We start from the raw sequence: 43,170 nt of genomic DNA on the forward strand, positions 1-43,170 counted from the left end.
CCGAATGCGGGAGTATTCACAGGCACGAACGGAGCAGCCTGTAACGATTCGGCCTTTGATTTAACGACTTTATTGGACGGCAGTCAGGATGCAGGCGGAAGCTGGTCAGATGATGACACAAGTGGCGCTACGATCACGGGTAATACTGGAGACTTCGCAGGAGTAGCTTCAGGAACCTATAACTTCACTTATATTGTAAATGGCTCGGGGAGCTGTACAAATGCTACAGAGACAATTACTGTGGATGTTGGGAGTCTTGAAATAGATGATGTTGTCACTCAGCCAGCTTCTTGTGGGGCAGAAGGTACAGTTGAGTTGAATGTTTTAAACGGATCTGCAGACTTAGTAAAGTGGACTGATGAAAATGATAATGATGTCACTGGAACAGATCCGTTATCATTTTCAGCAACAGCAGGAACTTATACCTTGCTCGTAAATGATAATACTACGAATTGCCAGTTTACTAAAACATATAATCTGGTTGACCCAGCACCATTTACAGTGGATGCTGTAGTTAGTAATCAAACTGAATGTAATCTTGATAATGGAAGTATAGATATTACCATTAATTCTGGTTCTGGCAGTGAAACTTTCCAATGGACAGGTCCTGGAATTGATGCTTCAAATGAAAATAATGAAGATCAGCAGGATTTAACACCTGGAGATTATTCTGTTGTAGTTACCGATAATGGATGTACTGTTACTGAAAATTATACTGTGGATCCAGTAGAATCAATTAGTGCTACTTTAAGTAGTGAACTTGCTTCATGCGGTTCTTCTGATGGCACGATTTCAGTAAGAGTGGCTCAAATTGGAAGTAATACATATGATGTAGTATTGAAAGACTCTTCTGGTGAAGTTTTAATTGATTCTTTGGGAATAGACGTTGCGAACGATTCTGTTGTATTTGCAGGACTGTTTCAAGCCTCCTACAGAGTTATAGTAACTGATAATGTTACCGCTTGCTCTGATAGCTTAAATATAGTTGTTAATGAGGATGCCCCATTTATACCAAATGTATCTAGTGTTACCAATATTCAGAATTGTGGAGATTTGGGCAGTATTAGTATTACTTTTGCAGATGCAAATGAGCCAACTTCATATGCGTGGGTAAATGAAGCAGGGGATCCGGTAGGAAACGATTCTCCTGATCTTAATGGGGTAGAGGCAGGTTTGTATACGGTGACCTTATCGGATGCGAATTGCACAGTTGTTATTAGTGACATCGAAATCACCCAACCAGCAGAATGCGATTACGATTGCGAAGACTTCAGAGTTACTCCAATTACGGAAGCTGCAACTTGCTTGGGAGTGGATGATGGAAAAATGTTTTTCTTATTACGAGATGTTAATGAGAGTTCTCCTGAATTGAATTTTGATATTAAGCCGACTGGTACAGATGATTCGCTTTATCATAGATTTACAGTGACCAACATCGGACAAGGGTTGATTGTAGAAATAGACACCACCTTTGCTACCGGAAGCTATACTGTTGTTGCATCTGATCCGAATTTGGATTGCACTGCTGATACTGTAAACATTAATATTGGGACCAAAACTACACTGTCAGCTACTATTGATATAGAACAACCAACTTGCACCATTTCTACTGGTTCAATATCAGCAAGTATAGCAGGAACGACAGATTCTTTTAAATACATACTGTATTTCGATGGTGACTCTTTAACATCAAATATGACTGGTGTTTTTGCTGACTTGGAAGAAGGTGATTATGAGATCGAATTTAATAACCAAAGTGCTAACTCATGCGGGCTATCTAATCGGACTTTTACAATTGAAAATACCGCTGTTGTAGATCAAAGTGCTGTGGACATAAATGTATCGAATCCAGATTGCGGAGAAGTATTTGGATCAATAGCCGTAAGCCTAAATAATTTACCAAGCAATTATGAATTTATTTTGGTAGATGGAAATGATGAGGAAGTAGCTCGAAATTCAACTGGTATATTCAATGATGTAGCTGAAGGAACATATGTTGTACAGTTCGAAAATGTTGTTGACCCAGGAGCTTGTCCAATCGCTGATAGAGGTGGAATTGTAATCGAAAATGACGGTTCCTTTTCTGCAGTTGCAAGTGAAGTTGAGAACATAGTTTGTTTCGGTGATAATACTGGTTCTGCAATAATTACGCTGGAAGGAATATCAACAGGATTCTATTCTTTAGATAACGGACAACTATGGACTGAGTTTACTTCAGGAAATAGAATCAGTGGACTACCAGCTGTGAATAATCTCTTGGTAAGTGATGAGCCTGGAACCTCTGATTGTGAGTTATCGGTAGCTGTGGGTATTGAGTATTTAAGTCAACCAATTACTTTGGATGGAAGCATTGAATTGATTACGCAAGCTAGTTGCACAGTTTCTGAACAAGTAGGTGAGATTAATGTTCCTGCTGTTTCTGGAGGGGTTGCTCCATATGAATTTTCGATTGACGGCAAGGTAGTAGAATTAGATGCTGATCGCAATATTGGAGGTCTTGCTAGAAATGTAAACCAATTGACCATCACTGATGATACAGGGTGTAGCGAAAACTTTGATATTCGATCTATTGTTTCACCAAATGAGGTTAGGGCAGTGGTAACTGAAATCAATCCTAATAATAATTGTACTGATGATCCAGAAGGTATTTTAGTTGTAATTGATGAAGCCACAATTGATAATGTGCCTGGGCCATATAACTTAATTCTTAATAGAGTTAACGAGACGACTACATCCGAATATGTTTTAGATATTAATACGAATGGAAGTAGGGAATTCCTAATATCTCAGTTTAATATTGACGAAAATATTCCTTTTATTAAAGGAGCAAGATATAGATGGACTGTACGAGCAGTTGATAATGATCAAGCCTGTTCTGCAGATAATTTTGTGACTATAAACGGTGGAGCAATTATTCCAACCTTTGATATTGAAGCAAGTGATGTTGCTTGTTTCCAAGAATCAGGATCTATAGAATTATTCAATATTATTGCTGATGAAACTATTCAATTATTTATTGAGGTTTATGAAGGTAATGATGTGGATCCTACTGAAACGTTTACTCTTAATTCAATACCAGAAAGTAGAAGATTTGTGATCGACCAAAGTATTTATGGTATGATGACTCGTGGCGATTATATAGTGAAGTTGTCGCAGCAACCAAGTAATTGTAGCAGCACAATTGAATCTGAAAACGCTAGCGTATTCATTGATGCTCCAGTTGCACAATTAAATGTAGAATTGGTTCCTGAACCTAATTTACCGCCTGGCATTGAGAGAGAAAGAACGGATATGAATCCTATGCCAACTACTAGACCGGATAGGGCAAATGGGTCCATAAGCATCAGGCTGGTTGAACCAATTTCTGGTGCAAATGGATATTCTGCTCAGATATTCTTGTTGACTCCATTAGGAGGTAATAATAGCTCTGATTATGTGATACCGACTGAACCTATTGAATTCGATGCGGACAGGACAATAACCTTTGCGAATTTATTACCAGGTATTTATGAAATTGAATATTATGATTCATTTGGATGTGGTTTGGATGGCAATAGGTTAGTTTTTGATGGGGAAGGTTCTTCGGATATCACGGTTGATTTCGATAGAAGTCCGTTTATTCCGAATGTTTTCACGCCAAATAATGACGGTAAAAATGATGAATTTAGAATTCTCAACCTACCTGATAATGGCGCTGAACTAATTGTAACTAATAGGACGGGAACAATAGTTTATAGAGATAGTAATTACCGATCAAGTAACCTTTGGGATGGTGGTGATAATCCTGACGGGATATATTTCTACCAATTAACAGTAGATGGAAATGTTCAATCTGGATGGGTAGAAATCATCAGAGGAAAAAGATAATTATTTGAAATACTAATGCGAAGGAATGCCAGCTCTTTTAGGGCTGGCATTTTTTATAATAAGGGACTTTAACTTTCGTTCGTAGTTCATGAAAATTAAGTTAGTAATCGTTCTTTGTCTTTTTAGCTTTAGCGTAGTAGCTCAAAAATATGGAACAGCGATCGGTCCTCGGATTGGGGAATCAAGATTTGGAATAAGTGTTAAACAAAGAATTCTCCCAAGCTTTACCGCAGAAGCAATGACAGAGTTGCAATCTGATGCCTATCAATTTACAATACTTCCTAAATACCACTTACCGATTACCGGTGAGGGTTTAAATATCTTTTTCGGTGCAGGGGCTCATATAGGAGGCCTAAAAGAATTTGGAGCAACTTATGGTTATGATCTGATGGGTGGAATCGAGTGGAAAATTCCGGCTTTGCCTTTAGTAATTGGGGCTGACGTTAAACCAGCTTATCATATTAACCATGAAGACTGGTTTGAATTTCCAGCAACTGTATCGGTGCATTATGTTTTTTCTAAGGAAACCAAAGCGAAAAGGAAGAAACAAAGGGCGAAAAGAAAGAAGAGAAAGGAAAGACGCGAAAGGAGAGAAGAAAGAAGAGAGAAAAGACAGGAGTGGTGGAATGATTTTAGGAATATTTAAAAGTTTTTAATGGTTTTGTCTTGCATTTTTAGATTATTTCAATGTACTTTGAAATACAAAGTATAAATATGGATCAACAGAAGTATATTCAAGACATTAAAGAAATTAGAGAAATGATGGATCGCTCTGGTCGATTTATTTCTCTTAGCGGTATTTCAGGAGTGGTAGCAGGAATCATTGCTTTAGTTTCTGCTTTTATAGCTTATCATTACATCTATTTAGACACCGATTACTACAGCTTTAAAGTGATTTACTTATCTCCTCAAACAATTCAGGACATATTTTTATTGGCCCTGACCACACTTATCTTATCCATTGGTTCTGTTATAGTACTGACTCACAGGACGAGCAAAAAGAAAGGTCAGCACCTTTTGAATAAGCATGCTAAATTAGTTTTGATAAACTTAGGAATCCCATTATTTACAGGAGGCATGGTTTGTATTATTTTAATTATTAATGGCTACATAGGTGTAATAGCACCACTTACTTTAATTTTCTATGGATTGGCATTGATTAATGCGAGTAAGTACACTTTGGATGATATTAGAAGCTTAGGGATTGCGCAAATCATTTTAGGGTTGATAGGTCTATACTTTATTGGTTATGGCCTAGTTCTTTGGGCGCTAGGTTTTGGGATCTTACATATTATTTACGGTATTATAATGCGTTTGAAGTACGGATCGTGAAGGAGATACTAAATAAATTGGATAAGGCATTTGAAAATAAAGTGCGCTTAGGGATTATGTCTGCTTTGATGGTAAATGACAAAATGGACTTTGTATCATTAAAAGATTTACTAGGTGTGACTGATGGCAATTTAGCTAGTCATTTGAAAAATCTTGAAAAAAAAGAATTTGTGGGTTTCGAGAAAGAATTTGTGGATAGAAAACCAAATACGACCTACAAAGCCACTGAACTTGGTATTAGGGCATTTAAGGCTCACATAAATGCAATTGAAAAATTATTAAGTAATAAATAAATTTTTTTTACACTTAGACTTTGAATTACAAAGTACTCTTAATATGAAAAAATTTGGAAAAAGAAAATAGTCTATTCGAAAAAGTGAGCACTTGGCTCAGAAATTCAGTGATGTTGAAACTCTTAACGATTACTATTCTGATGCTACTTTTGCTGATTCCTTCAGCTATGATTCAAGATGTGATTAGCGAAAGACAAAACTTGCAGCAAGAAGCCATTAGCGAGGTCAGCAGTAAATGGGCCAACAGCCAAGAGTTAAATGGCCCAATATTAACCATTCCACTTTTGTATGAATTTGAGAAAGACGATAAAATGGTGGAGACTATTGTTTATCAATATGTTTTACCTCAAGCATTAAATATTAATGGTATTTTAAAACCTCAAAAATTAAGAAGAGGGATTTATGAAGTGGTGGTTTATGATTCAGATTTAAAAGTGAACGGAACATTTAATATGGATATTAGCTTTGATGAAAATCATTTAAAGGAAATTCAATACGAGAAGGCATTTTTAACCATTGGATTTTCTGATTTACGAGGGATCAGTAATAATATCAATTTCAAATGGGGAAATGAAAACTTAAAAGTAGAGTCTGGTAGTAAAATCACCGATTTGGTCAGTTCTGGCATTACCATTTATCCAAAAGCCATCAAATCGCAATTAGGAAATTCGATTGATTTTGATTTCTCAGTGGATTTGCAAGGAAGTCAAGACTTAACTTTTGTTCCGGTAGGAGGGACGACTCAAGTTAATTTGCAGTCGGAGTGGTCATCTCCAAGTTTCAAAGGAAATTTCTTACCCAAAAATAGAGAGGTAGATGAAGCGGGCTTTACAGCTCACTGGAATGTGTTGGAATTAAATAGAAATTACCCGCAATCATGGTCGGGAAGAATTATGAAAGATAAAATGGACGCATCTGCCTTTGGGGTAAACTTGTTGAATGAAGTAGATGATTACAAGAAATCGCAACGCTCAGCTAAGTATTCAGTGATGACCATTGCACTCACATTCTTGGTTTTCTTTTTAGTGGAAGTGATTAATAAAAAAAGGATTCATCCCTTCCAGTATATTTTGGTAGGCTTGGCTCTATGCTTATTCTATGTTTTGTTGGTATCCATATCGGAACATTCCAATTTTGATTTGGCTTATGCTATATCAACTTTTGGCATTGTAGGTATGATTTCATTTTATGCTTTATACATTATTAAAGCTCGTAATTTGGTGATTATTCTGGTGTTGACTTTGATAGGGATTTATGGTTTTGTATATGTCACCCTGCAATTAGCGGATTATTCTTTACTTATAGGCAGTATTGGATTGCTCATTATTTTAGGACTAACGATGTTTTTCACTAGAAAAATTGATTGGTATAATTTTCAATCTTCTAGTCAAGAAAAATTTGTTGAGCAATGAGTAAGTTATCAAAATTTGAGCAATACTATCTGAACGCTAAAAGCAATAGATGGTATTGGTTGTTTTCAGTATTCTGCAGAGTTTCATTGGCTTATGCATTCATTGTGGCAGGAGGAATTAAGATCATTGGGGAACGCTTTGCAAGTGGGTTGTCAGTTTTACACCCGATGGGTGCATATCTTGAGGCATTACATCAAACAGGATATTATTATACCTTTATAGGATACGCTCAAATCATTGCAGCTGTTTTATTATTAATACCTAGAACAGTGGTTTTAGGTGCGATGCTTTATTTTCCAATCATCTTAAATATATGTATGCTGTCGCTAGCAGTGAGATTTGAAGGTTCTTTTGTGACATCCCCACTAATGGTGCTCGCAAATCTTTTTCTGTTAGTATGGCACTACGATAAGCTAAAATTTCTTTTACCCTTCAAGAATTATCTTGATGTTACTACAGCTAGAAAGCCTAAGAAGTATAGTAATAAATTCCCAATTGTTTTCTTTTTAAGCGTTCTTGTTACCGTAGCACTTATCGTTTCAATTTCTCTTTTTGGTTTTGATGCAATGCCTAGAAATTCTAGTTCAGATTGTCAAAAGCAATTTGTCAATACTGAAAATGAGCGTTGGGGATTTAGTTTTTGTGATTGTATCCATAATGAGGGGAGGTCTTTAGACGATTGTCTAGAGCAGTATGATATCTCAAAATTGTGAATACTTATATGCAGTCTCTCTCACTACTAGCTTTTGGCTAGTGGATACTACTAACCCCTCTAACTGTGTTTAACTATGCTGTGAAAATGGATTTAAAAGGATCAAGTGGTTATTCCCTTCCGGAGGCATAGGTAATAATCAGTAGCGGGACGTTAGCGATCGTGGATGAATGGAAATAAAAATGGTCTTAGCAGCTTCGTTAAGACCTTTTATCTTAAATCTTGTATCTAGAATCTAGATTCTAGGTTCTTATTCAATTACTCACCCTCTTAAACTGCTCAAAATCAGGCTTCCTTTTTTCCAAAAATGCATTTCTGCCTTCTTTGGCTTCTTCTGTCATATACGCTAATCTGGTCGCTTCTCCTGCAAATACTTGCTGTCCCACCATGCCGTCATCGGTGGCATTGAAGGCAAACTTCAACATTCTGATAGACAAAGGGGATTTGCTCAATACTTCTTGTGCCCAATCAAATGCAGTATCTTCTAATTCTGCATGAGGCACTACGGCATTGACCATTCCCATATCAAAAGCTTCTTGAGCGGAATAATTTCTTCCTAAAAAGAAGATTTCACGGGCTCTTTTTTGTCCGACCATTTTAGCCAAGTAGGCTGAACCGTAACCACCATCAAAGCTAGTTACGTCTGCATCAGTTTGTTTGAAAATGGCATGTTCTTTACTAGCCAAAGTCATATCGCAAACCACATGCAAGCTATGACCGCCACCTACTGCCCAACCTGGAACTACGGCAATGACCACTTTCGGCATAAAGCGAATCAATCTTTGTACTTCCAAAATATTTAGACGTGCAACTCCATCGTCTCCAACATAACCCTGTTCTCCTCTGGCTTTTTGGTCTCCGCCACTACAAAAGGCATATTTTCCATCCTTTGGAGAAGGTCCTTCGGCAGATAACAAAACAACGCCTATATCATCATCTTCACGGGCATGCAATAAGGCATCGAAAAGTTCAGCTGTTGTTTTTGGTCTAAATGCATTACGTACTTCCGGGCGATTGAAAGCAATTCTAGCTACATGATTAGCTTTTTTATAAGTGATGTCGGTATATTCTTTTACCGTTGTCCAGTTAATTTTACTCATGATATCAATTGATTTTTAAAGTCTTCGAATATTTTTTGGTTGGTTTTACTATCAGTTTTTATTTCTATGATGGCGGAATGGGGATAATGCACAAACTTATCCCGTATTGTATTAAAGCTTTCTAAATTATGAGCCGAAAAATGAGCGATGCCAAATTCGCTGCACAGGCTTTTGGCTTCAAGTCTTTGCTCTGTTTCAAAAAACTCTTCCAGTTCAGCTTGCTCTTTTGGTCCTTTAATCATTCTGAAAATGGAACCTCCGTGATTGTTGAGTAAGATGATTTTCAAATTTGGATAAGGATATTTATGCCAAAATGCATTGCGGTCATAAAAAAATGCTACATCACCCGTGATGAGAAAATGACTTTGATCTGGGTGTGCTATGGCATGACCAATCGCAGTGCTTGTAGAGCCATCGATTCCACTCGTCCCTCTATTGGCCCAAACCTTAATATCTCTCTGTGATTTCAAACCAATATAATTAGCATAGCGCACACTTAAGCTATTCGCTAAATGTAAATGACTTCCTGCTGGTAGATTTTTCATCAGTTCCTGCAATGCAGAGAATTCACTAAAAGCCTGATTTGCTAAAAACGATTGCGTTTTACTTTCTGCTTGCAGATTTTTATCCTGCCACAGTTTTAAAAATTCAGCTGATGAACTTTTATTTATATGCTCTAAGAACGCAGTCGGTTCCGTTTCAACTTGTCCAGTTAACGACTGAAATGGATCAGCAATAAAAGCATGATGCGCTCTTACCTGCCATTGTTCTTTTACATTTTTTCGAAGGAATAATTTCAAGTTCTTGGAAATAATACTTTTTCCGAAGCTGATAATTAAATCGGGGATTTCTTCCTCTTTTGAGTCCTTAAGCATTTTCATACAAATGCTATCAGGTAAATTGATTGCATTATTCAATTGGTAGCCATTGGAAATGATATCTGCGAAAACAGGGATATTTAGCTTTTTTGATACTTGATTAAGCGCGTCCAAAAAGTCTTTATGATAATCATCTTGCCCTAATAAAAAAGCAATCTTTTCCTTTGACTTTAATTCTTGTTGGAGTTTCTCGATTTGGCTTTTTGTCAAGCACTTTTCTCCAATGACACTTTTTATGATTTTAACATTGCTGTCGTAGTTCCAATTCTTAGTTTGCTCGGGATAAAATGGTTCGCGAAAAGGGATATTAATATGGACAGGACCATTGATTCCACTTTTGCTTTCCAAAATGGCTTCATTAATAATTCTATAAGTTTGCCATTTCGCATCAGCGTGCGATAAATCAATAGCAATATTATAACTGTTCTTGATATGCTTCCCGTAAATATTTTCTTGTCGGATGGTTTGTCCATCCCACTGATCAATCCATTCAGGTGGTCGGTCTGCAGTGATCACTACTAATGGAATTTCTTGAAAATAAGCTTCCGCTACCGCAGGTGCATAGTTCAATGAAGCAGAACCTGAAGTACAAATTAAAGCAACTGGATTTCCCTCAGCTTGTGCCATTCCCACTCCAATAAATGCTGCTGAGCGCTCATCACTAATGGAAAAGCATTGGATTTTAGGATGACGGGCAAAAGCTAAAGTTAAGGGAGCATTTCGGCTTCCAGGGGAAATAATGGCTTTTTCAATTCCTTGCTGGTGACAAATTTCCGCTATATAATTGATAATGTCTTGTTGCATAATTTGGATGCAATTTAAGGATTGAGCGGAGTAATCTCACCATATTTTAATCCTTTTGTGCTTTTCAAAAATGCTTTTACCCAGCCCACCTGAATTTTAGCCTGCACTTTCAACGGGATTTTGTTTTTATCGTCAGAAACCCAGACGGTCATATCTTCTCCACCATCGAAAATGGTACCTTCTACCAGTAAAGCGCTGAATTTTATGGTGCTATAGACCTTTTCATCAGGCATTTCCAGTTTTTCTTTGCCTAAATACCTGACAAAAAGGTTATATACTTTTCCATTAACAATGAGGTTGAAGGGTATTTTTTGGTCTTTTTTAAAACCGCTAAAATCTAGATTTCTTGCATAGTAGATAGCAGATAAGACGTCCCATATACAATCATCATAAGAGACGTTTTTCTTCATGGTTTCAGTTTCATCAGAATTATAAACTTCTGCGCTAATGTTTTTTTGCTCAGTATCAAACCAATATTTATTACTGACTTTATAACTGCCTTCTTTGGTATTTCTATGGAAATAAAGTGGTTTTAATTGTTCTTGAGTGCCTATCGCATCAAAAGTATCTCGAACCTTATAAACCCAATCCCATTTCGGCATAGAGCGACCATACCCTTTAAACCAATGGGCATCATAGCCTTCCCATTTTGCCTCTTCCACTGCAAACATAACTTCACCCGCATCTACCCAAATCACGCCCCAATTGTATTTGACATCATACCACAATTCTTCTCCTGCTTTATAAGCGGTGGTTTGATCTAGGCATTGCGCAAAAGCTAATTTAGATGTACTTAGGCATGCTAGGAAGTAAAGTAGGAAAAGGTATTTATTCATATAAGCAATAAACGATTTAAAAGTATATTGTTAGATTATTTTCACGATAATTCATCCTTATTTTCATCTTGCGGAATTTGATAGCCAATTTTTCGGCTTATCATTAGTTGTATGGGTTTTTCATGTCTCCTTAATTTTAAGGAATTACCTAATAATTCAATTTTAGATTGCCACATAAAGCTGTCGTAGGGAGTAAGTCTGTAGAATTTAATTTTATTTTGCTTACAGTATAAATCCAGACAAAAGTTAGCGATAGCATGAAGTTTCCAGCCTGAACTTCCATTTCCTCCGAAATAACCAGGCTCATCTGCCTTATTCAATAACTTTTCTGCAAGTGGATTAGTCCAGATTTCATGAGTTAGACCACCTTTAAAGGCTTCTTTTTCTTTCGACCGACAAAAGGTCTTCCATTTTTGCAGATCAAAAAACGGGATATCTTGATAAAAGCTGTTTCGTAGAGTTTTGAGTCTGTAGCGATTGAAATGATATTCTGGCTCGAAAAATAAATGATAATCAGTCGGCTGAAGGTTTAGCAAATCAAAGGAAAAGATTAGATTCTTTTCCAAGAAAGAAGTCCATTTAAGCTCCAATTCTTCTGCTAATTCCTCAAAATAGTGGGGATACTGTTGATGTAGTTTTTTAAACTCAATGTCCACTCTCAAAAAGTCAGTTCTGAGGTCTATCTTTTCAAGATATTGTTGCAGTGGGTTGATTAGCTTATTTTGGATAACTGATATCGTTGCCATTTGGCAAAAATATAAAAAGCAATGAAGGGGGGAAGGCATAAAGGATTATTTTTATGCCCGGCCACCTTAAGGACTAGTAAAAAAGTTCTACCTAATTTTCTTATCAGGCTTGAGCTAGTTCTCTGTTCTTAATTCTTTTTTTCTTTTTCTTCTTCTTTTTAAATTTTCTCCCATACCACAGTAAAAAACCTGTTACCGGTAAAGAAGCAACCGTTAAACTTGCTAAAAATGTAATTATTTTTCCTGGTAAACCGGCAATTGCTCCTATATGGGTATCGTAATTCATTCGTATTAATTTATCTGGAATATTGGCTTGCTTGTACTTGTTGTAATAAGTGCCAGATGGAACCTCTTCAAAAGTGTATTGATCGAAAAACACGAAGTCAGAATTATAGAATACTCCATCCTCATTTGAAATTTCCACATAAATGGTGGATGAGTTTGAATGAGGAAGATGAATTTCATAGTCCATAGCATTAGGATATTCTTTCTGTAATTTTTCCAATAGTTGGTCTATGGATTTAGGTGCATTAGTAGATTGACGTTTGGAACCATCGGGAATGAGGAATGTAGCTTCTTTCTGGCCGCCCATTGCCCGGTAAACGGCTTTATTTACGATGGGGAAAGCCATTATTAACCCAGTTAGAATAAAAATTAAGGCGAATATGCTCACATAGAAACCAAAAATGCTGTGGAGATCAAAGTTTTTTCTTTTCCATTTAGTGGTGGATTTCCAATCAAATTTGAATCGTTGCTTTTTATTCTTTTTATTTCTTGGCCACCAAAGGTAAATTCCGCTAATGACTAATAGTAAGAATATAACAGTGGACCATTTTACAATTTGAGTTCCGATGGCTTCTGGCAACCATAGATGTATGTGGCCATCCAAGACAAAAGCAAAGAAGCCAGTTAAATGGTTTTCAGTTTTAAGAATAGTGCCCTGAATAGGGTGAATAAATACAGAGCTATAAAAAAGAGGTTCAGCTTGGTAAAATATGGCTTCAATCGGTTCTGATGTGTCATCGTAGAGAATGCCATGTATTAATTTGTTGGGATATACAGTATGTGCAATTTTTTCTGCTTCAGTAATGCTGAGGAAATCATCATTCGATTTTTCAATAGTAATTTCTTCTTGGGTGATGGCTTTTATTTCTTCTCTAAAAACCCACAGGCATCCTGTAATGGCAACTATAAATACAACCATGCCTGATCCTAAGCCTAAAATGAGATGAATTTTATTTGTTATCTTCTTCATTTATTTTCTTTCAATGATTAAGAAACCAGAATAGCCCAGGGTTATTCCCGGGCTATTGGTTTCGCGTTACTGAATATTTTTAAGAGTTTGCAAGAAATCAGAACTTGAAATTTAAACTCAAGGAATAATTCCTTAAGTTTTGGGGCGTTACCGTTGACCATCCTGAGAAATATTGCTCATCCATAATGTTATTGACTTTTAAAATAACATCATATTGGAAGGTAGAATAGGATAGAGAAGCATTGAAAATCTGATAAGCAGGAAGCGTGAAAGTTCCAGTACCAGCTCTATTTAGGGTTTTATATTCGCTGGCTATATTCCCTCCAAAACCAAGGCCCAATCCTTTGAAATCTCCATTAGGGATGCTATAACTAGCCCAAAAATTGATCAACTCTGCCGGCCCAGCTTCTTCAGGCCTTAGTCCCAAATAGCCTGAAGCTTCATAATCTTTGGTTACTTCACTTTCATTATTGCTGTAACCAGCAATTAGATTTAGACCATTTACTGGATTTGCGGTCAGACTCAGTTCATAGCCTTTGCTCACTACTTCACCTCCCTGTATAGAATTATTAATATTTTCTGGATCAGTCATTAATCTGTTGGCTACCGTAATATGATAATAGCTAGCTGTCGCACTTACTCTGTTGTTAAAGAAATTAGATTTTATTCCTCCTTCATACTGATTGGCATTTTCGGGATCAAAAGTCTTTAGTCTCGGGTTGGAGCCATCAGCATTAGCTACCTGCTGTGGAGCCACATTGCTAAATCCGTTCATATAGTTGCCGAAAACCGACAGCTTATCTTGAAGCACCTGATAGACTATACCGAACTTTGGTGATACTGCGTATTGCTGTTCGATTTCTTCTCCTGAATAAATCGAAGGCTTACCACCAAAGCGATCCAAACGAACGCTAGCCATAGCGGATAGGGCAGGAGTAATGTTGATTACGTTAGAAATGTAAGCGCTCATCACCTCATTGGAAGCACTGTTAATACCACTATAGCTTTCTTCCAAAAGCGCATCTGTTCCTGCTTGAGTTAATATGCCAGTATCTTCCTGTGTCTGAATGTTTATGGTTCCGTTTTGAACATAAGCAGAGCTATTATCTGTTAATTCTGAATTGAAATAATCTAGACCAATCACTATTCTATTCCTCAAACCTCCAATTTTGAAATCGCCTAAAAAGTTTTGTTGAATATCAGTTGTATTAGTTTCACTGTTTCTTTTAGAAATGTATCTGGCAAAACTCTCACCATCTGTTAAATCCCATAAGTAGTGATAGAATCCCTTAGCTTTGGTATTGCTTCTTGAGACTACAGTTTGTGAAGTCCAGTTATCAGAAATTTCATATAATGCCTGAGCTTGCAATCCGAATGAGGGATTTCGGATAGTTAAATCATTAGAATTGAAAGAACGTGAATAGGCATCTTGAAATACATTAATGTTATCATAAGATAACTCAGCTCCTCTATTCAAGAAAAGCATTGGATTATTGGCACTTTCGCTTTGTAAGAATTCTGTATTAAGTAAGAAAGTCAATTTTTCACTCGGCTGAAATTTAAAAGAAGGCGCAATAAAAAATGATTCGCTAAAGCCTGCATCCTGAAATGAATTTTGCTTGTTGTATGCCATGTTTACTCTAGCAAAAGCTTGCTCAGAGATTTTAGTATTCACATCAGTTGCAATTCTATTCAAACCATTGCTTCCGGTTATGTAGTTGATTGAACCCCCAAATGATTCATATGGCTGTTTGGTCGTAATATTGATTAAACCACCATAAGAAATCACAGGACTACCAAAAAGTGTTCCCGATGGTCCTTTAATGATATCGATAGATTCTACATTGGCAGGGTCAAGTCCAGCATTATTGATTGCAGGCATACCGTTAACTAAAGTAGGTTGCACCGAAAACCCTCTCATAGAATAGAATTCTGCTCCATCTCCACCTCTTCCAGTAGATTCCCATAGACGGGTGACACCAGTCGCATTTTTCAAGGCATCATTCATATTGGTAACTACCTGTTCTTTTAAAATAGTTTTAGGGATAGAATTATATACCTGTGGATTTTCGATGTCTTTTAAAGGAAGTTTCGAAACAATAAAACTACTATCACGGTGAAATTTATTTTTCTGTGTATAAGTCACAGTGATTTCATCCATTTGAAGTGCATCATCTTTGAGCGTGAAATTGATCTTCAAATGCTCATTTTCCTGAATATTAATTTTTCTTTCTGCCGACTGGTATCCGACAAAGGAGCTAATAAGTGTATATCTCCCTGGTGTGAAAGTAGTTATAGAATAATTTCCATTCTGATCTGTAACAGCTCCGGAATTTATTTCTTTCAATACCACATTGACAAATTCAATAGGAGACCCATCAGGATTTGTAACAGTGCCTGAAATTGTGCTTTGCTGGGCGAAAGCTGACTGCAGACCGATTAATAAAAATATCGGGAGTAAAAATCTATTCATTTTATATCTATATTTAGATTGATTAAAAATAATAATGCAAACATATACACTATTTATAATCAATCCAAATAAAAATAATTGATTATATTTAGAGTTTTGATTGATAAAAATGATTGGTACTAATCATTTTGTGTAATTTGCTATGCAATTCGATGCATAATTTTTAATTACCAACTCTAGTCCAAATCCTCATTTCTTTACTACTTTAGCAATTCATAGATTTAAAATACATGTCATTAAAAGAAATACTAGTAGGCTTTGGGAATGCAATGTGGGGAACGCCCCTTCTCTTGTTATTGATGGGCGGAGGATTATTTTTCCTTATTTATTCTCGTTTTCTTCCATTTCGATATTTTAAACATGCTGTTCAAATCCTAAGAGGAAAGTATGACGGTGAAAAAAGCGAGGGAGATATTAATCACTATCAGGCGCTTTCAACTGCATTAGCCGCTACAGTAGGGATGGGAAATATTAGTGGAGTTGCTGTTGCTATTACAATGGGAGGTCCAGGTGCAATTTTCTGGATGTGGGTAAGTGCCTTTGTGGGTATGGCTACAAAATTTTTCACTTGTACTTTGGCGGTTATGTTTAGAGGTAAAGATTCTTTAGGGAATTTACAAGGAGGCCCTATGTATGTAATCCGTGAAGGTTTGGGTAAAAAATGGCAACCCTTGGCAGTTTTATTTTGTGTGGCAGGTATGTTTGGGACAATTCCAAGCTTCCAATCCAATCAACTAACAGCAGCTATAGGAGAGGGACTATTGTTGCCATTAGGTATTGAACTGACTTTTGGAATCAAATTAACAATTGGAATTATTTTGGCCATTATTGTGGCGCTGGTGATTTTGGGAGGCATTAAAAGAATTGGAAATGTAGCTGGAAGAATGGTTCCTATGATGGTAGGGATTTATGTAGTAGCCGTAATAGCTATTTTAGCATTGAATTATGAATTAGTACCCCAATATTTGAAACTTATTTTTGTAGATGCTTTCACAGCTAATTCAGTTTTAGGAGGAGCAGTTGGTGCTATTGTGGTTGCAGGTGCCAGAAGAGCCGCTTTTTCAAATGAAGCAGGAATAGGAACAGCTCCGATGGCACATGGTGCAGCCAAAACGAACGAACCGGTTCGTGAAGGTTTGGTGGCGATGATGGGACCAGCCATTGATACTATCATAGTTTGTACTATGACTGCTTTGGCTATTTTGATAACAGGCATATGGCAAGACCATACTGAAGGTATAAGCGGAGTGACGCTTACAATTAAAGCCTTCGATGATTCTCTCTGGGGGGGTAGATATTTGTTGGTACTGGCATTATTTATTTTTGCGATTACATCTCTTTTCAGCTATTCCTATTATGGAGGAAAATGCTTTGCTTATTTGTTTGGTGCTCAGCACATCCGCTGGTATCAATATTTTTATATCGGAATGGTAATCTGGGGATCCATAGCTTCTTTAGGTGCAGTAATAGGTCTGATTGATGGTATGTACGCACTGATGGCTTTTCCTACTATGATTTCGGCATTTATCCTGGCACCTAAGGTCATGAAAGCGGCCAAAGTTTATTTTGCGAAAAGTGATTTACAATAAATGATTAAGTTAAGGCAGTTTTCAGTTTCGAATTAACGGTCGAAATAATTCAAAATCGAACTTGCTAAAGATTCCAAAGGCTGTTTTTTGATCAACTACAATGTGACTAATTCTGCCGCTAGTCATTTTCTTGTTTCTTTTAAAATTTGCGATCGTTGATAAAACGATACCGCCTACCCCTTTATACAGAGCCTCTCTTTCAAGCTTCGTAAATTTTTCTTGTTCCAAAATAGGAGCCAGAGTCTTTCCTGTATGTTGATAATATAATCTATTATCAGGCCTAACGCTTAAAACAGCATCAGATTTAAATAGCGTTAATGTATCTATAGCTTCATCAATAGTTTCTGCTTCCAAAAATGGGAATTCTATAGAGATTGTCATGACAGCATCATAATTTCTGCCATTGTGCTCTTCATAATCTATTGATTGTTGAATAGTATCGTTCAAGCTTTGATTTTTATCAGCATAAGCTTTTGGTCTTTCGATAATAATGATTTTCTCATTTCCATTGAACTTCTCAACAGCATGCCTTAAAATGTCCTCATCTGCGCTGGAAATCACTAAATGACTGAGTTTGTTACTTGCTAAACAAGCTTGGACTTTCCTTTCTAATAGACTTCTACCTTCAATTTCAAAAAGTGGAAGATTAATGTTATCGATGAAAGTGTTTCTCACTGGAATGATTCCTAAAGTTGATGGAGATTTGAAGTTTTCATCTACAAATACTGATTTGATTTGCTTACGGGTTTTTAAGATTTTATCCTCATTAGTAGTCAAGTTTTGTCCATGCCGTCTATAGGAGAATAGGGGCTCGTTTATGTTACTTACTTTATGATGAGTGATGAATTTGATCCAAAGATCATAACCATCTTGGCACGTAAAGCTTTCGTTGTATCCGCCCAATGATTTTAAAAACTCAAGGCGAATCATTGTACAAGCACCGTGCGCAGGTTGGTCGTACAGAGATACTTCTTTCTCGAAATTATGACGTTGTTCTAATCCCGTACGGTTTCCATCTGCATCTACATAATAGTAGTCAGGAAAAACTAGGCCCAATCTAGCATCTTTTTCCAATGCAAGGCTCATTTTTTCTAGTGCTGTTTTTTCCAAGAAATCATCAGCATCTAAACGCATCAAGTATTGACCATTTGCGGCACGCATCGCTACGTTATTGGTAATATTCAGCCCTTTGTTTTGCTGATAAATTATAGAGATTTGGTCCTGTCCTCTGTAGTTTTCGATAATAGCTTTACTATCATCAGTAGATCCATCATCAATTATGAAAAGCTCAAAGTCTTTCATTGATTGCGCTAAAACACTTTCAATGGCTGTTTGAATGTACTTTTCATAATTGAAATTGGTTATATATACAGTAACTAATGGACGATTTCCCATAGTGATTTATGATTTAAACGGGACCCCAGCCAGCGTAATTCCGTCTGAAAATATATTTTCATCTACAAATTGTTGTAATTCCATTTGAACAGAGCCGGTTTTGGTGAAAGCATCATAAGCACCAGTTTTTGTAGATATTTGCATTAATGTCTCGTAAACATCCATTCCGTAGTACCAAACTGCTGCTGGTTTGAACTTGTTTTTGTAATACAACTCTGATGCTGAAGCATCTGTGAATGCCATAATGTGCCCCATAGGGTCTAAATGCCTAATGACGGTATCAGTTGATAATTGCTGTATGGCACTACTCAGTGAATGCCATCTTGGAAGTTTTGAAATTACCATACCCGCATCGCTCTTGGATACGATATCATAAGCTTTCTCCAATATCGCAGATGGATTTGGAGTGTGTTCTAATAATCCCCAAAAAGTCACGATATCATAACCATCATAATCGCTTTCTATTTTGAGGAAGTCTCTGCTATCAAGATCAATACCCCAGATTTCCTTCGAAAAATCACGACTTGACTGGCTTAATTCAATGCCGTCAGCGGCTATTCCTTCTCTCCGACAAGCTTCCACAAAATGTCCAGCGCCTGAACCAACATCTAGGATTTTTTTAGGCTTTCGTCCATGGGCTTTTTCAAAAACTTCCATAGTCCATTTTAACCAGGGAACTGCAATAGCATTTAATCGTGATTCGGCAGCGGTTTTATCAGTATAAGTAGCTGCATATGTGATATCATTAAGGTAGAAGCCTTCAATTGCGCTTTTTGACGGTCTTTCTAGCACATATACATGTGTGCAATTATTACACATGGCATATTTCGCCCCATAGATATTAGTTTTTAATTCTGTATTTTGCGAGGATTCACTACAAACAGGGCAAGCTTCTACTGGCTCTGTGTTTTCAGGCTTATAAATATCAGTTCGGCTTTCCTTATAGTAAGCTTGATTTTTTTTAAGTTTTTCAACGATATTTTTTTTCAATGCTAGAAGATCTGTTTTTTTACCTAAATAAGTATCTACTTCAAACTGTTCGGCAGCATCTTTTTCAGTTCTTATCCACTGTTCTTGATTTCTTTCCCCTTTTTTTGACATTGGGGTCAATCTCATCCAATCCATAATTTTTATTTATGTGGGTTATTCAAAATAATCCCAACTTAATTTCTGATATTTTTCTAAATCTTGTAATGCTTTTTTACCAATTAATTGGTCGTATTCCCTAGCATCAATTCCATGAAATGGTCTTAATACTGTTAAGTCTTTTTCACTTAAAATTTCTCCTTTTTTAATGTCTTTTAATGGATACACCGCCCTTCGAAATGATTTGTCGTGCCCATTATTTATTTCAATTGGCAAGGCTTTCTTTTCTGAGGCACCTTTCAAGGTATTGATTAATTTAATTTTCTGAATTAATTCCTGCACCTCGTCTTTGGTAAGCGATACTTTATGATCCCTGAAAGTTTTGCCAGTTCTATCGTCTGTAAAATGAAATTCCAACACTTCAGCACCCATAGCAACTGCAATTTCCATAGCATAATTACCTTCTGTATGATCTGAATATCCAACGGCACAATTTAATAATTCCTTAAAGCGATGCATCACATTTAAATTGGCATCAGAATTATTGATAGGGTACATAGAAGTACATTGCAAAACCGCTATGTTTTCTTCGTTTTTGTAGAAGTCATTTTGTTGCCTTAAAAAGTCAATGGCTTCTACCACTTCCTTCTCGCTTGCTAATCCAGTTGAAATCAAAATAGGCTTTTGATATTTTGCTAATTCCCTCAACATCGGGTATGCAGTCAAATCACCAGAACCCACTTTGAAAAAATCCATATAAGGATTTATCCACTCCAATGCATCAAAATTCCATACTGAGGCAGTATAGCCCACTTTTTGATTATGGCACATTTCTGCTAATTCAATATGTTGCTCTGGATTTAACTCAAATTTTTTGAAATGCTGGTTTCGGTCAGGACTTTCCAGTTTACTTACCAATCCATCGCCTGTGTATATTTGAAATTTTACATAATCAGCACCAGAATCAATTGCTAATTGGGTTAGTTTTTTGGCATATTCAAAATTACCTTCATGATTACCGCCAATTTCTGCAATTAACAACGGGCCGTGCTTTCCCTTCCAATTATTCTGCATTCAAATACATTTTTGTTATAGCCTTCCAATCATAAGTAAAATGAGGATTGTCCATATTTTTTATGATTGAACTTACAAAGTTAAAATCATTTTGGGTATCTACCGCCATTTTTAAACCTTTTGCTTCTTCCATTTCTTTATTTTTGAAGAAATGAAACTTACCCAGATTTTCATTCTCATAAAAATATAGTGTAACATGCTCTCGATGAGATTCTTCTTTAAATTTTTTGATTTGCTGCTGATAAAATGAAGAAGAAACTACTTCCACGCTCATGCCTGTTGGGAACGTTCTGCCTTTTACGTTGGATACAAAGTCGTAATTATTTTCCAATGCTAAATCAATTGCTTTATCTACCAATTGTGCATCCGTAAAAATATTATCACCATTTATTCTCACCCCATAATCAAAATTGAAATGTTGCAAGCAATCTGCAAATCTTTGGCTTACATTTTTCAAATCACCTTTAAAATATGGGATATTGTGCTTTTCACAATATTCAACTATTGGCTCATCGGTAACTTGGTTTGAAGTGGCAATCACTATGTTTTTATGGTAGTTGGATTGTTGCAACCTTTCAAGAATGTAAGCGAGCAATGGTTTTCCATTGATTTCTTTTAATATTTTCCCTGGCAATCTGGAAGAATTAAATCGGCAAATGACTATAATCCCTACTTTCATTTTCTTTCACTGATTTTCTTAGCTGGAATTCCACCAAAGATTTCATTACTTTTTATATGCCCTGATACTACTGCTCCTGCGGCAATTACTGCCCCATCTTCAATGGTAGTTCCTTTTAAAATTTTTGCTCCAGTTCCAATCCAAACATCATTGCCAATGGAAACTGGATCCGTGACATTTGGCTGTTGGTTGATAAGTGTTCCTTTTTTTGCAGTGTGATCACTATCCACTATATAAACAAATGGAGCAATCAGGCAATCATCTCCAATTTTGATGTTTTCTGAGGCAAAAATAAAGGTATGAAATCCAACGGTAGCGTTTTTACCTATGCTAATTTTAGCCGTTTCATTGCAAGCACAAATGCGACTTCCTTCTTTTAAAACTGCATAATTATCAATAGAAATGTTTTTAGGAAAACGCTGTAATTCTACATTTTTATCAAAGAAAACCTGTTCTCCTAAAAAGCCAATTCGCTTTCTTTCTTGGAATGATCGCCAACGGTTTTTCCAAGTAAACTTCAAATGTTTTCTTAACTGACTAGCCATTTTGTTGCTGATTCACAAAATCTAAAGGGAAAATTGATTCCCAATCCTGCTTATTTAATTTTTCCTCAATATGGTGTTTTTTGTAGAATTCATCCATAGTCTTCCAATATTCTTTTCTCCTGCTTTCAAAGCCGGTTAAATTCATGCTCTCAAAAACATAAATCGTCTTTCTAAAATAGGGCAGCTTGGCAAATATGTTTTTATTGAAAAAATATTTACCAAAATGCATTAAAAAGTATAGCCTTAGATGACGGAGGTTAAGTTTGGGTTTTGATTCCCCAGGTTCAATTTTATTTAAAGTTTTAATTAAAAAATAGAGCGCTCGCAAATGATTTTTACCATCTGCATAACCTATGGTATCATGAATTAAAAATGCTCTGTTTTTTTGGAGCTCAGGCCGACTAAATATTTTGATGTCTTGAGTAATGTAGTATTCATCGATTACCTCTTGAAGTTCTGTGTAATTAGAAACCTTTGGAGAGCCAATATGAAGGTTGTTTCTAGGGAAATCGGTTCCATCATTAATTAAAATAGTTTGTTTTCCTAACATCCAGCCTTCTAATGATGTGGTGGTCTCAAATCCCATCCAAAAATCCGATACATTGATAAGGTCATGTATTTGCTCTTTATGCCAAAAATACAATACATTGTCATAGTCCAGTAACTCATTCATTTCGTTTGGCCCTTCGGATAAATCAGATTCAAATGCTTCTTTGGGATGTCTTTTAAAAACGAATAGAATGTCAGGATTATTTTCAATGGCTAGCTTCAGTATGTCTCGAACATATACTCTGTATTTTTTCACCCATTCGAAACGTTTTTCTTTATCATTTGGGAAAATATGGTTTAATGCAACATCCTTATGAGCGCTGTATATCTTTCCAAATCCCCAACCAGCGTAGCCAATAATTTTGGTGTATTTTTCTTTGTTATATTTTTTTAGAAAAACATCTCTTTGCATGAATTTTCCATAAACATATCGGTCAAATCCTGTTGCGCCAGTCAATACAATTTTCTCCTTTTGCTCATTTGGAGCTATTTTCTTTATAAATTCTTGCGTTCTTTCAGACCAACATGTAACCCATTCTTGATAAAAGAATTGATCTTTATTGTACCCCCAATATGGAAAGCTTCCATCTGTTCTAAAATTACCTTCTGATTCTAAGGCAAAAACCTTAATTCCGCATTGGTAGGCATATTTTGCTATTTCAAAATACATATGATGCCCTTTTGCGTTTGGTAAAATAATTAAATCTGGTTTTTCTATTTTAATCTTATGGATATCCCATATAAACAATACTGTAAGTTCACAATTAATAGCCTTTTCCAAGCCGTATAAAACAGGAAGTACTATTTCTGTATCCCTGCCCACAGCTTTATCAAGAAAACAAAATATCTTTAACTTTTTGGGCTTATTGTTCATGGATTTCATTCAGGTAATGAGATATCTTTTGCGTTTGTTGTTTATTGGAGTATGTCTCTATTTCTTTTTTATCCACATTTATTGCGTTAGGTTTTTGAATCAAATCTTCAATAAAATTCCTAATTCCTTTTATATCTTCATATTCAAAACTACTTCCAATTTTACACTTATTAATAATTTTGGAGGCATCGCCATTGGATTTCCCTAAGCATAGAATGGGATTGTACGTACGTAAATATTCATATAATTTACCTGGTAATCTACCCTCTGCATTATCAGCTTTATTTAAAGGTAATAATAGTAGATGGGCATTCATTGCTAATTGTAAAGATCGTTTTCTTGATATTATTCCTTTGTAAATTACTTCGATTTTTGAGTTGTCGTTCAACTCCTTCTGTACCTGTTGATCAACTTGCCCAGCAAGTATAATTCTAATTTTCCTATTAGTTTCAATTTTCGATAATTCGTCAATTAATCCTACAGGGTTTCTATCAATTCCTAGTAAACCAATATGGACTATATCAAAATATTCATCATTTTGATTTTTCTCTAAGGATTTGAAATCGTCCTCATCATAGCCATAATAAATCACATCCACGTTTTTTGCTCCAATTGACTCCAGTTCTTTTTTCCAAGTAGGGCTGGCTATGGTGATTTTTTTTGCTTGCTGAAAAATACCCTGCTCCATTATTGAATGTATTTTATCAGCAAATTTTGTAATATACATCATCTGGTAATAATCAGCTTGTGTCCATGGGTCTTGAAAATCAGCTAACCAAGGAATTTCTAAATCTTTTGATAGAAAGTAAGCAATTCGGTTATTGGTATGTGGGGGACCATCAGAGAATATTGCATCAACAGGATTAACCTTCAGATATTTTTTTAAATATTTCACTGAAGGATTAATCCAAAGACTTCTAGCATCTGGAATAAAGAAATTTCCCCTAATCCAAATGCCTAATTTGTCTAAGAAGTTTTGCTTTTTATCACGAACCTGCACTATGGAATTCAATGCGTCTTCTTTTTTTCTTCTGGTAAGCCATTTAAAAACTTTAAATGGTTCAATTATAGGCTGTTTCAAAATGGTAATCCCTTTGGGGATATCATCATATCCTCCCTCATCATAATAAGGGTAATGGGCATTTTCAGCAGTATAAATTACTGGCTCCCAACCAAATTCTCTTAAATATTTAGCGATTTTTAATGACCTTAATACACTTATCCCTCCAGACGGTGGCCAATAATAAGTAATGATCAATACTTTTTTCATAAGGATTTCCTAATCTGATAAGCTAACCCTCCAATTAATAAAATAAAGATCACAATTGAACTTCCCAACATCACCTTGTTACCGATAAAGTAAGCATCTGGCTTAAAGTCAAATCTAATTTCATGATTGCCAGACGGGATTTCCAAGCCTCTTAAAACATAATTTACTTGAAGGATATCAGTTTCTTTACCATCAATATATGCTTTCCATCCTTTGGGATAATAAATTTCTGAAAACACTGCTAAACCATTTGAATTATTATTACTGGTGTAAATTAATTCGTTTGGAGCATAAGAAATCAGTTCTATTTCACCTTTTGAAATTACCTCCTGCGATAAATCAAATCGATCAGTATTGACAACTGCTTCTTGCTTTGTATTTATATTTCCCAATTTTTCGATTTCTTCATCCGGATTTGAAACTGTTTTAACCTCTTCTACAAACCATGCATTTCCATTTGCTTGCTGATTTGGGATTACTTGTCCAGCTTGGTTACCGAATTTGATATATTTTGTATTGAGCATGTTGATGATCCCGAAATTGGATAAGTCAGAATCACCACTTCGTAATTTTTCCACCATTATGCTCATCTCATTTTGCAAATGATTTTCTATCAAATCTTGATATCTCCTCATTTTCGCCCCGTGATAACCGCCAACGGAGGAATGATAATAAGAGGTACGAGCTTCATTGAATGGGTTGTTGAGATTTAACACCCTGTAATGTCCGTCATCTTGCAAAATTCTTTTATCTGCTTCGGTTTTAGTTATCAATTCACCTCTATTTTCCTTTACAAAGTTATCTTCATTTAAGTATCTTTTTGAAACTGGAATTAAATCAATTGCTATAACTGCCACTACTAATCCGATTGCAAGACCATCTTTGAGTTTATTTTCTTTCCAAAAATAAAGAATCCCCCCTGTTGCGATGATAAAAAAGAAAGAACGGAAAGCATCAGTTCTTAACATAGATGCCCTTTGTTCTCTAATCAAATCCACTAACCAAGGTTGATCACCTAACTGCGCATCTACTGCTCCACGGAATCCCATCATAAAGGAGCCTATTACGAATAACAAACATAAACCTGCAGCTATTGCTATTGTAGTCAAAAACTGTTTTTTTACCTTAGGCCAATTAGCATTTCTCAATTCCTTGATTCCTAAGAAACCTAAAAGAGGCATACATAAAAAAGGCATAGCCACAGTCATGGAGACTGCGCGAAATTTATTGTAGCCAGGGAAATAATCAAACATAAAGTAGTTGAACACTTCAAAGTTTTTTCCCCAAGAAAGAATGATGCCTAGTGCTGATGCAGTAACTAGCCACCATTTAATTGGACCTTTGACAAAAATTATTCCCAGTATAAATAAGAATATAATAATAGCTCCCATATAATAGGGGCCACTAGTGAAAGGCTGATCCCCCCAATAGGTTGGAACATTTTTCACAAAGGACCGGATTTGTCCAGTTCCAGCGCCTCTGGATTGTAATCCTTTTGCTAAATCTGAATCCGTTGATATTTCTTCTTGACTAGCTCCTCCAAAAAAATTAGGGATTAAAAAAGTAAAAGGTTCCATTATTCCATTACTCCATGCAAAAGCATAACTTCGATCTAATCCACCTGAGGATTCAGTATTTGAACTTAATTCTGCTTCTCCTCTAATTGAATATTTCCCGTATTCATAAGCAGTCCAAACTTTACCAAGATTCGCACCCAAACCAAGCAATACGGCAATAGCCAGAACTCCAATAGCTTTTCCAAAATCAGGCAAGGTTTTATTTTTGATGGCGGCTATTAATTGTAAGAGTCCAAATACTAAAACTACCAATAATAAATAATAGGTGATTTGAAGATGGTTAGAACGGATTTCTAATGCCATCGTGAGCGCTGTAATTATAAAAGCCCATAAATACTTCTTTTGAAAGGCTAGGACAATTCCTGCCAATACAGCTGGCATCCAACTAATAGCGGCTACTTTCCAAATGTGGCCTGCTTCCACTGAAATCAGAAAAAAGCTATTGAGCCCGTATGCCAATCCTCCTCCTATTGCTAAATATGGGTTCACTTTAAAAACTAAAAGCAGTATATAAAATGACAACATTGCAATAAATGTATGGCTAGCTGGGGTAGGGATTATTTTTTCTATAGTTCTAGGGATATATTTCAGTAACTCCCCTGACCATTGAACATTGATCAAATAAGCAGGCATTCCACTGAACATGCTGTTGGTCCATAATGCTTCCTCACCTGTCTGTTCGCGAAATTCGTTTATTTCCTGATTGGCACTTTTCCCTTGAATAACATCATTTTGATTGAGTTCCTGATTTTCCATAAAGATGGGCCAATACATAAATATATTTATGATTATGAATATGACAACGGCAACAATATGAGGCGTGAAATTTTTAATGTTCATTTTACAATGGTTTTTGGAAATACAATTATAGTTATTTCTTTATCCCGTACCAAGATGATAACTTTGAAAGCCTTTAATTTAAAGCCTTATTACTTGATTTAGATAATTTAATCTATTTGATTAACTTGTAATTATACTTTTTATTCAATTCAAAATATTTTAAAAATGAAACTACTTTTCCTGCTTCCAATTTTTATTTTTAGCCTTTTATCATGTCAGGCCCAAATCCCTGATAAAGAAGGTCAGATTGCTGCTGCTGTGCAAGCAGCTCCACCAGAAAAACAGGCAGGGGCTACTGTTTATGGTTTTGATAAAGATGGTAATAAGGTTCTTTTGCGAGAAGGAACAAACGAGCAAATTTGCATAGCAGATGATCCCAATAAAGAAGGGTTTAGTGTTGCTTGTTATCATAAAGATCTTCATCCATTTATGAAAAGAGGAGATGAATTAAGAGCGGAAGGCAAAAGACCTGATGCAATCTTTGAGATTAGAGAAAAAGAGGCGAAATCTGGTGAACTAAAAATGCCTGAAAATCCAACTACTCTTCATGTTTTATCAGGAAAAGAGGGGAAATATAATGTTGAGACTGGTAAAGTTGACAATGCTAATTTGCGATATGTTGTTTATATTCCGTTTGCCACAGCAGAATCAACCGGCTTGCCAATCCGACCCTTGGTACCCGGTGGTGCATGGATTATGAACCCTGGAACTCATCGAGCACATATTATGATTACACCTCCGAATGATTGATAAGTACTGTTTCCAATTTAGGAAGCAGACCTAGCACTAATTGAACTATTTATAATTGTGGATTAAGTGTATAAACAATATTTCAAGACAAATAATAATGCTTTTAGTATTAAATGAAGCTAATGAAATATCTCGACCACTTCTGAGGAACTCGGAAAGGCGGGAGGGGGGAGAGTTTAGCGGGCCTGCTTGCTCAGACAAGCCAGCGTTGGAGTTGTGCGTAGGTGCATTAAACTTTCTTGATTTTTTCTATCTTTTTTATCAAGAAAAAAGATTGGAAGAAACTTAAAGCCATATGCCTGGACTGCTACAGTATTGGTATTATAATTCTATGGCATTGTAGAAAATATTTGTAAAATTTAATCTTCAAGGTGATAAAAAACCTTTGAAAATTTTAGCAAAAAAAAGGTTGAGTTTTGAATAACTCAACCTTTTCTATTTTTAAATTAGAACTAAAATTATCCTTTATATGTCACTTTATAAATCAGTCCTCTTAAGTCATCTGATATTAGCATTTCGCCTTTATCATTTAATATAACATCCACAGGTCTGCCCCAAGCATCTTGCTCTTCGTGATTTAACCAACCGTCTATGAAAGTTTCATAAGTAGGTTCACCGGCATCAGTGTTGCTCACCATCTGAATTCGATAGCCTATTTTTTTAGAACGATTCCAACTACCGTGCTCTGCTATGAAAATTTGGTTTATATATTTTTCAGGAAATAAATCAGCAGTATAGAACTTGATTCCCAGTGGGGCTACGTGAGGGCCAAGGTTTCTGTAAGGCTTTTTAAATTCATCACAGTCTCTCAAGCCTCCAAACTCAGGATCAGGTATGTCACCTCCATGGCAAAAAGGATAGCCAAAATGCTGTCCTTTTTCTGTGGCAACATTAAGTTCACATGGAGGTATATTATCACCCATCATATCTCTGCCATTATCAGTGAAGTATAAATCCTGAGTTTCAGGATGCCAGGTAAAACCTACTGAATTTCTAACTCCCTCTGCGTATACCTCCATTTCAGTTCCATCAGGATTCATTCGAGTAATGCTGGCATAAATGGGTTTATCAGGGTTATTGCAAATATTGCATGGCGCACCAACTGGTACATATAATTTTCCATCAGGGCCAAAAGCAATATATTTCCAACCGTGATGCTTGTCTGTTGGATAATCGTCAAAAATCACCTCGTAAACCGGGCTTTCTAAATTGTTCTCAATGTCTGAAAACTTTAAGATTCTGTTTACCTCAGCCACGTACAAATCACCATCTTTAAAGGCAACTCCATTTGGCATATTTAAGCTGTCAGCCAAAATATATTTTTTATCTGCTATTCCATCTCCATCGGTGTCTTGCACCGCATAAACTTTATCTTCTCCTCTGTTCCCAACAAACAAAGTTCCATTTTCGGATAATGCCATTGAGCGTGCATTTTCAACTTCAGCATAAATGGAAATTTCAAATCCTTCTGGTAAGTTTAGTGTAGATAATAAACTATCATTAACGGCTCTTAATGAGTCTATTTGTACTGTCTTTTTTATTTCAGTCTCTGATACATTTGTTTTTTCTTCAGTATTACCTCCACAGGCATATATGAGTACAAGTGATAATACAGTTAAAACAACTTTTATTTTTCTCATGAATGTAAGTTTTATTTTTTTTGATTATTTATAAATTTCGTCTACTAATTAATTTCTTAGTTTCGGGTATATTAAACTTCTTCCTCCTCAGACATCAATTTCTCCAAAATCTGACTTGCTGCTTTCGCAATATTTGTACCCGGACCAAATACGGCACTTACTCCAGCATCATACAAGTAATCATAGTCTTTTGGCGGAATTACACCTCCTGCAATTACCATAATATCTTCTCTGCCAATCCTTTTAAGTTCGTTGATCAATTTAGGAATTAGCATTTTATGTCCGGCTGCTAAACTTGATGCTCCCACAATATGTACATCATTTTCAGCTGCTTGCATGGCTGATTCTTCTGGGGTTTGGAAAAGTGGCCCAATGTCCACATCAAAGCCTAAATCAGCAAAGCTGGTAGCAATTACTTTAGCACCTCTGTCATGTCCATCTTGTCCCATTTTTGCTATTAATATTCTAGGTCTTCTACCTTCTAATTGTGCAAATTGATTAGCTAGTTTTTGAGCTTTTTTAAAGTCATCACTGTTTCCAGCTTCACCAGAATAAACTCCCTGAATAGAGCGGATTGTAGCTTTATGTCTTCCAAATGATTCTTCCATCGCATCTGATATTTCTCCCAAAGTGGCTCTTTTTCTTGCCGCCTCAACAGCAAATTCCAATAAGTTACCTTTTCCGGTTTTAGCACATTCAGCTAAATCCACTAAAGCCTTTTGAGCTGCTTTTGCATTTCTGTCGGCTTTTAACTTTTCTAATCGTTTTACTTGAGATTTCAAAACCGCTGTATTATCAACCTCTCGTAATTCTATATCACTTTCCTCTTCAGTTCTATAGCGATTAATCCCTACAATTACTTCACGACCCGAATCAATACCCGCCTGCTTTCTGGCCGAAGCTTCCTCTATTCTCATTTTAGGCAATCCAGATTCAATGGCTTTGGTCATGCCGCCCATTTCCTCAACTTCTTCAATCAATTTCCAAGCCTTTTTAACAAGCTGATCAGTAAGGAATTCTACATAATATGAGCCTCCCCAAGGATCAACGGTTTTAGTAATCTGAGTTTCATGTTGCAAAAATAATTGTGTATTACGCGCTATTCTTGCTGAGAAATCAGTAGGTAAAGCAATAGCTTCATCTAAAGCATTAGTATGTAAAGATTGTGTATGTCCAAGTGCAGCCGCTTTTGCTTCAATATAAGTCCTTGCCACATTATTGTAAGGGTCTTGCTCTGTCAAGCTGTAGCCGGAAGTTTGGCTGTGAGTCCTTAAGGCCAAAGATTTAGGGTTTTCAGGATTAAATTGTTTGACAATTTTCGCCCACAATAGTCTTCCAGCTCTCATTTTGGCAATTTCCATAAAATGATTCATACCAATAGCCCAGAAGAAGGATAGGCGGGGAGCAAATTCATCGATTTTTAATCCTGATTTTAAACCTGCCCTGATATATTCTAATCCGTCAGCTAAAGTATATGCCAATTCCAAATCAGCAGTAGCACCCGCTTCATGCATATGGTAGCCACTGATACTGATAGAATTGAATTTGGGCATATTCTTACTACTATATTCAAAAATATCGGAAATAATTTTCATAGAAGGCTTCGGTGGATATATGTAAGTATTCCTGACCATAAATTCCTTCAAGATATCATTTTGAATGGTTCCTGAAAGTTGCTCAGGTTTCACACCCTGTTCCTCCGCAGCCACAATGTAAAAGGCCATAACCGGGATTACGGCACCATTCATGGTCATTGAAACTGACATCTTATCTAGGGGTATTTGGTCGAACAGAATTTTCATGTCCAAAATGCTGTCAATTGCCACTCCCGCTTTTCCTACATCTCCTTCTACTCTTGGATGATCTGAGTCATATCCTCTATGAGTGGCTAAATCAAAAGCTACGGAAAGCCCTTTTTGTCCAGCGGCAAGATTTTTTCGATAGAATTCATTGGATTCTTCTGCAGTGGAAAAACCTGCATATTGACGGATAGTCCAAGGTCTTTGTACGTACATGGTGCTGTAGGGGCCTCTTAAATAAGGTGCTTTTCCAGCTATAAATCCAATATGCTCAGCATCTTTAATAGTGGAAGCATCAATTATGGGCGGAACCGAAATGCTCTCTGCAGTTTTCCAATCTGCTCTTGAATCGGGCTTGCTTTCAGCTTTATCAGTATTTATTGTTTTTATTCGTGAAAAATCAGGTTTCATATGTTAATGATTTCTGTTTAGTTGCCACAAGTTGTCCCGTATTTATCGGGATGGAATTCGCAATAAATATTCTTCAGGCAGTAAATTTAAATTCGCTCTTGAATATTTATCGTCATTTCATATCAGCGCTATTCCTAAGTCTTTTAATAATTGGTCTAAAAATTTCTTTGTATCAGCATTTCTATTGATACAAGCATACAAACCGGAATCTTGTAATTCGGCTTCGTTTGGCTCTTGGCCAGCTATCAAAACTAATCCCTTCTGTTTAGCAATAAACTTTGACAAATTTTTAGGAGTTTCGGCATAACACAAGACAATGATCTTGGCCTTCTTATCCATTGACGTTTCTTCATCTAAATCTTTAATAATTTTTTCAGAAGAAATGCCAATTCCTGCTATTCCTAAAAAACTGTATGCAAAATCTGATTTTGCTTTGCTAATTGCATCAGTGCCGAGCAAAACTATTTGAGCCATTGGTCGAGCATTCTCACCTTTTTCTTCAACTAGTTTTTCCACTCGGTATCGCATATGTTCGATTGTAGAGGTAAGTCTTTTAGCCTCCAGACTTTTGCCACTTTCTTCAGTATCTAGATAGGCACTGATTTTTTCTCCTATTAGCTGATAAGTATTGGCACCTACCATCAAATTTTTGCGAGCCCATAAGTTTTGTTCTGCTTTCGCTGCATCAGTATCAATGATTTGATGAATATTCCCATTCTCAAAATGATGGTCATAGGAACCATCTTCTTCAAGTTCTAGGAATAATTTCCACGAAGCAGAAGATATTTCTTTAATGAGAGTTTCAATATAATAACTCCCCTTGCTTGGGTCCACAATCTTATCTAAATGAGATTCTTCTTTTAATATGTTTGATATGTTTAAGGCAATTCTTTTAAAGGTGGGACTGGATGGTTTTCCTGCTGATTCATCATGCGGCTGAACCCAAAGACTCGTGCATCCACCCATTACTGAAGCCATGGCCTCATTGGTATTGCGTAAAAGGTTAACGTTAAAATCTAAAGCCGATTTTGTCCTAATACTAGTGTTACAATGAATGAAAATATCATCAGGTCCAATTTTGCTATTATAAGCTTCAGCTATTTTTAAAAGATTAAACTTAAATGCTTTTAATTTTGCAATCTCAAAAAAGTAATTGCTGCCTACCGCAAAAGAAAAAATTGTAGATTTCAATATTTTGTTGAGTTCTAGTTTTAAATCAGTTAATTTATCAAAGAACTCAACTGATTTTGCTAGCAATAACCCCAACTCATTAGTAATATTGGATCCTGAATTATGAAATAAGTTACTGCTGATACATAACGGCTTGAAATCTGGGTATTCATCCGAATGTCGGATTAGCTCTGCAATGTTTTCGAAATCTTTAGCATTAATCCCTATAATTCCAGCATCTCGTCCTTCTATAATGTCGCAATGATAAAAACCGCTTATTTTTTTGCTATCGATACCGTGAGCACTTATGTAATTCAAATATTGAGAAATCAAGGAGTAAAAAGGATCATTTGATTCAAATGAAATCATGCAGTACTCTGGCTGTATATCTTTTAATAATGTATCTAGATTAATGTCGGCTTTTTCAATCACAAAAATAATTCCTTCAGCCCCTCCATTTAATGCTTCCAATGCAGATAGATTAGCCTCTTTTTCGGACTTGACCACTACCTTTGATTGGTTGGCCCAATAACGGGCTGGTAGAGCATCGTTGAACTTTTGTACCTGGTTTTGAATGTTAACTTTTGAGTCCTCCGAAGTATCTTTATGATAAAACGGTTTAATAGAAATGCCCTCTGGAGTTTTGGTGATCAGATTTTCAAAAGGTTTGTCTTTTAATTCCTTTAGAATTTGATTTTTCCAGTCTATCGCAGAACTTTTATCAAAATCTTCAAATAATTTTGTATTACTCATTTTCAATTTTGTCGTTTCAATAGTTAAAGTTAACACTTTTCATTCTAGCAATAAACGATAAATTTATAAAAGGTATTTAAATCAAGATCTTTAACTATTTTCTTGCACGGTGTCTACGATTCAATAGCAGATTATTCAAATAATAAAATGTAATTTTTTAAAGAATTTTCAAGTGATTTATAACCATAAATTGACTGAATTGTATTTAACAGCTTGTCAAGTAAATTCGCATTTTTTTCTTCCCTATTTTTTTATCATTTTTGTCAGCCCTGAGGGGAAATAGGGAACTCAAATAAACAATCCGTCAAGTATTAGTGTGAATGGTTAAAGACTGTCAGTCAGTATGGAATAATTGTCTTCACTCCATAAAGGAAGGAGTAGGGGAGCAAAGTTTTAACACTTGGTTTTCTCCTATTGAGCCGGTTAAGCTTGAAAATAACGTATTAACGATTCAAGTCCCGAGCCAATTCTTCTATGAGTGGTTAGAGGAGCACTATGTACATATCCTGCGGAAAGTGATTCATCAGGAACTTGGGCCGGAAGGTAGATTAGAATACTCAGTTATTGTTGATAAGGGAAACGATAAGTATAAACCATTTACTATCAACTTACCGAACAACAATAAATCTAACAAACCAAAGGAACAGCAAAGGGAGCAGCCTTTGAATCCATTTGCTTTAAATGGTGTAGATTTGAGTCAACAAAACTCACAGCTCAATCCAAATTATACATTTGACACTTTTATTGAAGGAGATTGTAATCGATTGGCTAGGTCGGCCGGTTATGCGGTAGCGAAAAAACCAGGAATAACCTCATTCAATCCGTTGATGATTTATGGCGGAGTAGGACTGGGTAAAACCCATTTGGTTCAAGCCATAGGGAATGAAATTAAAGATACGTTGAATGGTAAATTCGTTTTGTATGTTTCGTCCGAGAAATTCACAAATCAGTTTATCGATGCTTTAAGAAATAATAAAATTCAAGATTTTTCTAACTACTATTTACATATTGATGCTTTAATTATTGATGATGTTCAATTTTTAGGAGGTAAAGAAAGAACACAGGAAATATTCTTTCATATTTTTAATCACTTGCATCAAAATGGTAAGCAAATTATTATGACATCCGATCGTCCACCTAGGGATTTGAAAGGACTGGAAGATAGATTGCTTTCCAGATTTAAATGGGGATTAACCGCTGATTTGCAACAACCTGATCTGGAAACCAGAATAGCCATCATCCAAAATAAAATGGAGAGCGATGGTATTCACATTCCAGAAGATGTGATTGAATATTTAGCTTACTCAGTCGATACTAACATCAGAGAGTTAGAAGGTGTTTTGATTTCATTGATTGCTCATGCTTCTTTAAATCGTAAAGAAATCGATTTAGAGTTGGCTAAGCAGACTTTGAAAAATATTGTACATGATATTGAATCAGAAGTAGGCATTGATTTCATTCAAAAAACCATTGCAGAGCATTTTGCAGTGAAAATCGATGACCTGAAAGCAAAAACTAGAAAGAAGGAAATAGTAATAGCCCGTCAGGTTTCTATGTATTTCTGCAAGGAACACACCAACCATTCCTTAAAATCTATAGGCTATCATTTTGGAGGCAGAGACCATTCTACCGTCATTCATGCAGTGCAGTCAGTCAATGACATGATGCAAGTGGATAAACGTTTCCGTGAAGAAATGGAAGAACTGAAGAAGCGTTTTAAAATGAAGAAGGTTTAAGCCCGCTGCCCCCCCCAATGGGAAACCATATTGAAATTAATAGCCAGTCATTTTTTTATTGTCTCATATAGGAATTAGTCTACAAGATTTTAATCGCCTTAAGGTATTGAATTTCAGCATTATAATAGTAAAGGATTAAATCGACCACTTCCGAGCAACTTGGAAAATAGGGAGGGAGGAAAGTTTAGCGAGCCTGCTTGCTCAGACAAGCCAGCGATGACATTAAGGGCAGAAGCATTAAACTTTCTTGATTTCTTGTATCTTTTTCATCAAGTTACCGCAGTCTATTGAACTGAACTTCAAAGAAGATAACAAGATGGTCCTGTGTTACAGGATATAAGCCAGGGTTAAACAGCCTTTGGCTGTTCTTTTGATTCTTCTGTGGTTAAATCTCCAGCTTTAGCTAGTTTTTAGTCTTGTTATATAGTAGAAAAAAGTTGAGTGAAAATGAAAGTAAATAATAATGCCTTTAGTGATATTGAATTGATATTCTATGTGCATTTTGGTCAATTCTAAACGGACTCTTTCCTCTTCAAAAAAGCCTCTTTCTTGATTTTCCTATAATTTTTAGTGGCATGTTCACTACTTAAAATCTTATAAATTTCCGGATGGTCAGGGTATTGGATTAAATAGTTTCTGAAATCTCCCCACTGCTCTATGGCTTCTTCTTGATTGTAAAACCCAAAGCCTTTGTAGTAGCCTTCTTCTACCAAAACAAAAGCCTTTTCTTCAATAGTTCTTCCTGCTCCCATTAGCAAATAATCGCTTTTTTCGGATGTGCAGTAATCAATAAAACCTTGAATTTTTTCATTATGTTGTGCGATAGATTCTTCACCAGTGCATGCTCCTTCACATAAATTAAGACTATAATCAAAGCAAGCCCCCGGGCTGGATTGTATTCCGGCAAATTTTGGACAAATTTTGAGTTTCTTGCTAGCCTCTGTTAAAAAGCTAAAACCAGAAGCATGGTTGGGGAAGCGCATTAAATTTTGCATTCCTGCTTGTTTTCGACCCAGTTGCAATCTTTTATAACCCTGCCGATCTTCATATAGATGGATAGAATATCCAGGGCTGTTATTCTTTTGAGCCCTGTTATACCTTGGCCAATTTTTCCTTATTTCATGCGATTCATGTAGCAGCGCTATTAATTCATTTCCAGTCAAGTAGTAATCTATATGATGGATCTGACTTTGAAATGCTTGTTTGGCTACTTCCAATTTACTTCCACCAAAATGGCTGCTTACCCGCTTTTTGATATTTTTAGCTTTGCCAACATAAATGATTTGATTTTTGGCATTCAAGAAATAGTAAACCCCTGCGGACTCAGGCAATTCCTCATACACTTTTCGATCTAGGTTTTCGGGTACATTGGCGACAGCAGCATTGTTTTTCAATGATTTTTTAATCACCTCCTCTTTATCATGCTGAACCAATTGGGTGAAAAGCTCTGCTGTAGCTATAGCGTCTCCAAAAGCTCGATGTCGGTCATTTATTTTGATCCCTCTGTTTTCGCAGATGTTTCCGAGGCTGTAACTTTTTAGACCAGGAAATATCTTTCGACTTAAGCGGACTGTACAAAGCTTTTTTAATTTCAACTCATAGCCCAAATCCTGAAATGCAGCCTTAACAAATGAATAGTCGAAATTTACACTATGAGCGACAAAAATATTTCCTTCTAATAGCTCATGAATAGTTTTAGCCTCCTCATAGAATTTAGGAGCCTCTTCCACCATTTGGTCATTAATTCCATGTATAGCAGACAATTGTGGAGGAATATGACGCTCAGGATTGATTAAAGATTGATATTCTTTGACCACTTTTTCACCGTCATGTAAAATAATTGCAATTTCACATATTCTGTTTCGGGCTGCGTAGCCTCCAGTGGTTTCAATATCAACTATGGCGTACATGGTTTAGGTATGGACTGTAGTTAGAATGTTTAATAGATTAGATAAAGATAACATATATCTTAAATTTCGGTTCCTCATAAAAAGAAAAACCTCACAGATTTTTCAAGCTGTGAGGTTTCTACTTTAAAATTTCAGTAGATATTATTCAGTCCAACTCATCGGATATTTCTTGTCCATAAATTCTTTACCTTCTTCTGTAACATATAACGGTTTGAAAGTATCTAGCATTACAGCCAACTCTTCAGTTTCTTTTGCTCCAATACTTTTCTCAACAGTTCCAGGATGCGGTCCATGTGGCAAACCACCAGGGTGAAGCGTAAAGGAACCTCTGTCAATTCCTTTTCTACTCATAAAGTTTCCTTCTACATAATATAATACTTCATCAGAATCGATATTACTATGATTATATGGTGCAGGAATTGCATCTGGGTGGTAATCAAATAGCCTTGGTACAAAGGAGCATATTACGTATCCAGCCGCTTGGAAAGTTTGATGCACGGGAGGCGGCTGATGAATTCTTCCTGTAATAGGTTCAAAATCATGAATGGATAAGGTATACGGATATAAAAAGCCATCCCAGCCTACTAAATCAAAAGGGCTATGGTCATAAACATAATGATGGATGTAACCACCTTTTTTGATTTTTACATGATAATCGCCTTTGGTTTCCTCCGTAATCAATTCTTGCGGTGGATGTATATCTCTTTCGCAATAGGGCGAATGCTCTAAAAGTTGGCCCAGTTTATTTCTGTATCTACTCACCGTTTCGATTGGACTTGCAGATTCAATAGTTAGATATCTAATTTCACTGCTTTCCCACTCTAATTTGTAAATAGTCGTTCTGGGAATTACCACATAATCACCAGCTTGAATTTTCAATTTCCCAAATTGAGAGTACATATATCCGCTCCCATCATGAATGAATAACAATTCATCTGCTTCCGCATTCTTATAATAATAATCCATGCTTTGGCGACTTGGCATACACAGCGCCATGGAAACATCTTTATTCATTAACAAGACTTTTCGGCTACCCAAGAAGTCACTTCCTGTATTTTTCACCCCTGAGGTATTAAGATGTATCTGTTGTAAAGTCAAATCCTTATCTGGCTTAGTACCATAAGCCACAGAATTCTTGATTTCCTTCACTCGTGTAGGAGGATTTATATGATATAGGTTGGAATAAATACCCGAAAAACCCAAGGAACTTACTAATTCTTCAGCATAAAGGCTGCCATCTGGTTGCCTAAATTGAGTATGTCTCTTAGGTGGAATATTTCCTTTTCTTACGTAGTATGCCATAATATAAAAATTCTGAATATTATTTTTTAGCTAATGTTTCAGCTTTGTCAAAAAGTTTAAGTGCTTCTTTAAAGACTTCATTTTGTTTGTTAAAGATAGGGTAGAAGCCTTCGTTATTCCAAATATTTCTGGCAATGTAAGCCTTGCTGTACAGTTTTATTAGTTCTTTAGATTTGTTGAAACCTTCGACATCTAAATCAACATTGTTAGTCAAAGCTAGAGATGTTATTTCCTTCAGCATTGCATCTGTTACTTGGAAATTATTGATGAATCCTTGCATACCCATATTTTCCAACATTTTTTTATTCTTTTCATAATATGAAAAAGTGTATTGTCTCAAGGTATTACTTAAAAAAAGCTTATTTAAATAAGTAGAAGTTTCTGCAGTATCCAGCGGAACAAAGTAATCCGGCATGATCCCTCCTCCACCATAAACAATTCTACCATTCTTAGTAGTATATTTTAATGAGTCTTCAAAATGAATGCTGTCAGCTACAAAGTACTCACCATGTTCATATCTCTCATTCATTTCCTGTCTATATTCATCAGGATTTTCACCAAATGGTTTTTGGATTGATCTTCCGGATGGAGTATAATACCTTGAAATAGTCAATCTCAGCTCTGATCCGTCTTTTAATGAAACAGGCATTTGCACTAATCCTTTGCCGAAAGATCTTCTTCCAACTATTAAGCCCCTGTCATTATCTTGGATTGCTCCGGACACAATTTCTGAGGCAGAGGCACTTCCTTCATTGATGAGTACTATTAAAGAACCTTCTTCAAAGCTTCCGTCTTTAATTGCCCTTGCTTCAGAATTATACCTTTTTTCTTTTCCTTTTGTGTAGACTATCATGGCATTATCCTTAAGGAATTCATCTGCCATATTGATGGCTTTATCCATGTAACCCCCAGGATTATCTTGTAAATCTAAAATCAATTTCTGCATACCTTCACCTTCCAATTTATTCATTGCCTCCATGAATTCATTATAGGTAGTTGCAGAAAACCGACTTACTTTAATATATCCTATTTCTTCATCAACCATATAGCTAACATCCACAGAATATTGCGGGATTTTATCTCTAATTATTTTGTATTCAACTGGCTCCTTCAAGCCTGATCGCATGATTTTCAACTCTACTTCGCTGCCTTTTTCTCCTCTTAAATTCTCATGTACTTGTCTGTTGGTTAAACCGACTCCCGCAATATTTTTATCATCCACTGCAATTATCTTGTCACCAGACTGTAGCCCAGCAGTTTCTGAGGGGCCACCACTTAAAGGAGCAACGACATAAAGTGTATCATTGAAAATATTAAACTCTATTCCGATACCTTCGAAATTCCCTTTTAAATCAGCTGAAACCATTTCCAAATCCTTAGCTGGAATGTAAGAAGTGTGAGGGTCTAACTCTTTTATGATTCCTTCAATGGCACTATCTACAAGTTTATCGGTATCTACTTCTTCCACATAGTTTTGATCAACTTGTAAAAGAATTTCTTTTATTCTTGTGATTCCCTCTAAAACAGTATCTTTACTAGAGGAGGGGTTGGCCATTGTAGCGCCAATTAATATGCCTGCCGCCAATGTTGAAAAAATAATTATGGGCAGTTTAATTTGAAATGAACTATTTTTATTTTTATCCATGTGCAATTTTTTATTTTTTCTTGTCGCAGGGAATTTGCAAAAAAAGAAATATTCAGGTGATTTTTTTAATTTAACCTTCGAATTATTTTTGCTCAATTCTCGTTGAAGAATTTTTATTTTAACAAATAACGCAGGAAATTAGTAAATCGTTGGATTGAAAAGCCTTAAAATTAAATTACCTTTGTAAAATACCTAAATTAGTAAAAGTGGAATACTCTCAAAAGAAAATAAAGGAATTAGTTGCTGAAAACTACGTTTTTGCATCAGTTCTTTATTATTTAGGTATAGAATACTACGAATTCGAAGAAGATTCACTTGAAAAGGTGTGTCAGACAAAAGGCGTTGATCTTCATTACGTAGTAAATGAGCTGGAAAGAATTAATCAAAACCAGGAAATAGAAAATATTAAATTACTCTCATTTCCTATTGATTTAATTATCAGTTATTTAAAGCATACTCATTTTATTTTTATCAAAAAGGATTTGCCTTTTTTAGTGAAGTTGGTTAACAAATTGAATAGTTCTCATCCTGATGTTCTGTCCGTAGAAAGAGAAATAAAGGATGTTTTTCCGTTATTTGTAGAGGATTTCGTACATCATATTTATGAAGAAGAAGATACTCTTTTTGAGTATATATCGCAGCTAAAAGCTATTGATGATAAAGAGAAAAACCCTTCTAGCTTTTTTTACAAGTATCCGAATTTTAATATGCAAAAATTTGCAATTGACCATGAGGTGCATGATGACGAAATGAAAGGGATTCGATTTCTAATGGATCAATATCCGATTGGAGATTCGACACCGCTCAATGCAAAAGTCCTTTTTTCTGAATTAGAGCGTTTTGAAGATAAATTGAAAGTGCATGCTAAAATTGAAAATGAAGTTCTTTTTCCTAAAGCCCTGATGTTGGAAAAGTCAGTAAGAAAGAAGTTTGATTCGCTTATTCGTCTTAATTAATAATGCCCAGAGTACTAGCTATTGATTACGGAACTAAAAGAGTGGGTTTGGCAGTTACAGATCCTTTGAAAATAATTGCCTCCCCGATGGAAACAGTTCATTCCAAAGATCTTATTCAATTTTTAAGTGAATATTTCCTGCAGGAAGAAGTAGAGTCTGTGGTTTGTGGATATCCAACTAACGAAGAGGGGGAGGCCACTGATGCTACTCGTCATGTAGATGCATTTATTAATCTTTTTAAGAAGAAGTTTCCGACAATGCCTTTACATTTGCAGGATGAAAGCTTTAGCTCGCAGGAGGCAATGCAAGCTATGATTAGTTCCGGCTCAAAAAGGAAACAAAGAAATAAGAAATCTGGTAATATAGATAAAATTAGTGCTGCAATTATATTGCAACAATTTTTAGAAGAGAATTAATTATGATATATCCTATAGTAGCATATGGACACCCTGTACTTAAAACAAGAGGAAAAGATTTAGAAAAGGGTGAGATAGATTTAGGGGCATTGGTAGATGACATGTTTGAAACCATGTACAATGCTAATGGGGTCGGCTTAGCTGCCCCCCAAATTGGTAAAAGTCTTCGACTTTTTGTGATTGACACGGATCCAATTGAAGAAGAAGGTGAACCTCAGGTAAAACAAGCTTTTATAAATCCAGAAATACTGGAAGAAGAAGGTGAAGAATGGGCCTTTGAGGAGGGCTGTTTAAGTATTCCTAATATTCGGGAAGATGTTGATCGGAAACCGAATATTAGGATCAAGTATTTTGATGAAAATTGGGAAGAACATGAAAAAGAGTTTGATGGATTTGTAGCTCGGGTGATTCAGCATGAGTATGATCATATTGAGGGCGTATTATTCACAGATCATGTTTCGGCCTTTAAAAAACGTATTTTAAAGGGAAAGTTGGCTAACATCAGTAAAGGCAAGGTTACGGCTGACTACAAAATGTTGTTTCCGTTAAAGAAATAGAATATGTAAGTTCAGCAGGTAATTAGCTGTTATTTTGTTTGAACTTATTTTTATATTTGAATAATGCAATTAAAAAAGTCGATCTAGAAATATTGGCAAAATTATTGCAGCTATTATCATATAACTTTTTTTATTCATTATGAATCGATTATCAAAAATATTAGTCTTAGGTATTATTGTAGCCATTAGTGGATCATTCGCTAGTGCTCAAACGAAAAAAGCTGCAGAATTTATTGAAAACGGAATCAATAAATTTGAGGAGAAAGAATACATGGAGGCTATTGTCAGCTTTAACGAAGCAATAAAATTAGATCCAAGTGCTCATCAGGCCTATTACATGAGAGGTAATATAAAGCAGAAATTTGCCGATGTTCACGGTGCAATGAAAGATTACAATATGTCAATTGAGGCAAAAGAAGATTTTTCGGAAGCCTATTTTGAACGAGGGAACATCAAATATTTACTTCAAGATTATTATGGAGCCATTAATGACTATACAAAAACGATCGAATTGAATGAAAATAATTTGGATGCCTACTATAAACGCGGTCAGGCGAAACAACAATTAGAGGCATACCAGGATGCTATTAATGACTGTACCAAAATAATTGAAAAGGATAGAGATAATGTAGATGCATATTACTTAAGAGGAGTTTTAAGAATTGAGTATGGGCAACTTTCTGAGGGTTGCTTGGACTTAAGTAAAGCAGGAGAATTAGGTGATTTGAAAGCTTATGAAATGATTCGTGAAAGATGTAATGATATAAAATGCTATCCTTCTGATTTCGAGTGAAGATGAAAAGCATTGAATCCATAAAAAAACCTGTTTAAAATCAATTAAACAGGTTTTTTTGTTTGTAGTGACCTCGGCAGGATTCAAACCTGCAACCTCCACAGCCGTAATGTGGTGCACTATTCAGTTATGCTACGAGGCCATTT

The 43,170-nt window shown here is 35.9% G+C and carries 33 protein-coding genes and 1 tRNA gene; 13 read left to right on the plus strand and 21 right to left on the minus strand.

The features are described 5' to 3' along the window. From AAC601_RS18485 to AAC601_RS18510, 6 genes are all read left to right on the plus strand, one after another. Positions 1-3,867: gliding motility-associated C-terminal domain-containing protein (locus AAC601_RS18485; RefSeq protein WP_340154074.1), on the plus strand; the 3,867-nt coding region annotated here is incomplete at its 5' end. 88 nt (positions 3,868-3,955) lie between these two features. Continuing rightward, the gene (locus AAC601_RS18490) at positions 3,956-4,513 is read left to right on the plus strand and encodes a hypothetical protein (RefSeq protein WP_303268463.1); all 558 of its coding nucleotides are present in this window, start codon (positions 3,956-3,958) and stop codon (positions 4,511-4,513) included. 68 nt (positions 4,514-4,581) lie between these two features. Beyond that, positions 4,582-5,199 (plus strand): hypothetical protein, encoded by a 618-nt coding sequence (locus AAC601_RS18495; RefSeq protein WP_340154075.1) that lies wholly within the window; start codon positions 4,582-4,584, stop codon positions 5,197-5,199. Then, a complete protein-coding gene (locus AAC601_RS18500; protein ID WP_303268465.1) occupies positions 5,196-5,492 on the plus strand; it encodes a transcriptional regulator in 297 nt (98 codons plus the stop codon). Before AAC601_RS18495 ends, AAC601_RS18500 begins: the two co-directional genes overlap by 4 nt. 53 nt (positions 5,493-5,545) lie before the next feature. Beyond that, entirely contained in the window at positions 5,546-6,904 is a 1,359-nt protein-coding gene (creD, locus tag AAC601_RS18505) for a cell envelope integrity protein CreD (RefSeq protein ID WP_303268466.1), read from the plus strand. Then, entirely contained in the window at positions 6,901-7,617 is a 717-nt protein-coding gene (locus tag AAC601_RS18510; protein ID WP_340154076.1) for a DoxX family protein, read from the plus strand. The genes creD and AAC601_RS18510 overlap by 4 nt, the downstream gene beginning before the upstream one ends. A 253-nt stretch (positions 7,618-7,870) precedes the next feature. Here AAC601_RS18510 and AAC601_RS18515 read toward each other — a convergent pair whose 3' ends face one another. From AAC601_RS18515 to AAC601_RS18540, 6 genes are all read right to left on the minus strand, one after another. Then, positions 7,871-8,716, minus strand: coding sequence for a 1,4-dihydroxy-2-naphthoyl-CoA synthase (locus tag AAC601_RS18515; protein WP_340154077.1), 846 nt, complete (start codon positions 8,714-8,716; stop codon positions 7,871-7,873). Further along, a complete protein-coding gene (gene menD / locus AAC601_RS18520; protein ID WP_340154078.1) occupies positions 8,713-10,398 on the minus strand; it encodes a 2-succinyl-5-enolpyruvyl-6-hydroxy-3-cyclohexene-1-carboxylic-acid synthase in 1,686 nt (561 codons plus the stop codon). Before menD ends, AAC601_RS18515 begins: the two co-directional genes overlap by 4 nt. Before the next feature lie 14 nt (positions 10,399-10,412). After that, entirely contained in the window at positions 10,413-11,234 is an 822-nt protein-coding gene (locus tag AAC601_RS18525) for a DUF3108 domain-containing protein (RefSeq protein WP_340154079.1), read from the minus strand. A 41-nt stretch (positions 11,235-11,275) separates the two neighbouring features. After that, positions 11,276-11,980 (minus strand): hypothetical protein, encoded by a 705-nt coding sequence (locus AAC601_RS18530; protein ID WP_303268474.1) that lies wholly within the window; start codon positions 11,978-11,980, stop codon positions 11,276-11,278. Between the two features lie 103 nt (positions 11,981-12,083). Beyond that, a complete protein-coding gene (locus AAC601_RS18535; protein WP_303268475.1) occupies positions 12,084-13,235 on the minus strand; it encodes a PepSY-associated TM helix domain-containing protein in 1,152 nt (383 codons plus the stop codon). A 97-nt stretch (positions 13,236-13,332) separates the two neighbouring features. Next, the gene (locus AAC601_RS18540; protein ID WP_340154080.1) at positions 13,333-15,708 is read right to left on the minus strand and encodes a TonB-dependent receptor; all 2,376 of its coding nucleotides are present in this window, start codon (positions 15,706-15,708) and stop codon (positions 13,333-13,335) included. A 230-nt stretch (positions 15,709-15,938) separates the two neighbouring features. Here AAC601_RS18540 and AAC601_RS18545 point away from each other — a divergent pair, with 230 nt between their 5' ends. Then, a complete protein-coding gene (locus AAC601_RS18545; protein WP_303268478.1) occupies positions 15,939-17,297 on the plus strand; it encodes an alanine/glycine:cation symporter family protein in 1,359 nt (452 codons plus the stop codon). A gap of 21 nt (positions 17,298-17,318) precedes the next feature. On the opposite strand, the gene AAC601_RS18550 is transcribed toward AAC601_RS18545, so the two are convergent. The 8 genes from AAC601_RS18550 to AAC601_RS18585 are packed head-to-tail and all read right to left on the minus strand — an operon-like array spanning position 17,319 to position 27,186. Then, positions 17,319-18,692, minus strand: a complete 1,374-nt coding sequence (locus AAC601_RS18550) for a glycosyltransferase (RefSeq protein WP_303268479.1) — start codon at positions 18,690-18,692, stop codon at positions 17,319-17,321. A gap of 6 nt (positions 18,693-18,698) precedes the next feature. Beyond that, entirely contained in the window at positions 18,699-19,817 is a 1,119-nt protein-coding gene (locus AAC601_RS18555) for a class I SAM-dependent methyltransferase (protein WP_303268480.1), read from the minus strand. Positions 19,818-19,835: 18 nt separating this feature from the next. Further along, on the minus strand, positions 19,836-20,852 hold the full coding sequence (locus AAC601_RS18560; RefSeq protein WP_303268481.1) for an N-acetylneuraminate synthase family protein: 1,017 nt from the start codon (positions 20,850-20,852) through the stop codon (positions 19,836-19,838). Further along, positions 20,842-21,531, minus strand: a complete 690-nt coding sequence (locus AAC601_RS18565; RefSeq protein ID WP_303268482.1) for an NTP transferase domain-containing protein — start codon at positions 21,529-21,531, stop codon at positions 20,842-20,844. The genes AAC601_RS18560 and AAC601_RS18565 overlap by 11 nt, the downstream gene beginning before the upstream one ends. Next, positions 21,528-22,076: an acyltransferase gene (locus AAC601_RS18570; RefSeq protein ID WP_303268483.1), complete on the minus strand. Its 549-nt coding sequence runs from the start codon at positions 22,074-22,076 to the stop codon at positions 21,528-21,530. The genes AAC601_RS18565 and AAC601_RS18570 overlap by 4 nt, the downstream gene beginning before the upstream one ends. Continuing rightward, positions 22,069-23,499, minus strand: coding sequence for a hypothetical protein (locus tag AAC601_RS18575; RefSeq protein ID WP_303268484.1), 1,431 nt, complete (start codon positions 23,497-23,499; stop codon positions 22,069-22,071). Before AAC601_RS18575 ends, AAC601_RS18570 begins: the two co-directional genes overlap by 8 nt. Further along, positions 23,489-24,769, minus strand: coding sequence for a hypothetical protein (locus AAC601_RS18580; RefSeq protein ID WP_303268485.1), 1,281 nt, complete (start codon positions 24,767-24,769; stop codon positions 23,489-23,491). The genes AAC601_RS18575 and AAC601_RS18580 overlap by 11 nt, the downstream gene beginning before the upstream one ends. Next, positions 24,766-27,186: a YfhO family protein gene (locus AAC601_RS18585; protein WP_340154081.1), complete on the minus strand. Its 2,421-nt coding sequence runs from the start codon at positions 27,184-27,186 to the stop codon at positions 24,766-24,768. The genes AAC601_RS18580 and AAC601_RS18585 overlap by 4 nt, the downstream gene beginning before the upstream one ends. A 165-nt stretch (positions 27,187-27,351) precedes the next feature. Between AAC601_RS18585 and AAC601_RS18590 the strand changes: the two genes are divergently transcribed. Then, positions 27,352-27,936 (plus strand): hypothetical protein, encoded by a 585-nt coding sequence (locus AAC601_RS18590; protein ID WP_303268488.1) that lies wholly within the window; start codon positions 27,352-27,354, stop codon positions 27,934-27,936. Positions 27,937-28,394: 458 nt separating this feature from the next. Here AAC601_RS18590 and AAC601_RS18595 read toward each other — a convergent pair whose 3' ends face one another. From AAC601_RS18595 to AAC601_RS18605, 3 genes are all read right to left on the minus strand, one after another. After that, positions 28,395-29,576 (minus strand): sorbosone dehydrogenase family protein, encoded by a 1,182-nt coding sequence (locus AAC601_RS18595; RefSeq protein ID WP_303268490.1) that lies wholly within the window; start codon positions 29,574-29,576, stop codon positions 28,395-28,397. Positions 29,577-29,647: 71 nt separating this feature from the next. After that, complete coding sequence (gene scpA / locus AAC601_RS18600; RefSeq protein ID WP_340154082.1) at positions 29,648-31,786, minus strand: methylmalonyl-CoA mutase; 2,139 nt, start codon at positions 31,784-31,786, stop codon at positions 29,648-29,650. Between the two features lie 117 nt (positions 31,787-31,903). Next, the gene (locus AAC601_RS18605) at positions 31,904-33,709 is read right to left on the minus strand and encodes a methylmalonyl-CoA mutase family protein (protein ID WP_303268494.1); all 1,806 of its coding nucleotides are present in this window, start codon (positions 33,707-33,709) and stop codon (positions 31,904-31,906) included. Between the two features lie 320 nt (positions 33,710-34,029). Between AAC601_RS18605 and dnaA the strand changes: the two genes are divergently transcribed. Continuing rightward, positions 34,030-35,445: a chromosomal replication initiator protein DnaA gene (gene dnaA, locus AAC601_RS18610; protein ID WP_013452169.1), complete on the plus strand. Its 1,416-nt coding sequence runs from the start codon at positions 34,030-34,032 to the stop codon at positions 35,443-35,445. 512 nt (positions 35,446-35,957) lie between these two features. Here the strand turns inward: dnaA and AAC601_RS18615 are convergent. The 3 genes from AAC601_RS18615 to AAC601_RS18625 form a co-directional block, all read right to left on the minus strand. After that, the gene (locus AAC601_RS18615; RefSeq protein ID WP_303268496.1) at positions 35,958-37,355 is read right to left on the minus strand and encodes an exonuclease domain-containing protein; all 1,398 of its coding nucleotides are present in this window, start codon (positions 37,353-37,355) and stop codon (positions 35,958-35,960) included. Positions 37,356-37,496: 141 nt separating this feature from the next. Beyond that, positions 37,497-38,657 (minus strand): homogentisate 1,2-dioxygenase, encoded by a 1,161-nt coding sequence (locus tag AAC601_RS18620; protein ID WP_303268497.1) that lies wholly within the window; start codon positions 38,655-38,657, stop codon positions 37,497-37,499. A 19-nt stretch (positions 38,658-38,676) separates the two neighbouring features. Beyond that, on the minus strand, positions 38,677-40,302 hold the full coding sequence (locus AAC601_RS18625; RefSeq protein ID WP_303268498.1) for a S41 family peptidase: 1,626 nt from the start codon (positions 40,300-40,302) through the stop codon (positions 38,677-38,679). A gap of 206 nt (positions 40,303-40,508) precedes the next feature. Here AAC601_RS18625 and AAC601_RS18630 point away from each other — a divergent pair, with 206 nt between their 5' ends. From AAC601_RS18630 to AAC601_RS18645, 4 genes are all read left to right on the plus strand, one after another. Next, positions 40,509-41,258 carry an iron-sulfur cluster repair di-iron protein gene (locus AAC601_RS18630; protein ID WP_303268500.1) on the plus strand — a complete coding sequence of 250 codons (750 nt, stop codon included), beginning with the start codon at positions 40,509-40,511 and terminating at the stop codon, positions 41,256-41,258. Between the two features lie 2 nt (positions 41,259-41,260). Next, entirely contained in the window at positions 41,261-41,674 is a 414-nt protein-coding gene (gene ruvX, locus AAC601_RS18635) for a Holliday junction resolvase RuvX (protein ID WP_303268501.1), read from the plus strand. Positions 41,675-41,676: 2 nt separating this feature from the next. Then, positions 41,677-42,231 carry a peptide deformylase gene (gene def, locus AAC601_RS18640; protein WP_303268502.1) on the plus strand — a complete coding sequence of 185 codons (555 nt, stop codon included), beginning with the start codon at positions 41,677-41,679 and terminating at the stop codon, positions 42,229-42,231. Between the two features lie 139 nt (positions 42,232-42,370). Then, on the plus strand, positions 42,371-43,024 hold the full coding sequence (locus AAC601_RS18645) for a tetratricopeptide repeat protein (protein ID WP_303268503.1): 654 nt from the start codon (positions 42,371-42,373) through the stop codon (positions 43,022-43,024). A gap of 68 nt (positions 43,025-43,092) precedes the next feature. Here AAC601_RS18645 and AAC601_RS18650 read toward each other — a convergent pair. Then, positions 43,093-43,166 (minus strand) — tRNA-Arg (locus AAC601_RS18650). Between the last annotated feature and the right edge of the window lie 4 nt (positions 43,167-43,170).

It is taken from the genome of uncultured Marivirga sp. (genome assembly GCF_963974845.1).
Taxonomy (GTDB): Bacteria; Bacteroidota; Bacteroidia; order Cytophagales; family Cyclobacteriaceae; genus Marivirga; species Marivirga harenae.

Coding starts and splice junctions, on each gene's coding strand:
- menD (WP_340154078.1), bottom strand. CDS start 10,398: ATGCAACAAGACATTATCAATTATATAGCGGAAATTTGTCACCAGCAA.
- AAC601_RS18575 (WP_303268484.1), bottom strand. CDS start 23,499: ATGAACAATAAGCCCAAAAAGTTAAAGATATTTTGTTTTCTTGATAAA.
- AAC601_RS18595 (WP_303268490.1), bottom strand. CDS start 29,576: ATGAGAAAAATAAAAGTTGTTTTAACTGTATTATCACTTGTACTCATA.
- AAC601_RS18535 (WP_303268475.1), bottom strand. CDS start 13,235: ATGAAGAAGATAACAAATAAAATTCATCTCATTTTAGGCTTAGGATCA.
- def (WP_303268502.1), top strand. CDS start 41,677: ATGATATATCCTATAGTAGCATATGGACACCCTGTACTTAAAACAAGA.
- AAC601_RS18495 (WP_340154075.1), top strand. CDS start 4,582: ATGGATCAACAGAAGTATATTCAAGACATTAAAGAAATTAGAGAAATG.
- AAC601_RS18615 (WP_303268496.1), bottom strand. CDS start 37,355: ATGTACGCCATAGTTGATATTGAAACCACTGGAGGCTACGCAGCCCGA.
- ruvX (WP_303268501.1), top strand. CDS start 41,261: ATGCCCAGAGTACTAGCTATTGATTACGGAACTAAAAGAGTGGGTTTG.
- AAC601_RS18570 (WP_303268483.1), bottom strand. CDS start 22,076: ATGGCTAGTCAGTTAAGAAAACATTTGAAGTTTACTTGGAAAAACCGT.
- scpA (WP_340154082.1), bottom strand. CDS start 31,786: ATGAAACCTGATTTTTCACGAATAAAAACAATAAATACTGATAAAGCT.
- dnaA (WP_013452169.1), top strand. CDS start 34,030: ATGGTTAAAGACTGTCAGTCAGTATGGAATAATTGTCTTCACTCCATA.
- AAC601_RS18545 (WP_303268478.1), top strand. CDS start 15,939: ATGTCATTAAAAGAAATACTAGTAGGCTTTGGGAATGCAATGTGGGGA.
- AAC601_RS18555 (WP_303268480.1), bottom strand. CDS start 19,817: ATGGATTGGATGAGATTGACCCCAATGTCAAAAAAAGGGGAAAGAAAT.
- AAC601_RS18530 (WP_303268474.1), bottom strand. CDS start 11,980: ATGGCAACGATATCAGTTATCCAAAATAAGCTAATCAACCCACTGCAA.
- AAC601_RS18560 (WP_303268481.1), bottom strand. CDS start 20,852: ATGCAGAATAATTGGAAGGGAAAGCACGGCCCGTTGTTAATTGCAGAA.
- AAC601_RS18510 (WP_340154076.1), top strand. CDS start 6,901: ATGAGTAAGTTATCAAAATTTGAGCAATACTATCTGAACGCTAAAAGC.
- AAC601_RS18625 (WP_303268498.1), bottom strand. CDS start 40,302: ATGGATAAAAATAAAAATAGTTCATTTCAAATTAAACTGCCCATAATT.
- AAC601_RS18565 (WP_303268482.1), bottom strand. CDS start 21,531: ATGAAAGTAGGGATTATAGTCATTTGCCGATTTAATTCTTCCAGATTG.
- AAC601_RS18490 (WP_303268463.1), top strand. CDS start 3,956: ATGAAAATTAAGTTAGTAATCGTTCTTTGTCTTTTTAGCTTTAGCGTA.
- AAC601_RS18605 (WP_303268494.1), bottom strand. CDS start 33,709: ATGAGTAATACAAAATTATTTGAAGATTTTGATAAAAGTTCTGCGATA.
- AAC601_RS18550 (WP_303268479.1), bottom strand. CDS start 18,692: ATGGGAAATCGTCCATTAGTTACTGTATATATAACCAATTTCAATTAT.
- AAC601_RS18585 (WP_340154081.1), bottom strand. CDS start 27,186: ATGAACATTAAAAATTTCACGCCTCATATTGTTGCCGTTGTCATATTC.
- AAC601_RS18580 (WP_303268485.1), bottom strand. CDS start 24,769: ATGAAAAAAGTATTGATCATTACTTATTATTGGCCACCGTCTGGAGGG.
- AAC601_RS18540 (WP_340154080.1), bottom strand. CDS start 15,708: ATGAATAGATTTTTACTCCCGATATTTTTATTAATCGGTCTGCAGTCA.
- AAC601_RS18525 (WP_340154079.1), bottom strand. CDS start 11,234: ATGAATAAATACCTTTTCCTACTTTACTTCCTAGCATGCCTAAGTACA.
- AAC601_RS18515 (WP_340154077.1), bottom strand. CDS start 8,716: ATGAGTAAAATTAACTGGACAACGGTAAAAGAATATACCGACATCACT.
- AAC601_RS18645 (WP_303268503.1), top strand. CDS start 42,371: ATGAATCGATTATCAAAAATATTAGTCTTAGGTATTATTGTAGCCATT.
- AAC601_RS18590 (WP_303268488.1), top strand. CDS start 27,352: ATGAAACTACTTTTCCTGCTTCCAATTTTTATTTTTAGCCTTTTATCA.
- AAC601_RS18620 (WP_303268497.1), bottom strand. CDS start 38,657: ATGGCATACTACGTAAGAAAAGGAAATATTCCACCTAAGAGACATACT.